General features: G+C 67.9%; 53 protein-coding genes and 3 pseudogenes (1 of these 56 cut by a window edge). 32 read left to right on the top strand and 24 right to left on the bottom strand.

Annotated features, from left to right (window positions below):
• From napA to AC3WL8_RS28535, 9 genes are all read right to left on the bottom strand, one after another.
• Positions 1 to 1196 carry the beginning of a periplasmic nitrate reductase subunit alpha gene (napA, locus tag AC3WL8_RS28575; protein ID WP_013952463.1) on the bottom strand. Its footprint begins 1300 nt before the window's first position, so 1196 of the gene's 2496 nt are visible here — the first part of the coding sequence; the start codon lies at positions 1194 to 1196; its stop codon lies off the left edge, out of view.
• The gene (locus AC3WL8_RS28570; RefSeq protein ID WP_013952464.1) at positions 1193 to 1531 is read right to left on the bottom strand and encodes a chaperone NapD; all 339 of its coding nucleotides are present in this window, start codon (positions 1529 to 1531) and stop codon (positions 1193 to 1195) included. Before AC3WL8_RS28570 ends, napA begins: the two co-directional genes overlap by 4 nt.
• A 107-nt stretch (positions 1532 to 1638) precedes the next feature.
• Positions 1639 to 1806, bottom strand: a complete 168-nt coding sequence (gene napE, locus AC3WL8_RS28565) for a periplasmic nitrate reductase, NapE protein (RefSeq protein WP_013952465.1) — start codon at positions 1804 to 1806, stop codon at positions 1639 to 1641.
• A 94-nt stretch (positions 1807 to 1900) separates the two neighbouring features.
• The gene (locus tag AC3WL8_RS28560) at positions 1901 to 2296 is read right to left on the bottom strand and encodes a winged helix-turn-helix domain-containing protein (protein WP_492379345.1); all 396 of its coding nucleotides are present in this window, start codon (positions 2294 to 2296) and stop codon (positions 1901 to 1903) included.
• A 722-nt stretch (positions 2297 to 3018) separates the two neighbouring features.
• Positions 3019 to 4236: a phosphoglycerate dehydrogenase gene (gene serA / locus AC3WL8_RS28555; RefSeq protein WP_013952468.1), complete on the bottom strand. Its 1218-nt coding sequence runs from the start codon at positions 4234 to 4236 to the stop codon at positions 3019 to 3021.
• A 110-nt stretch (positions 4237 to 4346) separates the two neighbouring features.
• Complete coding sequence (locus tag AC3WL8_RS28550) at positions 4347 to 4880, bottom strand: hypothetical protein (RefSeq protein ID WP_211981027.1); 534 nt, start codon at positions 4878 to 4880, stop codon at positions 4347 to 4349.
• Between the two features lie 128 nt (positions 4881 to 5008).
• Entirely contained in the window at positions 5009 to 5203 is a 195-nt protein-coding gene (locus AC3WL8_RS28545) for a hypothetical protein (protein ID WP_013952470.1), read from the bottom strand.
• 108 nt (positions 5204 to 5311) lie between these two features.
• A complete protein-coding gene (locus tag AC3WL8_RS28540; protein ID WP_013952471.1) occupies positions 5312 to 5980 on the bottom strand; it encodes a Vgb family protein in 669 nt (222 codons plus the stop codon).
• 34 nt (positions 5981 to 6014) lie between these two features.
• Positions 6015 to 7235, bottom strand: coding sequence for a hypothetical protein (locus AC3WL8_RS28535; protein WP_013952472.1), 1221 nt, complete (start codon positions 7233 to 7235; stop codon positions 6015 to 6017).
• Positions 7236 to 7333: 98 nt separating this feature from the next.
• On the opposite strand from AC3WL8_RS28535, the gene AC3WL8_RS28530 reads away from it, so the two are divergent.
• From AC3WL8_RS28530 to AC3WL8_RS28520, 3 genes and pseudogenes are all read left to right on the top strand, one after another.
• A complete protein-coding gene (locus tag AC3WL8_RS28530) occupies positions 7334 to 8110 on the top strand; it encodes a DUF899 domain-containing protein (protein WP_492379334.1) in 777 nt (258 codons plus the stop codon).
• An 8-nt stretch (positions 8111 to 8118) separates the two neighbouring features.
• Positions 8119 to 8298: pseudogene (locus AC3WL8_RS28525) on the top strand (DUF2182 domain-containing protein); the annotation flags it as partial.
• 36 nt (positions 8299 to 8334) lie between these two features.
• Positions 8335 to 9232, top strand: a pseudogene (locus tag AC3WL8_RS28520) (LysR substrate-binding domain-containing protein).
• A 73-nt stretch (positions 9233 to 9305) separates the two neighbouring features.
• On the opposite strand, the gene AC3WL8_RS28515 reads toward AC3WL8_RS28520, so the two are convergent.
• Positions 9306 to 9710: a hypothetical protein gene (locus AC3WL8_RS28515; RefSeq protein ID WP_492379333.1), complete on the bottom strand. Its 405-nt coding sequence runs from the start codon at positions 9708 to 9710 to the stop codon at positions 9306 to 9308.
• A 156-nt stretch (positions 9711 to 9866) separates the two neighbouring features.
• A complete protein-coding gene (locus AC3WL8_RS28510) occupies positions 9867 to 10574 on the bottom strand; it encodes a Crp/Fnr family transcriptional regulator (RefSeq protein WP_049800634.1) in 708 nt (235 codons plus the stop codon).
• 110 nt (positions 10575 to 10684) lie between these two features.
• Between AC3WL8_RS28510 and AC3WL8_RS28505 the strand changes: the two genes are divergently transcribed.
• Together AC3WL8_RS28505 and AC3WL8_RS28500 are read left to right on the top strand one after the other, a co-directional pair.
• A complete protein-coding gene (locus AC3WL8_RS28505) occupies positions 10685 to 11455 on the top strand; it encodes a class II aldolase/adducin family protein (protein ID WP_013952485.1) in 771 nt (256 codons plus the stop codon).
• Between the two features lie 2 nt (positions 11456 to 11457).
• The gene (locus AC3WL8_RS28500; RefSeq protein WP_492379332.1) at positions 11458 to 12387 is read left to right on the top strand and encodes a 2-hydroxyacid dehydrogenase; all 930 of its coding nucleotides are present in this window, start codon (positions 11458 to 11460) and stop codon (positions 12385 to 12387) included.
• Positions 12388 to 12416: 29 nt separating this feature from the next.
• Here AC3WL8_RS28500 and AC3WL8_RS28495 read toward each other — a convergent pair whose 3' ends face one another.
• Complete coding sequence (locus AC3WL8_RS28495; protein WP_492379331.1) at positions 12417 to 14423, bottom strand: alkaline phosphatase D family protein; 2007 nt, start codon at positions 14421 to 14423, stop codon at positions 12417 to 12419.
• Positions 14424 to 14714: 291 nt separating this feature from the next.
• On the opposite strand from AC3WL8_RS28495, the gene AC3WL8_RS28490 reads away from it, so the two are divergent.
• Complete coding sequence (locus tag AC3WL8_RS28490) at positions 14715 to 15548, top strand: universal stress protein (protein ID WP_211981034.1); 834 nt, start codon at positions 14715 to 14717, stop codon at positions 15546 to 15548.
• 43 nt (positions 15549 to 15591) lie between these two features.
• Here the strand turns inward: AC3WL8_RS28490 and AC3WL8_RS28485 are convergent, their stop codons facing one another.
• A complete protein-coding gene (locus AC3WL8_RS28485) occupies positions 15592 to 16845 on the bottom strand; it encodes an alkyl sulfatase dimerization domain-containing protein (RefSeq protein WP_492379330.1) in 1254 nt (417 codons plus the stop codon).
• A 222-nt stretch (positions 16846 to 17067) separates the two neighbouring features.
• Positions 17068 to 18000: a LysR family transcriptional regulator gene (locus tag AC3WL8_RS28480; RefSeq protein ID WP_013952490.1), complete on the bottom strand. Its 933-nt coding sequence runs from the start codon at positions 17998 to 18000 to the stop codon at positions 17068 to 17070.
• A gap of 200 nt (positions 18001 to 18200) precedes the next feature.
• Between AC3WL8_RS28480 and AC3WL8_RS28475 the strand changes: the two genes are divergently transcribed.
• From AC3WL8_RS28475 to AC3WL8_RS28450, 6 genes are all read left to right on the top strand, one after another.
• A complete protein-coding gene (locus tag AC3WL8_RS28475; RefSeq protein ID WP_153955072.1) occupies positions 18201 to 19424 on the top strand; it encodes a CaiB/BaiF CoA transferase family protein in 1224 nt (407 codons plus the stop codon).
• Positions 19421 to 20110, top strand: a complete 690-nt coding sequence (locus tag AC3WL8_RS28470; RefSeq protein ID WP_492379329.1) for an enoyl-CoA hydratase/isomerase family protein — start codon at positions 19421 to 19423, stop codon at positions 20108 to 20110. Before AC3WL8_RS28475 ends, AC3WL8_RS28470 begins: the two co-directional genes overlap by 4 nt.
• 14 nt (positions 20111 to 20124) lie before the next feature.
• On the top strand, positions 20125 to 21348 hold the full coding sequence (locus AC3WL8_RS28465) for an acyl-CoA dehydrogenase family protein (protein WP_492379328.1): 1224 nt from the start codon (positions 20125 to 20127) through the stop codon (positions 21346 to 21348).
• Positions 21349 to 21391: 43 nt separating this feature from the next.
• Positions 21392 to 22537, top strand: coding sequence for an acyl-CoA dehydrogenase family protein (locus AC3WL8_RS28460; protein ID WP_492379327.1), 1146 nt, complete (start codon positions 21392 to 21394; stop codon positions 22535 to 22537).
• 105 nt (positions 22538 to 22642) lie between these two features.
• Complete coding sequence (locus AC3WL8_RS28455) at positions 22643 to 23650, top strand: Bug family tripartite tricarboxylate transporter substrate binding protein (RefSeq protein ID WP_153955075.1); 1008 nt, start codon at positions 22643 to 22645, stop codon at positions 23648 to 23650.
• A 55-nt stretch (positions 23651 to 23705) separates the two neighbouring features.
• The gene (locus AC3WL8_RS28450; protein WP_492379344.1) at positions 23706 to 24731 is read left to right on the top strand and encodes a porin; all 1026 of its coding nucleotides are present in this window, start codon (positions 23706 to 23708) and stop codon (positions 24729 to 24731) included.
• 130 nt (positions 24732 to 24861) lie between these two features.
• Here the strand turns inward: AC3WL8_RS28450 and AC3WL8_RS28445 are convergent, their stop codons facing one another.
• The 4 genes from AC3WL8_RS28445 to sorA all read right to left on the bottom strand — a co-directional run bounded on the left by AC3WL8_RS28445 (position 24862) and on the right by sorA (position 27756).
• Entirely contained in the window at positions 24862 to 25347 is a 486-nt protein-coding gene (locus tag AC3WL8_RS28445) for an SRPBCC family protein (RefSeq protein WP_010813386.1), read from the bottom strand.
• Positions 25337 to 25723 carry an ArsR/SmtB family transcription factor gene (locus AC3WL8_RS28440; RefSeq protein WP_013952497.1) on the bottom strand — a complete coding sequence of 129 codons (387 nt, stop codon included), beginning with the start codon at positions 25721 to 25723 and terminating at the stop codon, positions 25337 to 25339. Before AC3WL8_RS28440 ends, AC3WL8_RS28445 begins: the two co-directional genes overlap by 11 nt.
• Positions 25724 to 25823: 100 nt before the next feature.
• Complete coding sequence (locus tag AC3WL8_RS28435) at positions 25824 to 26483, bottom strand: c-type cytochrome (protein WP_013952498.1); 660 nt, start codon at positions 26481 to 26483, stop codon at positions 25824 to 25826.
• Positions 26484 to 26493: 10 nt separating this feature from the next.
• A complete protein-coding gene (sorA, locus tag AC3WL8_RS28430) occupies positions 26494 to 27756 on the bottom strand; it encodes a SorA family sulfite dehydrogenase catalytic subunit (RefSeq protein ID WP_492379326.1) in 1263 nt (420 codons plus the stop codon).
• A 301-nt stretch (positions 27757 to 28057) separates the two neighbouring features.
• On the opposite strand from sorA, the gene AC3WL8_RS28425 reads away from it, so the two are divergent.
• Genes AC3WL8_RS28425 through AC3WL8_RS28415 form a run of 3 tightly spaced genes read left to right on the top strand, consistent with a single transcriptional unit; the run spans position 28058 to position 31585 of the window.
• Positions 28058 to 29407 carry a uracil-xanthine permease family protein gene (locus tag AC3WL8_RS28425; protein ID WP_492379325.1) on the top strand — a complete coding sequence of 450 codons (1350 nt, stop codon included), beginning with the start codon at positions 28058 to 28060 and terminating at the stop codon, positions 29405 to 29407.
• Between the two features lie 19 nt (positions 29408 to 29426).
• Positions 29427 to 30875: an amidohydrolase family protein gene (locus AC3WL8_RS28420; protein WP_013952501.1), complete on the top strand. Its 1449-nt coding sequence runs from the start codon at positions 29427 to 29429 to the stop codon at positions 30873 to 30875.
• 2 nt (positions 30876 to 30877) lie between these two features.
• The gene (locus AC3WL8_RS28415; protein WP_013952502.1) at positions 30878 to 31585 is read left to right on the top strand and encodes a sulfite exporter TauE/SafE family protein; all 708 of its coding nucleotides are present in this window, start codon (positions 30878 to 30880) and stop codon (positions 31583 to 31585) included.
• Here the strand turns inward: AC3WL8_RS28415 and AC3WL8_RS28410 are convergent.
• Positions 31582 to 32619, bottom strand: coding sequence for a LacI family DNA-binding transcriptional regulator (locus AC3WL8_RS28410; protein ID WP_211981041.1), 1038 nt, complete (start codon positions 32617 to 32619; stop codon positions 31582 to 31584). The two genes, AC3WL8_RS28415 and AC3WL8_RS28410, sit on opposite strands and share 4 nt — an antisense overlap.
• 59 nt (positions 32620 to 32678) lie before the next feature.
• Positions 32679 to 33614: a LysR family transcriptional regulator gene (locus AC3WL8_RS28405; protein ID WP_041228823.1), complete on the bottom strand. Its 936-nt coding sequence runs from the start codon at positions 33612 to 33614 to the stop codon at positions 32679 to 32681.
• A 155-nt stretch (positions 33615 to 33769) separates the two neighbouring features.
• On the opposite strand from AC3WL8_RS28405, the gene AC3WL8_RS28400 reads away from it, so the two are divergent.
• Genes AC3WL8_RS28400 through AC3WL8_RS28385 form a run of 4 tightly spaced genes read left to right on the top strand, consistent with a single transcriptional unit; the run spans position 33770 to position 37996 of the window.
• A complete protein-coding gene (locus tag AC3WL8_RS28400; protein ID WP_013952505.1) occupies positions 33770 to 33976 on the top strand; it encodes a DUF3311 domain-containing protein in 207 nt (68 codons plus the stop codon).
• Positions 33977 to 33989: 13 nt separating this feature from the next.
• Positions 33990 to 35372 carry a sodium:solute symporter family protein gene (locus tag AC3WL8_RS28395; RefSeq protein ID WP_013952506.1) on the top strand — a complete coding sequence of 461 codons (1383 nt, stop codon included), beginning with the start codon at positions 33990 to 33992 and terminating at the stop codon, positions 35370 to 35372.
• A gap of 12 nt (positions 35373 to 35384) precedes the next feature.
• Positions 35385 to 37049: an amidohydrolase gene (locus tag AC3WL8_RS28390; RefSeq protein WP_492379343.1), complete on the top strand. Its 1665-nt coding sequence runs from the start codon at positions 35385 to 35387 to the stop codon at positions 37047 to 37049.
• On the top strand, positions 37046 to 37996 hold the full coding sequence (locus AC3WL8_RS28385; RefSeq protein ID WP_492379324.1) for a CobW family GTP-binding protein: 951 nt from the start codon (positions 37046 to 37048) through the stop codon (positions 37994 to 37996). Before AC3WL8_RS28390 ends, AC3WL8_RS28385 begins: the two co-directional genes overlap by 4 nt.
• Before the next feature lie 22 nt (positions 37997 to 38018).
• On the opposite strand, the gene AC3WL8_RS28380 is transcribed toward AC3WL8_RS28385, so the two are convergent.
• Positions 38019 to 38930: a YihY/virulence factor BrkB family protein gene (locus tag AC3WL8_RS28380; protein ID WP_013952509.1), complete on the bottom strand. Its 912-nt coding sequence runs from the start codon at positions 38928 to 38930 to the stop codon at positions 38019 to 38021.
• Between the two features lie 200 nt (positions 38931 to 39130).
• Between AC3WL8_RS28380 and AC3WL8_RS28375 the strand changes: the two genes are divergently transcribed.
• The gene (locus AC3WL8_RS28375; protein ID WP_492379323.1) at positions 39131 to 40486 is read left to right on the top strand and encodes a serine hydrolase domain-containing protein; all 1356 of its coding nucleotides are present in this window, start codon (positions 39131 to 39133) and stop codon (positions 40484 to 40486) included.
• Between the two features lie 10 nt (positions 40487 to 40496).
• Positions 40497 to 40658, top strand: a pseudogene (locus AC3WL8_RS28370) (porin); the annotation flags it as partial.
• A gap of 7 nt (positions 40659 to 40665) precedes the next feature.
• Here the strand turns inward: AC3WL8_RS28370 and AC3WL8_RS28365 are convergent.
• The gene (locus AC3WL8_RS28365; protein WP_013952511.1) at positions 40666 to 41586 is read right to left on the bottom strand and encodes a LysR family transcriptional regulator; all 921 of its coding nucleotides are present in this window, start codon (positions 41584 to 41586) and stop codon (positions 40666 to 40668) included.
• A gap of 152 nt (positions 41587 to 41738) precedes the next feature.
• Between AC3WL8_RS28365 and gtdA the strand changes: the two genes are divergently transcribed.
• From gtdA to AC3WL8_RS28340, 5 genes are all read left to right on the top strand, one after another.
• Entirely contained in the window at positions 41739 to 42785 is a 1047-nt protein-coding gene (gtdA, locus tag AC3WL8_RS28360) for a gentisate 1,2-dioxygenase (RefSeq protein ID WP_013952512.1), read from the top strand.
• Between the two features lie 95 nt (positions 42786 to 42880).
• Positions 42881 to 43579 (top strand): fumarylacetoacetate hydrolase family protein, encoded by a 699-nt coding sequence (locus AC3WL8_RS28355; protein ID WP_211981043.1) that lies wholly within the window; start codon positions 42881 to 42883, stop codon positions 43577 to 43579.
• Positions 43580 to 43615: 36 nt separating this feature from the next.
• Positions 43616 to 44257, top strand: a complete 642-nt coding sequence (gene maiA, locus AC3WL8_RS28350; RefSeq protein ID WP_013952514.1) for a maleylacetoacetate isomerase — start codon at positions 43616 to 43618, stop codon at positions 44255 to 44257.
• Between the two features lie 27 nt (positions 44258 to 44284).
• On the top strand, positions 44285 to 45499 hold the full coding sequence (locus AC3WL8_RS28345; protein WP_013952515.1) for a 3-hydroxybenzoate 6-monooxygenase: 1215 nt from the start codon (positions 44285 to 44287) through the stop codon (positions 45497 to 45499).
• Positions 45500 to 45608: 109 nt separating this feature from the next.
• Entirely contained in the window at positions 45609 to 46949 is a 1341-nt protein-coding gene (locus AC3WL8_RS28340; RefSeq protein ID WP_492379322.1) for an MFS transporter, read from the top strand.
• An 84-nt stretch (positions 46950 to 47033) separates the two neighbouring features.
• Here the strand turns inward: AC3WL8_RS28340 and AC3WL8_RS28335 are convergent, their stop codons facing one another.
• Complete coding sequence (locus AC3WL8_RS28335; protein WP_492379321.1) at positions 47034 to 47642, bottom strand: cysteine hydrolase family protein; 609 nt, start codon at positions 47640 to 47642, stop codon at positions 47034 to 47036.
• A gap of 181 nt (positions 47643 to 47823) precedes the next feature.
• Here AC3WL8_RS28335 and AC3WL8_RS28330 point away from each other — a divergent pair, with 181 nt between their 5' ends.
• Positions 47824 to 48786 (top strand): GlxA family transcriptional regulator, encoded by a 963-nt coding sequence (locus tag AC3WL8_RS28330; RefSeq protein WP_492379320.1) that lies wholly within the window; start codon positions 47824 to 47826, stop codon positions 48784 to 48786.
• Between the two features lie 30 nt (positions 48787 to 48816).
• On the opposite strand, the gene AC3WL8_RS28325 is transcribed toward AC3WL8_RS28330, so the two are convergent.
• On the bottom strand, positions 48817 to 49287 hold the full coding sequence (locus tag AC3WL8_RS28325; protein WP_013952519.1) for a DUF1801 domain-containing protein: 471 nt from the start codon (positions 49285 to 49287) through the stop codon (positions 48817 to 48819).
• 221 nt (positions 49288 to 49508) lie between these two features.
• Here AC3WL8_RS28325 and AC3WL8_RS28320 point away from each other — a divergent pair, with 221 nt between their 5' ends.
• The 5 genes from AC3WL8_RS28320 (at position 49509) to AC3WL8_RS28300 (ending at position 54082) form a co-directional block, all read left to right on the top strand.
• Positions 49509 to 49928 (top strand): DUF1801 domain-containing protein, encoded by a 420-nt coding sequence (locus tag AC3WL8_RS28320; RefSeq protein ID WP_013952520.1) that lies wholly within the window; start codon positions 49509 to 49511, stop codon positions 49926 to 49928.
• Positions 49929 to 50084: 156 nt separating this feature from the next.
• Entirely contained in the window at positions 50085 to 51065 is a 981-nt protein-coding gene (locus tag AC3WL8_RS28315; RefSeq protein ID WP_041228578.1) for an ABC transporter substrate-binding protein, read from the top strand.
• A 269-nt stretch (positions 51066 to 51334) separates the two neighbouring features.
• Positions 51335 to 52333: a taurine ABC transporter substrate-binding protein gene (gene tauA / locus AC3WL8_RS28310; protein WP_013952522.1), complete on the top strand. Its 999-nt coding sequence runs from the start codon at positions 51335 to 51337 to the stop codon at positions 52331 to 52333.
• 86 nt (positions 52334 to 52419) lie between these two features.
• Positions 52420 to 53196, top strand: a complete 777-nt coding sequence (locus AC3WL8_RS28305) for a taurine ABC transporter ATP-binding protein (protein ID WP_013952523.1) — start codon at positions 52420 to 52422, stop codon at positions 53194 to 53196.
• Between the two features lie 10 nt (positions 53197 to 53206).
• On the top strand, positions 53207 to 54082 hold the full coding sequence (locus tag AC3WL8_RS28300) for an ABC transporter permease subunit (RefSeq protein ID WP_013952524.1): 876 nt from the start codon (positions 53207 to 53209) through the stop codon (positions 54080 to 54082).
• Positions 54083 to 54253: the final 171 nt, after the last annotated feature.

The following is a 54253-nucleotide window of genomic DNA, read 5'->3' as shown; positions in this document are numbered from 1 at the left end:
TTGCCGGTCAGCAGGTGCAGGTTGTAGACCATGTTGTTGGCCCAGCTGCCGCGCGTATGCTGGTTGAAGCCCATGGTCCACAGCGACATCACCTTGACGTTGGGGTCGGCATACAGTTCTGCCAGCTGGTCCAGCTTGGCCTTGGGCACGCCCGACAGCTTGCTGACGTAGTCGGCGTCGTACTTGGCCACGAAGCGTGCGAAGTCATCGAAGGTGATCGGGCGCGAGGCACCGGGATCGGCAGCGTTCTTGGCCGCCTTCTGCAGCGGATGTTCCGGGCGCAGGCCATAGCCGATGTCGGTCACGCCTTCCTTGAAGACCGTATGCTTGTTGACGAAGTCCTTGTTGACCTTGTTGTTCTTGATGATGTAGTGGGCGATGTAGTTCATCATCGCCAGGTCCGTCTGCGGCTTGAAGATGACCGGGATGTCGGCCAGGTCGAAGGAACGGTGCGTGAAGGTGGACAGCACCGCCACGCGCGTCTTGGGGTAGCTCAGGCGCCGGTCGGTGATGCGGGTCCACAGGATCGGGTGCATCTCGGCCATGTTCGAGCCCCACAGCACGAAGGCATCGGCGGCCTCGAAATCGTCGTAGCAGCCCATCGGCTCGTCCATGCCGAAGGTACGCATGAAGCCCTGCACTGCCGATGCCATGCAGTGGCGCGCGTTTGGGTCGATATTGTTGGAGCGGAAGCCCGCCTTGTAGAGCTTGGACGCGGCATAGCCTTCCCACACCGTCCACTGGCCGGAACCGAACATCCCCACCGCGGTCGGCCCTTTTTCCTTCAGCACGCGCTTGAACTGGCGTTCCATCTCGTCGAAGGCGCGCTCCCACGTGACCGGGGCGAATTCGCCGTTCTTGTCGTACTTGCCGTTCTTCATGCGCAAGAGCGGCTTGGTCAGCCGGTCCTGCCCGTACATGATCTTCGACAGGAAATAGCCCTTTACGCAGTTCAGACCCTTGTTGACCTCGGCCAGCGGATCGCCCTGCGTGGCCACTACCTTGTTGTCCTTGACCGCCACGGTCACGCCGCAGCCGGTGCCGCAGAAGCGGCAGGGCGCCTTGGACCACTTCAGCTTGGTCATGTCGCTGTCAGTGACAAAGTTGGCGGCCCCGGCCGGCAGCGTCACGCCGGCGACCGATGCGGTCGCGGCGACAGCGGTCTGCTTGATGAAATCACGACGAGAGATGGTCATGTGCCTGCCTCCTCGTTCATTGCCGGGTCCATCGCTTCGTGCATTGCCTCGGCGTCTTCGTTGTGCTGGTAGACGAGCGCGGCCGACAGCACGCCCTCGAGCTGGTGCAGGTACGTCAGGTGCGCGGCAATGGCGCGCGAGGTGGGCGCTTCGATGGTGACCACGAGCTTGCCGGCATCGCTGGCAGCGTGGACTTCGGCGCCGGTAATGGCTTCGATCGCGGCGCGCACCTGCGCCAGGCTGTCGGGAATGGCATGCACGACGATGCCGGCGATATGCCACTCTTCGCTCGCGGGCAGCGGCTGGATGGGGATGGCACGTCTTGCTGCGGGCATGCGCAAGCTCCGGTTCGATGCCGTTTCAGTCTGTGCTGCAGCTTGTTTTTATTTGTCAAATGCCGCCCCGGTCGCGGCAGTATTGCGCACCGGGCTTGCCGGGCCGCTCAATGCGACGGCGGACCGCTGATCAGTTGGGTCATCCAGACAATGAACCCATAGCCCGCCACGATGATGACGGAGAGTACCGGCACCATCACGGCGGTCAGGAAAAGGAAGCTGCGCAGTTCTTCTTGCTTGCGCTGCGGATCGTGGGCTTCACCGGTTTCCATCATGGCTTGAAGTAATCGGCAAAAGTGATCGGGCAAGACACCTGATGCGTTACACCATTAAAGGAAGCAGGAGCCAAGGTGTCAAGACTGCACTCGCTTATCCGTGCCCACGGCTCACGGGATCAGGCCGCGCGCGCGGCCCAGTGCCACCGCTTCTGTGCGGCTTTGCGTCGCACAGCGGTGCGCTCAGCTGGCCCAGCACGCTGGTTTCCAGCAGGAAGGCGCGGCACGCGTCGGACTGCCGCGCCAGGATGTCCCAGTTCCAGGTGGGTGCCGGAAAACGCGGTGACAAAGGCGGCGTGGTCGCTGCGCTGCTGCAGCGACAGCGCGGCGAGGTAGATCGCGGTGGCCCAGCCTTCGGTGCGGCGGTGCAGCGCGACAATGTCGCTGTCGCGCAGCGGCAGGCCGCAGCTTCCGCGCAGCAGTTGCGTAGCCTCGTCGACGGAAAAATGCAGGGCGGCGGGCGGGATCTCCAGCAACTGTCCGCGCGCACGCAGCCGGCCCGGGCCGATTTCCGGCGCGGTGCGGGAGCCGATCACCAGCGTGCCGCAGGGCGGCATCACCTCGATCAGCTGCTGCACCAGGTCCAGCGCCGGCGGGCTCTGCAAGGTCTCGAAATCATCCAGCACGATCGCGAACGGCTGCGCCGCGGCGCCCACTTGCCCCAGGATGCGGTGCGCCAGGCGCGGTCCGCTGGCCGGCTCCTGCACTGCCGCCCCGCGCCGCTTGCCGCCGCGCAGCGCGGCCAGGCCGGCGTCCAGGTGGACCAGCAGCCGTTCCAGGTCATTGTCGCCCGCATCCAGGCGCAGCCATACCGTGGCGTGCTGCTGCGCTGCGCAGGACTCCGCGTATTGCTGCATCAGCGTGGTCTTGCCAAAGCCGGCCGCGGCCCGCACCAGGATCACGCGGGCCGCGCGGTCCTGCGCCATGCGCGCGACCAGGTGCGGCCGGCCGATCGTGGCGGGGTGCGCCACGGGGGGCGCGAGCTTGGAAGCGAGCACCGTCGGCAGCGGGCCGCCGCTCACGGCGTGGTTGGCAAAGGGATGCAATGCACTCTCCTTGGGGGCGATGCCCGTCACCGCCACCCTTGCCCGCCTGCGGCGGACAGGATCATAAGTGCTCGGCAATATTTCTGCGGAAGGGCGTCAGGTCGGGGCGATCTTCTTAAGGGTTATGACACTTTTGTGACAATTGACCTTGGGGGCGGCCGCTGTCCTATCGCAGGATCAGCCGCGAGCGGGCAAAGCCTGCGTGAGTGCGCAGCGCCTGCATCAACTGGTCTGACGGCACGCGGTCGAGGTCGGTGACCACATAGCCGGTGTGGCCGCGCGTCTGCAGGTGCTGGCCGGTGATATTCACGCTCTCCTGCGCCAGCAGCGTGTTCAGTGCCGCCAGGGCGCCCGGCGCATTGCCGTGCACGTTGAGCAGCCGCGCCGGCGCGTGCAGCGGGCCGGGATCGACCTCGGGGAAATTGACGGCGCCGATGGTGCCGCCGGTGGCCAGGAAGTGCGCCAGCTTGGCCGCCACTTCGGTGCCGATATTCTCCTGCGCCTCTTCGGTGCTGCCGCCCACGTGCGGGGTCAGCAGTACGTTGGGCAGGTTCTGCAGTTCGCTGACGAAGGGGTCGTTGTTGGTCTTCGGCTCCTCCGGGAACACGTCGATGGCCGCACCGCCCAGGCGCTTCTCGCGCAGCGCCGCGGCCAGCGCGGCGATGTCCACCACGCTGCCGCGCGAGGCATTGATCAGGATCGCGCCCGGCTTGCAGGCGGCCAGGATGCGCGCATCGATCATATTGCGCGTGCGCGGCGTGGCTGGCACATGCAGGGTCACCACTTCGGCCTGCGACACCGCTTCTTCCAGCGATCCCGCAGCGCGCGCAGAGCCGTGCGAGAGCCGCGCCAGCACGTCGTAGTACACCACGCGCATGCCCATCGATTCGGCCAGCACGCCCACCTGCGAGCCGATATTGCCGTAGCCGACGATGGCAATGGTCTTGCCGCGCGCCTCGAACGCGCCGGCGGCGCCCTTGGCCCACTTGCCGGCGTGTGCCAGGGTGTTCTTCTCCGGGATCCGGCGCAGCAGCATCACCGCTTCGGACACCACCAGTTCGGCCACCGAGCGGGTGTTGGAGAAGGGCGCGTTGAACACCGGGATGCCGGCGGCGGTGGCGGCTTCCAGGTCCACCTGCGAGGTGCCGATGCAAAAGCAGCCAACCGAGAGCAGCCCGGGCGCGCTGCGGATGTCGTCGGCGCGCAGGTGGGTGGCAGAGCGGATGCCGACCACGTCGTGGCTGGCCAGCACCTGGCGCAGTTCGGCACCGGCCAGGGCGCCGGTGCGGCGCTCGACCTGTAGGCCGGCTTCAGTCAGCCGGGCGTTGGCGCTCTGGTGGATGTTCTCGAGCAGGATCGCAGTGGTCACGTTCGTTTTCCGCATGGAGGGTTGGCGGCGGTTGCCGCATCGCCACCATTCTGCGCGCAAAAAGGCCCGTGGGCCGGGGAGCCCCTGCTGCCGGCAATGGCACCGGCTGCCTCGCCGGCCTCGCTTCAGCGCGAGTGGCGCGAGTCGCCGCCGAGCGGGTCGACGATGATCATGGTCTGGCGCAGCACGCCGGCGTCATCGAAGTAGCAACTGAAATGCGCGGTCTGCAAGCCAGTCTTGTACATGCGCCAGGACCAGGCTTCACGCTTCATCAGGGGGTAGTACTGGATGGGCTCGCGCGGCAGGCCAAAGCGCTCCTGCACATCCTTCTTGGTCCAGGTCCCGACCTGGGCGCGGTAGATCTCCGTCTCGGTCAGCATCTGGCGATAGTCGGTGAGCTTGCCGCCGGCGTCGAAATCAGCGGCATAGACCTCATGGCCGAGGGGCTGGCGCGACCAGATCCAGCGGGTGGTGCCGTCGGCGAGGCGGTAGGTCTCGGTGGGGGATCCGAATGTACTGCGTACGGCACTTTCAGGGCTGCCGATCATTTGCTTGCCGGTCTGTTCCGGCTGCAAGGTCGCACAGGCCCCAAGCGAGCCGAGCACGACAGCGGCAACGCACAGTTTGCCGATATACCAGAATGGCGTGCGGGATTGCATGGCGCTCTCCTGCGGGCGAGATGCCCGCATCTCGCCATTCTCCGTCCGTCAGGCCGGCCCGTGCAACACCGGCTGGCGCCAGGCGGCGCCAGCCTGGACCGGCCGCTCGGTGCGGGGCCGGCGCTGGCTCAGCAGCGGCCTTTCTTGGCCTGGCCCGGCGGGCAGAAGGACTCGTTGCCGTACGTGTCGACACGGCAGTTGCCCTTCTTTGCCTGCCCCGGCGGGCAGCCCTGGTGGCCGCTGCCGTAGTCGTCGTAGGGGGCTACCACGCAGCCGCCTAGCAGTGCGCTGCAGGCGACCAGAAGGGCCAGAGCGGATTTCATCGCATTCTCCTTGTTGTGGGGGATTCCGTTTGCGACAGGAGAATAGATGGTGGCAGCGCCTTTGTCTGTAAGGAATAGTGAACGTTGTCCGCTCAGCGTGAATGCCGGCTACTTGCCCGCGGCGTCGGCGGGGCGCTTCCCGGCTGGCCTGGGCCGGCGCACCGCGCGGATCTTGCCGCTGTTGCCGCCGCCGCAGAAGAACTGGTCGCCGCCGTCGGACTCCAGCCCCGACACGCCCGCGCCGGCCGGCATGGTGACCGATTCCAGCACCGCGCCCGATTGCGGGTCGATGTGCCGCAGCTCGCTCTGGTCGCCTTCCCAGGTGCCGTGCCAGAGCTCGGCATCGACCCAGGTGACGCCGGTGACAAAGCGGTCGGACGTGATGGTGCGCAGGATCGCTCCCGTCTGCGGATCGACCTGGTGGATCTTCCGCTCCCGGTACTGGCCCACCCACAACGTGCCTTCGGCCCAGGCAAGCCCCGAGTCGCCGCCGCCGCCCGGAGCAGGGATCGTGGCCAGCACGCGGCCGCTTTGCGGATCGATCTTCTGGATGCGGTCTTCGGCAATCTGGTACAGGTGCTGGCCGTCGAAAGCCGTTCCGGCATGGGCGGCGACATCGAGCGAGCGCAAGGTCCTGCCGGTGAGCGGGTCCAGGGCATTGAGCTTGTCTCCGCTGGCAAACCAGACCCGCTGGCCGTCATAGCTGACACCATGGACGTTCTCGACCCCGGGGAAGGGACCATACTCGCGAAGCACTTCGGCTTGTGATCGTTTCATGCTGTCATCCTGGTGGCTTGGGGATGGCTACATGCTAGTCAATCGGCAGCGGCGAGGGGAGTAACAAGGCCGTCGTGAATCCCGGCACCGGCGGCGTCATCCAGCGGCGCGCGCGCCCGTGGCCAAGGGACTGGATCTTGCCCGCGGCCGCCAGCGTTTCCAGTGCCCGTTGCACCGAGCGCTGGCTGGCACCCAGCGCCAGCGCGAGGGCAGAGCTGGACCATGACTCGCCATCGGCCAGCAAGGCGAGCACCGCCGCGTGCTTCTCTTCCACCGGCCGCGCCAGCACCACCACCTCGCGCGCGCGGTCCGGCACCAGCGCGAAGCCGCGCCCGGTTGCGGTGACGCCGGCAAATGCGCCAAGCACCGCGCGCAGCCGCCCGATCTCGACACGCAGCCGCGCGCGGTGCGAAGCATCGGCATGCCTGGTGCGGAAGGCGTGCGCAATCAGCGTGTCCCGGGGCACGTCGGCGGGCCAGGCTTCGGCCAGCGCGCGCGCCAGCGTGAACAACACCGGCCGCCTGGCGAGCGAGACCGTGGTGCCAGCGCAGCGCACGGCATAGCGACACGCATCCACGACCAGCGCTTTCGACGCCAGCAGCGCTTCGACTTCCTCGAGCAGCAGCGGCCGTTCCTCGCCGCGCGCGATGCGGCGTGCCGCGGGGCTGTGCAGCGCCTGGGCCGCGCTTTCGACCTCGGCGCGCAAGGATGGGATGCCGGCGCGCTGCGCCGCGCGCGCGGCCTGTGCCAGTGCGGTGCGCGCCGGCCGGGTCTGCACGCGCCGTATCGCAATGCCCGCCACGATCAGGGCATGGGTTGTGCGCAACGCGGGCGGGAAGGGGGCGGGGTCAAGCCCGGCAAGCGCCTGCTCGGCTTCGTCGATGCGGCCGATCAGCAGCAGCCGGCGGATCGCCAGATAGCGCGCATGGGCGGCGTTGACCCAGTCGCCGTGCGCTTCAAGGGTGGCGCGCGCGCTGTCCAGCGTCTTTGCGGGCCAGCCCAGGTCACGCGAGACAAAGGCGATCTCCGTTTCGGCCACCACGCACCTGGCGCGCGCTACGGCTTCGCGCGGACCGAAGGCGCGCGCCGCGCTGCGCAACAGTGCCCGGGCGCGGATGAAGTCGCCAAGCTGCGCCATGGCGATGCCGCGCAGCGCCAGCGCCGGCGGATCATCGCGCAGCGCAACCCGGTTCAGCGCGCCAAGCGGATCACCCGCGGCGAGCGCGAGCGCCGCGGCGGCAATGCGTGAGTCCATCCGAATCCCGCCAGAAATCCCGCCACACTTGTCACTCCCACCGTTGGAAGCCGGCGCCTAATCTAGCACACGAACACCAACCAACGGAGGGATGCGCGATGACCACACACAGCACCGGAACCCGTGAAGCATGGCTGGCCGCGCGGCGTAAACTGCTCGAGGCCGAGAAGGATCTCACCCGACGCAGCGATGAACTGGCACGGCAGCGCCAGGCGTTGCCGTGGGTTCGAATCGACAAGCCCTACCGGTTCGAGACCGCGGCTGGCAGCGCCTCGCTGGCAGACTTGTTCCAGGGACGTTCGCAACTGCTGGTCTACCACTTCATGTTCGGCCCGGACTACCAGGCCGGGTGCCCGTCCTGCTCCGCGATTGCGGACGGGTTTGACGGCTTTGCCGTCCATCTGGCGCATCACGATATCACGCTGGCCGCGGTGTCGCGGGCACCGTTGGCGAAATTGCTGGCGTACCAGCGGCGCATGGGCTGGACCTTCCCGTGGGCGTCTTCGCAGGGCAGCGACTTCAACACGGACTTCAACGTCTGGTTCAGCGAAGCGCAACAACGCCAGGGCGATATCGACTACAACTACCGGCGCGAGGCGGCATTCGCCTGGCGCCCCGAGCTGGAGGCCGGCGGCGCTGCGGCCGAGGCCCGCTTTGCTGCCATGTGCGGCACCGATGCCGCGACGTACCAGCGCGACCGGCCGGGTATGAGCGCCTTCGCACTGGAAGATGGCGTTGTGTACCACACCTATTCCACCTATGCGCGCGGGCTGGATGGCCTGTGGGGCATGTACCAGTGGCTGGATCGCGCGCCGCGCGGACGCAACGAGGCCGGGGTCTGGTGGCGCCGCCACGATGAGTACGAGCCGGGCTGAGGCAGGTCGTGTCCAGCGTACTCACCGCGCACAGGCCGGCGCGCTCACGCAGCGCCGGCCCGCGCCTTGCCTTCTTTGGCATCCTTGCCGTGCTATTCATCGCCGGCGTGGCGGCGACACTCGCCTGGCATGCGTCCATGCCCGCAATGGGCGCGATGCCGATGCCAGGCGGCTGGACCATGTCAATCGAGTTTACTTTCCAGATTCTGTCAGGAAATCTCACAATGCCGCACAAGCTGCCCCCGCTCAACGCCTTGCGCATCTTCGAGGTTGCCGCCCGCGCCGGCAGCTATTCCGCGGCCGCGCGTGAGCTGCACCTGAACCCATGGCGCGGTCAGCCGGCAGATCGAGATCCTGGAGCAATGGCTGGGGCAGCCGCTGTTTATCCGCCAGGGCCAGCGCATGGTGCCGACTGTCCACGCGCAGGCGTTCGCGCGCGAGATCAGCACGGCGTTCGACCAGATCAGCGCCGCTTCCGAGCGCTATGGCCGCATTGCCACGCGCAAGGTGGTGCGCGTCAATGCCCCGGCAACCTTTGCCATGCGCTGGCTGATTCCGCGGCTGGGTGACTTCCGGCGCCAGCAGCCCGAGGTCGACGTGCGTGTGTCCACCGCCTTCAGCAACGAGGCCGGATTCAACGGCACCTTTGACGTGGCGATACGGCGCACCCTCGAACGTGGCGAACAGTTCGAGTCAGTGCCGATCTTTTCGGAGTACCAGACGGTGATCGCCAGCCCGGCGATGCTGGAGCAGGTGCCGTTGCAAGGTGTAGAGGACCTGGTAGAGGGCGTCTTCCTCTATACGGAGACACGGCCGGGAAGCTGGGAATCGTGGCTGCAGCAGGCGGGACATGCCTCGCTGCTGCCTGTTCGCACGCTGCGCTTCGACCATTTCTTTGTCACGCTGCAGGCGGTGGTGGACAGCCTTGGCTTTGCCATCGGCACCTTTCCGACCCTGGAAACGGACCGCGCGGGCGGTCGCATTGCGACGCCGTTTGCCGCCATCCGCGCACCGGGCAATACCTATCATGCGCTGGTGCCGCGCGATGCCGACAAGCCGCTGCATCTGCGCGCGTTCCTGGAGTGGTTGCAGCAGCAGGGGGAGGCGGCCGCGGAGACCTGAAGCGGCGCGCGCCCGGGAAGCGGGGTGAGGGTGGCGCGCGGCCCGCGCGATGCGGGCCTGCGCTGACGGGCGCTCAGGCCCCGTCGAGGAACGCGCTGCGCTGGCCCAGGCGCGTGCCGAGCGCATCGGGGGCCAGGCTCATGCTGGCGGGGTCCACGGCCGAGGCGGGGCTGCTTGCCATGGTCGGGTCGGCGGCTGCCGGCGCCATGCCCGGCTGGGCCGCCTGTACGGGCGCCTGGGCATAGCTGCCGCCCGCTGCGGGTGCCATCTGGGCCGACGGCGCTGCCGACGGCATGGCTTGCACGGGCTGGGCGGATTGCACCGGCTGAGTGGATTGCATCGGCTGCATCGGCTGCATCGGCTGCGTCATCGGCATGGGCTGGCTCGGCTGCAGGGGCTGGGCCTGCTGGGCAAACAGCGGGTAGGACGCGATCATCGCGCCAGCCACGACCAGGGATTTCGCCAGATGTTGCTTCATTCGTGTACCTCCTAGAACGCCTACAGGCAAGGGAACAGTCACTGTAGCGCCGAGGCACCTGACATTCTGTTTGATTTTGCAACGGTCGTTAACCAGCCTTGCCATCGGGGCCAGGGCAGGTTAGTTACGCGCGCGGCCTGCAAACCTTGCGGGCCGTCAACGCCTGGCCAATCGCTTGAGCGCCGCCGGGTCCAGCAGTTCGATCTGCCGGTACTCGCGGCGGATCAGGCCCGCTTCCTCCCACGCCTGCAGGTACTTGGCCACGGTCTGGCGAGAGCGGTTGACCATGTCGCCAAGGTCCTCCGCGCTGATGCGCACGACATGGTCGGTGCGGTCGGCCAGTTCCAGCAGGCGTGCTGCCATGCGCGCGTCGATGGGCGCCTGCGCCGCGCTTTGCGCGTGGTCGAACGCTACGCGCAGGCGCGCGCAGATCTGCTGCACGATCAGCTGCATGCCTTCCGGATGCGCGCCCAGGATGCGGTGGAAGTCGCGCTGGCTCAGCACCATCAGTTCCGTGTTGCCGACGGCGAAGGCGTCGTGCGTGCGCGGCTTGCCGTCCAGCAGCGAGATCTCGCCGAACCAGCGGCCACGCCCGATCACCGAATACACCGACTCGCGCCCGCCCGTGCTGACGCGGCTCATGCGCACCCGGCCCGACAGCACCATGCAGAAGTAGGTGGGCGGATCGCCGCGCGCGAAGATCATCTCGCCGTCGCCAAAGCGCAGGCGGCGTGCGGCGTTCGCCACGGCATCGAGCACGCCCGGCGGCGCATTGCGCAGCCAGCCGCTGGCCAGCACGCTGCGCGGCAGCGTGCGCACCGGTTCCACCGCTGCCCTCGATCCACGCTTCACATCACCCTTCACATCGCTCTCCTGCTGGAGCCGAGATTGTCTAATACTTAACAGACTTTGGCGCGGTGCGCCCGGACAATGCATCGATTCAATGACTCACATGCCCCCGGGGAGGTACGCATATGGCGCAAATCCAGCTTGTCGATTCAATCAGGGACCGCGTCTCCGACGCCGAATGGCAGATGCGCGTGGACCTGGCGGCCGCGTACCGCCTGGTCGCCCACTTCGGCTGGGACGACCTGATCTTCACCCATATCTCGGCACGCGTGCCCGATGCGCCGGACCAGTTCCTGATCAACCCGTACGGGATGATGTTCGACGAGATCACGGCATCGAGCCTGGTCAAGGTCGACCACGAAGGGCAGCCGGTGCTGGAAACGCCGTATGACGTCAACCCGGCCGGCTTCATCATCCACAGCGCCGTGCATGAGGCGCGCCCCGAAGTCGGTTGCGTGATGCACACGCATACCTCGCACGGCGTCGCCGTTTCGGCGCAGCAGGCGGGCCTGCTGCCGATCTCGCAGCAATCGATGTTCGCGCTGACCGGGCTGGCGTACCACGACTATGAAGGCGTGGCGCTGCGCGAGGACGAGAAGGCGCGGCTGGTGGCGGACCTGGGCCGCTGCAAGCAGATGATCCTGCGCAACCATGGCCTGCTGACGTGCGGGCGCACGGTATCCGATGCATTCCTGACCATGTACACGCTTGAGTCCGCCTGCCGCATCCAGATCCTCGCGCAAAGCGGCGGCACGCCGCTGACCATGGTGCCCGAAGCCGCCAGCGCCAACATGGGCCAGCAGGCGCGCCAGGCCACCAAGGGCAAGGGCTCCGGCCTGGCCTGGCCGGGCCTGCTGCGTCGCCTTGACCGCATCAACCCTGACTACCGCAACTGACCATGGCCATCCTCGTTCACCTGCCGTCGTTCATGGCGGTTCCCATCACTGCCGCGCTGCGCGAAGCCGCGCCGGATATCACCGTGTGGAACGGCCGCGAGGCCGCCGTCGCGGAAGAGGTCGAAGCCATCATCGCCTGGGGCCTGAAGCCCGGCGTGCTGCCGGCCTACCCGAAGCTGCGGCTGGTCTGCGCCGCCACCGCGGGCGTCGACAAGCTGCTGGCCGCGCCGGACCTGCCGCCTGGCATGCCGGTCACGCGCATAGTCGATCCCGGCCAGCAGACCGGCATTGCCCACTACGTGCTGGCGATGGCGCTGCGCCATACCCGCGCCCTCGGCCTGTACGCCGAACAGCAGCGCCGCGGTGAATGGAAGCGCCACCCGGGGCGCGATGTGTCGCGCTGCCGCGTGGGCGTGCTGGGGCTGGGCGAGATCGGCAGCGAGGTCGCGCGCATGTTTGCCGCCATCGGCTACCCGGTCAGCGGCTGGAGCCGCAGCGCCAAGCATCTGCCCGGCGTGACCGACTTCACCGGCGACGACGGGCTGGAGGCCATGCTGGCGCAGAGCGACATCCTGGTCTGCACGCTGCCGCTGACGCCGCGCACCGAGAGCATGCTGAACCGCCAGACGCTGTCGCGGCTGCCCAAGGGGGCGTTCCTGATCAACGTCGGGCGTGGCGAGCATGTGGTCGAGCCCGATCTGGTCGCACTGATCGACGATGGCCACCTTGCCGGCGCGGCGCTCGACGTGTTCGCCAAGGAGCCGCCCGCGGCGGACGATCCGGTCTGGAACCATCCCCGCATCGAGGCCACGCCGCATATCGCGGCCGACCCCTCGTACGAACTGGTGGCGCGGCAATGCATCGACAACCTGCGGCGCGCGCGCGACGGGCGTGAGCTGCTGAACCAGGTGGACCGGCAAGCGGGCTACTGAGGGCCCGGCGGGCCGGTCCGTCCGCGTGACTATGTCACGCTCACATCGGCGGTGCCCGCCGCCACCTCCAGCAGCCGCGTGCTGGCCGTGGCCGGCTGGACCGGGGCCGTGCTGCCCTCGAGCAGCTTGAGCGTATGGAAGGTGCAGCTCAGCTTCTGGGGCGTCAGGGTGACCAGCGCGTAGCCCTCGACGTTGGAGTCGGCGTGGCGCAGCCACGCGTTGAAGGCGCGCAAGGTGGCGTCGAAGGTGTTCACCACCGTGCCGCCCACGTTGCTGTAGACCAGTTCACGCAGTGCGGCGAAGGCCTGGTCGTTGTCGACGATCGAGCGGAATGAACTGAGCAGGGTGTTGCTCGACAGGCCGGCCGTGACCAGGTCCACCATCACCGGCGCTGGCGTTGCGGCATCGTAGTCGTCCATCACCTGGCCGGCAAAGAATGCGTGGATATCGCCGCTCAGTGCCACCACATTGCGCACGCTGTTGTTCTTCAGGAACGCCATCAGGTTCTTGCGCTCGGCGTTGTAGCCATCCCACTGGTCGGCATTGAGGATAAAACGGTCGAGCAGCGCGATGGCCGGCAGCCGGCTTTCGATCAGCGGCTTGATATTGGCATCGAACGCGGCGCTGCCGATGCCGACCTGCGCCAGCACATTGCGCAGCGCCGTGTAGGCCAGGTTGGCATAAGTGCCGGCGGCCTTGGCCGCTCGCAGGTCGTCGGCCAGCGCGTTGGCAATGGCGTTCTCCAGCGAGGACAGGGCATTGTTGGCCAGCACCAGCGCCCTGGCGATCAGCCGCGCCACCGCCTGGATCACATCCACCTGCATGCGCAACAGCGACACCTGGTTGGCCCACAGCTTCCACGTGGTGGCGTCGGCGCCGACGCGGTCCTGCCACCACGCGCGCTGCGCGTCGCCCAGCATCGACACGGGCGTCAGCGTGTTGCCCGCGGCGGCAATCTTCTGCGCTTCGGCCGCGGCCAGTGTCGCGGCCGGGACGAAGTACAGGGCGCCGACTGCGCGGCCGGTGGATTGCTCGGAGATGATGTGGTCGGCGCGGTACAGGCGCTCGTCGGTCATCAGCAGGGTGGCGAGATTGCCGAAGGTGAACGAGCGATAGATCTGGATGTTCTGGAACGACGGGTTGTTGACGTCCAGGCTGACATCGGCCGGCATGAACTCGAACCACGCCTGGTTGGCAGCGCGCCGGCGCGCGGTGCGCGGCGTCAGGTCGTCGTCGGAGTCGTAGGTCTGGCGGTCCTGCCAGCAATTGTCCGAGAACTCATGGTCGTCCCAGATCGCAATCATCGGGAACGCGGCATGCAGGGCCTGCAGGCGCGCGTCGTTGCGATAGCTGCGGTACAGGTAGCGATAGTCGTCCAGCGTGGTGGCGTAGACGCTGCCGTCCGGCAGCGCGGTGCCATTGGGCAGCTGCAGCACGCCGTGGCGATCCTCCACATTGCCGGCGCGCGAGCCGCCCGGGACGGCCTCGTAGATGTAGTCGCCGACGTGGACGATGAAGTCCAGGTCCTGCTGCGCCAGTTCTTCCATGCCGGCCCAGTGGTTGGCATTCCAGTCCTGGCAGCTGACAAAGGCGAAACGCAGCTGTGACAAGGGCGTGCCGGCCGCTGCCGCGGTGCGGGTGCGGCCGACGGTGCTGGGGCGGTTGCCCAGCAGGAAGCGGTAGTAGTAGCGGGTGCCGGGGCTCAGGCCCGTGACCTTGTTGCGAATGGTGTAGTCCCAGTCCGGCAGGGCCATCAGCGGTTGATTGACCAGCAGGCTCGGCGGCGGGAAGTCAGGCTGCGTCGACACCTGCAGCCGCACCACCACCGGCCGTTTGCCGTTGCCGCCTTCCACCCGCGTCCATACCACCACGCTGTCGGGCCTCGGGTCGCCCGAGGCGACGCCATGGACGAAATTGAAGTTTTCCGGATTGCCGGTGTCGGGTTCCGAATCGCCGCCGCCGCAGGCGCTCAGCCCGCCGGTGGCAACGGTGACGGTCAGGAAACTACCCCACTTGAGAAACTCGCGGCGGTCCATGGCGCTCCTCCTGTTCTTGCGGTCTCGGTCCATGCAGCGCGCAGCCGCGGCCAGGATGCCGCGTGCGGCACCAGGATTCGTGGGGGCGTGCTGGTTGCTGAATGCATACTAGTGGCTGGTCCGCACGCTCGCTGTCGGTGAGGTTCCGACATCGATATAGGAGGAGGTCGACTGGTTCGTGCTGGGACCGGAGCACCGCGCATCACCATTGCTGGCGCGATCGGCAAGTCGGCAAGCATTGCCTGCCACGCGGCCTAGACTGAAAGCAAACGGTCCGGACGCGAGGGCATCATGGCGTACGAGAGCATCCTGGTCCAACTCGATGGCAACCGGCAGGCAATGCAGCGCTTGCAGATTGCGGCACGCCTTGCCACCGCCAGCCAGTGCCCGCTGATCGGCCTGCTGGCCGGGCGCGTGCCGGACCCCAGCTGGTTCTACCGCATGAACAATGCCCAGCGCTGCCTGGCCGAAGACCAGGAGCGGCGCCGGCTGCAGCGCGAGAACATGCGCTGTGCCTTTCAGGCCGCCACGCGCGAGCTGGCGGTTGCCTGCGACTGGCGCACCGTCGAGCGCGATCCGGTGACACTGGCGCTGCGCGAGGCGCGCGAGGCCGGCCTGATCGTCTCCGGCCAGTACGACGCCGACAACGCTGAAGGCCCGGTGGCGCGGCAGCTATTGGAGGCGCTGCTGCTGGAGAGCGGCCGGCCGGCGCTGGTGGTGCCCTGTGCCGGCGCTTTCGCCACCGTGGGCACACGCGTGCTGGTGGCCTGGAACGGCAGCCGCGAGGCCGCGCGTGCTTTGCACGACGCGCTGCCGCTGATGGCCGGCGCGCGGGCGCGGGTGCTGAGCGCCCATGCCGCCAGGGAGCCGCGTGCCGATGCCACCCCGGTCAGCCACGCCGTGCACGTGCTGGAGCGACAGGGTGTGGCAGTTGAGGTGGAGCACGACCCGGCCGGTGGCGACCTGGCCATCGGCGAGCTGATCCTGTCGCGAGCGTCGGACTTCGATGCCGACCTGATCGTGATGGGTGCCTACGGCCACGGCCTGTTGCGCGAGCTGGTGCTGGGCGGCGTGACCAGGGTGGTGCTGGAGTCGATGACGGTGCCGGTGCTGTTCTCGCACTGAAGCGCAGCGCCGGGCGGCATCAGGATCGTGGCATGGGGTCTGCTTAGTGCATGCCGAAGTTGTCCGCCGCGTCGCCTTCCAGCGCGTCGGCGGCAGCGCCATACAGGCTGCGCGACACATAGCTGCGGATCTGCGTGGCGCGCTGGCGCAGCCAGGCGGCCTTGAGCTGGCGGGCCTCGCGCACGGTGGGCGTTTCATCCGGCGCCAGCGCCAGCAGGTCGATCACGTGCAGCGCCAGCTGCGTGTCGCCGCGCGCGGCCAGGGACTGGGCGTGGCGGATCAGCGCGCCGTGGTCGGCCACGGCCGCGGCGATCTCGGCGGCCGCCTGTTGCGGCGCGGCCGGATGCAGCGTGGTGGCATTGCGGTCCCACCAGCCGTTCTCCGAGCGGTAGATGTCGCGCGCGATGTAGCTGGGGTCGCCATAGGTGGGGCGCATCCAGGGCTGGTCGAACAGCTCAGCCGGCGGCTTGAGCGCGGCCAGCACCTGGCGTTCATTGCAGCCAGCGTTCATCAGCCGCACCACCTCCGCGCGCAGCCATCGCAGGGCCCTGGCGGTCTGGCACAGCACGCGCTGGCACTCGTCCCCGCCTTGCAGCGTCGCGCCGAACTCTCGCACCACGGTGCGCGGCTGCAGCCCGGCCAAGCGTTCCAGCGTCTCGGCCCAGCGCACGGTGTCGCGCATGGTGCGGAAGGGGGTGCCGATGTTCGGGATCGAATCAATGACCGCGGGGCCGCCGTACAGCAGGCGCCGGCCCGGCAGCCAGACCGCCACGGCGTCGTCGGTCTCGGACGGCGCCCACAGGATTTCCGCGCGGCGCTCGCCCCGGCCCAGCGTCAGGCCATCGGCGAAGGTCTCGGTGGGTTCGATGTGGACCAGCTTTCCTGCCAGCGCGCCGGCCGGCTGGCGGAACTGGATCTCCGCCATGCGCTCCTGCATGCGCTGGGTCTCGCGGTAGCGCGCCTGCCGCGCCAGCACGTTGACGTGGGCCAGCACCCGCGGCGCGGGCTCGCCGCGCGCGGCGGCGTGGTCCAGCCATTGCTGCAGGCCGGCGTTGTAGCCCATATGGCCGTGGCTGTAGCAGATGGCCAGCACCGGCAGTCCGGTCTGCGTGCGCAGCGCCTCGATCATGCCGCGCGTGACGCGCCCGCCGGGGCCGCTGTCGACCACCAGCAGGCCGCCGCCCACGTCGGCGACAAAGCTCTGCCCTTGCCCGTGCAGCAACCACACGCCGTTGCCGGCGCCGTCGATTCCTGTGCCGGTGACCAGTGCCGCCGGCCGGTCCTCAATGTCCTGCATGCTTGCCTCCTCTGCGAACCAGGTCGCGTCCAGCGCAACTGTCAGGCAAGAAGGTGCACCCCGGGGATTGGGGAAAATCCCGCCGGGAGGCGGCATACCGGCCGCAAACCAAGCGCCGGTGCGGCCCGGCGGGGGTTCTGGAATTTCAGGTGTAAACCGCTGGTTAGCACCGCGCGGGTGCAGGGAGTTCCCGGCCGGCGCGCGCTGCGGTAGCGGCTGCCTTCAGTCGAGTCGGCGCAGCGGACTGTCAGGCAGGTTGGACAGATAGTGGACTTCACGACGCAGCAGAGTGGCGAACTGCGCCGCCACCGGCGTCATCGGCGAATCGGCGCGGTAGATCAGGCTGACGGTGTGGCTGGGCAGCTTGTCCTCGATGGGCAACGGCACCAGGCCATTGGCGGCCAGCCGGCCGGCCACCATCTGGCGCGGCAGCATGCACAGCAGGTGGCGGTCCTGCATCAGGTGCTCGATCATGCCGATGGTGTCGCAGCGCACCGCCACGCGCGGCAACGGCAGATCGCGTTCACGGAAGGCATCGAGGATGGCGGCGCCCGGACCATGCATGCGCTGGCCGGTCAGGATCCAGTCCGAGCCGATCAGCTCGCGCAGGCTGCGGGCGTTGCGCAGCGGATGCTCGCGGTGCGCCATCACCACCGAGTCATTGTTGTAGAGCGGCTCGCAGGTGAATTCGCGCTCGATGCCCTCGTTCGGGACCGGACTCACCGCCATGTCCATCACGCCCGAGCGCAGCTCGTCCAGGTGGGTGGGGTAGCCCCAGCTGTCAATGCACACCAGCACGTCTGGATGCTGCACGCGAAAGCGCTTGACCACGGGAGGCAGCACCACATGCGCCGGGCCGCGGGTGGTGCCGACGCGCACCACGCCGTTGCGCGCGCCCAGCATCTGCGCCATTTCCTCGCTGGCCTTGCGGGCCTCGGTGGCGATCAGCCGCGCGCGCCGCAGGAAGGCTTCGCCGAAGCGCGACAGCACCACGCCGCGGGTGGTGCGGGTCAGCAGTGGCACATGCAGTTCCTCTTCCAGCTGGCGGATGCTCTTGGTCAGTGCCGGTGCCGACACATCGCGCGCACGGGCCCCGGCGCGGATGCTGCCGTGCTCGGCCACGGCGATGAAGTCCTGGACTTGGCTCAGACGCATGGATTTGGCTCCACTCAAACGACGCACTGGGCGCACAGCATAGCGGCATTCCGGCGGGTTCGGGATAACCCCAGGGTGCTAACCATTAGTTTGCACCGAAGCAGTTTTGGCATCTGCCATGATGCGCGGTGCTAACGCATGATCGCTCCACATCGTCGCAAACCGCCGGCCGCGCCGGCATCTTCGAGGAGTGGCATCGCATGACGAACCGGCAAGACCTGCCGCTGGCAGGCATACGCGTGGCGGAGTTCGGGCAGTTCATCGCGGCGCCGGGCGCGGCCATGATGCTGGCCGACCTGGGCGCCGACGTGGTCAAGGTGGAGGCCTTGCGCGGCGACAGCGCGCGGCGCTTTGACGGCACCAGCCCGCAGAGCCCGATGTACCTGGCCTACAACCGCGGCAAGCGCGGCATCGCGCTGGACCTGCGCACGCCCGGCGGGCTGGACGCCGCACGGCGGCTGGCGCTGGCCAGCGACGTGGTGCTGCACAACACCCGCGCCGGCGTGATGGAAGCGCTGGGGCTGGACGCCGCCACGCTGCGCGCGGCGCGTCCTGACCTGATCCACGCCTCCATCAGCGGCTTCGGCACGCGCGGGCCGTCGCGCACGCGGCCCGGGCTGGATATTGCCGCGCAGGCCGAGAGCGGCATGATGTCCGTCACCGGCGAGGCCGGCGGGCAGCCGCTGAAGGCCGGCTTCGCGCTGATCGACGCGGCCACCGCGCTGGCGACCGGCAACGCCATCCTGGCGGCGCTGTTCCGGCGCGAGCGCACCGGCGCCGGGGAGACTATCGAGACCTCGCTGTTGTCGGTCGGTGTACAGATGCAGGCCCAGCTGTGGGCCGAATACCAGTGCTCCGGCGCGCTGCCGGTGCGCAGCGGCAACAGCCAGCCCAAGGCCGCGCCGGCCGCGGATGTGATCGCGGTCGCGGACGGGCATATCGTGCTGTCGGCCTATCTCGACGAACACTGGACGCGCCTGTGCGAGGCCATCGGCCAGCCGGCGCTGGCGCAGGACGCGCGCTTTGCCTGCAACGCTCTGCGCGTGCAGAACCGCCTGGCGCTGCTGGCCATCCTGCACGACGCCATGCGCCACCTGAGCGGCGACGCCGCCCGTGCGCTGCTGGAGCGCCACCAGGTGGTGGTGGGCGTGGTGCGTGACTATCACCAGGTCAAAGCGAGTGCCGACGTGCGCGCCAGCGGCATCCTGCGGCAAGTCGATGATGGCGAGGGCGGCCAGCTGGACCTGCCCGGGCTGCCGTTCACCATGGCTAGCCTGCCGGCAGGGGCCACGCCCGCGGTGCCGCGGCTCGGCCAGCATACGGCCGAGGTGCTGGCCGAGCTCGGCTACAACGCGGCGGAGATCGACGCCATGGCCCGCGCCGGTGCGATTGGCGTGGAACAAGCCCAGCAGGAGCCCGCATGAACACCCCCCAATCCCCCGTACTGCTGCAGCGCCATGCCGGCTGGGCCGAGGTGGTGCTGAACCGCCCGGCCCGTCGCAATGCCGTCGACATGTCGCTGGCACGCGCGCTGGGCGATGCCATCGAGATCCTGGCCGCCGACGACAGCGTGCGCGCCGTGCTGCTGCGCGGCGCCGACGGCGCCTTCTGTTCCGGCCTGGACCTGCAGGCACTGCAGGCGGAGCCCGGCGGGCTGGCCGCGTTTGCGCCGGTCTGGGAGCGCGTCCATCTGGGCCTGCTGCAAAGCCGCAAGGCATGGATCGTGGCGCTGGAGCGCCATGCCATCAACGGCGGCGCGGCGCTGGCGCTGGCCGGCGACCTGTTGGTGTGCGGCGCTGGGGCCTTCCTGCAAATCGGCGAGATCCGCCTGGGCATGGCCGCGCCGCGCAATGCCGACTGGCTGGCGCTACGCCATTCCGAGGCCGTGGCCGCGCGCCTGTGCTTGCTTGGCGACCGCGTGCCAGCGCCGGAGCTGCTGCGCCTGGGTATTGCCACCGAACTGGTCCAAGACGCCGAGGTACTGGACCGCGCGCGCGGCCTGGCCGCCACCATCGGCGGCTTTCCGGCCGAAGGCGTGGCCGCGATTAAGGGCGGCATGCGCGCCGCGACGATGCGCATGGCATCTGCCGCGCGCGACAAGAATTCCTGAGGACCGATATTTCCATGACAGATTCCATCAACACTGACGACGACGCGTCGCTGCAGGATTTCCGCCGCGAGGTGCGCGAGTTCGTCGCCCGGTCGCTGCCCCATGCCGTGCGCGAGAAAGTCCGCCTCGGACTGGAAGTCAGCAAGCAAGAGCTGGTCGACTGGCAGCACCGGCTCGCCGAACGCGGCTGGCTGGCGCCGCACTGGCCGCCTGAATGGCAGGGCTGCAACTGGAGCGCCGAGCGCCGCGCCGCATTCCAGGAAGAACTGGTGCTGGCGCACGCGCCCGAGAGCGGCGGCATCACCTTCGAGATGATCGGCCCGATCCTGATCCGCTACGGCACGCCGGCGCAGCAGCAGTACTTCCTGCCGCGCATCCTGAACCAGGAGCACTGGTGGTGCCAGGGCTATTCCGAACCGAACTCCGGTTCCGACCTGGCTTCGCTGAAGACGCGTGCGTTGCGCAGGACGCGGCCCGACGGCACCGATGTCTACGTGGTCAGCGGCAGCAAGATCTGGACGTCCTACGCGCAGTACGCGGACTGGATCTTCTGCCTGGTGCGCACCGATACCGAGGCGCACGCGCAGCAGGGCATCAGCTTCCTGCTGATCGATATGCGCAGCCCCGGCGTCAGCGTGCGGCCGCTGGTGGGCATCCATGGCTGGCACCTGTTCAACCAGGTGTTCCTCGACGAGGTGGAAGTGCCGGTGGAGAACCTGGTCGGCGAAGAGAACGCTGGCTGGACCATCGCCAAGTCCCTGCTCGAGCATGAGCGGCTGAACCTGGCACGCGTGGCGGAGAACCGCCGCCGCCTGGCCAAGGTGCGCGCCATCGGCGAGGAGCTGGAGGAGGGCGGCCAGCCGCTGTCGCAGCGCCCGTGGTTTGCACGCCGGATGCGCGCGCTGGAGGTGCGGCTCGAAGCGCTGGCGGCAACCGTGCTGCGTTTTCGCAAGCGGGCGCGCGCCGGGGAAACGCTGGGGCCGGAGACCGGCATGCTCAAGCTGCTGGGCAGCCGGCTGATCCAGGATATCGAGAACCTGGCGGTCGATGCGCTGGGTCCGGACACGCTGGCCTATGACCGCGCCGCGCACTTCGAGCCCGCCGTGCCGCAAGCGGGCCAGTCGGCATACGCCGCGGCGGCATCGGCGCGCCGCTTCGTCACCCGCGGCTACACCATCGCCGGCGGCTCCAGCGAGATCCAGCACGAACTGCTGGCCAAGCAGGTGCTGGGCCTGTAGTGGCCCCAATCGTGCCCGCAACCCAGGACAAGGAACTGAACACATGAGCGATTCAACGGACGATCGCCGCCTGCTGCAGGAAAGCGTGCGGCGCTATGTCGAGCGCGGCTACGGCTTCGAGCAGCGCCGCGCGGCGCTGGCCGAGCCCGAAGGCTTCTCGCGCAAGCACTGGCAGGCGTTTGCCGAAATGGGCTGGCTGGCCGTGGGCCTGCCCGAAGCCTGCGGCGGCCTGGGCGATGCCGCGGACCAGGCCCTGCTGGCCGAGGAACTGGGCCGCGCCCAGCCTGCCGAGCCCTGGCTGGCCAATGCCGCGCTGTGCGCGCCGCTGCTGGCCGCCTGCGGCGATCCCGCCCACGCCGCCATCGCGGCGGCGATGGCCGAGGGTGGCGCCATGCTGGCGCTGGCCGCATGGGAAACGCAGGGACGCTATGACGCCTTCGATGTCAGCACCACCGCGCAACAGCATGAGCCGGGTCAATGGACGCTGGACGGCCGCAAGACCCTGGTGCTGGGCGGCGGCGCCGCCGCCGTGCTGCTGGTGCTGGCGCGCACCGGCGGCCAGCGCCGCGACCGCAGCGGCCTGACGCTGTTCGCGGTGCCGGCCGACACGCGCGGCATCAGCATCGATGCGCTGCCGACCTACGACGGCCGCCAGACCGCCAGCGTAACGCTGCGCCGCGCGACCGTGCCGGACAGCGCGCGCATCGGCCCGATGGACGGCGCCTGGCCGCTGGTGGAAGGCGCCATCGACCAGGCCACCGTGATGGCCTGCGCCGAAGCCGTGGGCACCATGTCGCGCGCGTTCGACCTGACCCGCGACTACCTGGTGACGCGCGAGCAGTTCGGTCGCCCCCTGACGGCCAACCAGGTGATCCGGCATCGGCTGGTAGACCTCTATGTCAGCGTCGAACAGGCGCGCGCCATCACCGAGCTGGCGGCCAACGCCCTGCATGGCGATGCAGTGGCGCGCATGCGCGCGGTATCGCATGCCAAGGCCTTTGTTTCGGACGCCGGGCGCGCGCTCGGCGAAGACGTGGTGCAGCTGCACGGTGCGGTGGGCATGACCGACGAGATGGAAATCGGCCACTGCTACAAGCGCCTGGCCGCCCACGCCAACCTGTTCGGCGATGCCGACTGGCACTACGAACGGCTGGCGGCACTTGATCACGCGGCGCAGGCGCAAGCCTGAGCCGGTTCAGCCAGGGCGCCCGGGCCGCTGCCCGGTGCGCCCACCCATGACACGCCGGCAACGTACCGGCATGCGCGGCCAATGCGCCGCAACGGAGACAGCAATATGAGCAGCCAGCACACTGGCGCCCGCAGGGCTTGTGCCACGCGCACAGCGACCCTGGCCGCGGCGCTGGCCCTGGCGGGTGCGGTCAGCGCGCACGCCGAGGCCCCATACCCCAGCAAGCCCATCCGCATGGTGCTGCCCTCGGGCGCAGGCACCGTCACCGACCAGACTGCACGGCTGGTGGCCGAGCGCCTGACCGCCGCGCTCAAGCAGCCAGTGGTGGTCGACAACCGCCCCGGCGCCAACGGCATCATCGCCAACGAGACCGTGGCGCGCGCCGCGCCCGACGGCTACACGCTGCTGTTCACCTACGCCGCGACCATGACGGTGAACCCGTGGACCACGCCGTCGCTGCCCTATGACCCGATCAAGGACTTCACCCCCATCGCGCGCCCCAGCCAGCCCGGCGGCAACCTGCTGGCGGTCAGCGCCACTGTACCGGTGCACAATCTGCAGGAGCTGGTTGCCTACGCCAGGGCCAGCAAGACGGAACTGGCGTACTGCTCATGGGGCGTGGGCTCGGGCGGCCACCTGGCCATGGAATACCTGAATGCCAAGACCGGCATCCACCTGCGCCATATCCCCTACAAGACCGCCACCCAGTGCAGCAACGACCTGGCCGCGGGCCACGTCACCATTGGCATCACCGACGCCATCTCGTCTGTCCCGCACCTGAAGTCCGGCCGCATCCGGGGCATTGCGGTCTCCGGTCCGGAGCGTCTGCTGACGGCGCCGGACGTGCCGACTATGTCGCAGCAGGGCGTGCCCTTCCAGCAAGCCAGCTGGGTCGCGATCTTCGGCCCCAGGGGCCTGCCCGCGCCGATCGTCAACCGGCTGAACGCCGAGGTGAACCGCATCCTGCAGACACCGGGCGACCGCGAGAAGTTCACCGCCATGAACCTGCAGCCGGCCGCGCCGTCGAGCCCGGCCGACCTGGGCAAGCTGGTCAGCGCCGACCTGGCCGCGTGGGGCGAGGTAGTGAAGGTGGCGGGGCTGCAGGCGAAGTAAGGCTGGACCACAACAACAAGAACGGGAGACAGGCAGCGTGAAGGTAAGACAGTGGATGGTGATGGGCGCGGCGCTGGCCGCGGGCAATGCCGTGGCCGGCACGATGCAGCTGTTCGGCGTGGTCGATGCATCGATCGAATACGCCGGGGGTTCGGAAAGCGTGGTGCGCATGCGCGAAGGCCAGCAGGCCGCGTCGCGCTGGGGCATCCGCGGCATCGAGGACCTGGGCGGCGGGCTCAAGGCCAACTTCCTGGTCGAGTCGGGCTTCAATATCGACAACGGCACGGAGTTCTTCGGCAACAACCGGCTGTTCGGGCGACAGGCCTATCTGGGCCTGTCGGGCAACTGGGGTGAGTTCCGGCTGGGGCGGCAGTACACGCCGTCGTTCTATGCGCTGCTGCGGCTGGATCCGTTCCTGCTCAATGGCGCGGTGTCGCCATTCAACCTGCTGAGCGCGACCGCATCGCAGGGCACCGGGCACGTGGCCTACGGCGCCCGTTTCGACAACGCGGTGCAGTATTTCTCGCCTAATTGGGGCGGCTTTTCCTTTGGCGCCGCGGTGGCGCCCGGCGAGGTGCCGGGGTCGGCGCGCTCAGGGCTGAACTTCGGCATGAATGCGACCTACGAGGCCGGCAACGTCTACGCGTTCTACTCCTACCAGGGGATGTATTCAGGCGCCAACGTGCCGGTGGAGCCGACGCTGACTTCCAACCATTTCGTCGGCGGCTCCTATCGCTTCAAGCCGGTCGAGATCGGCCTGCTGTACAGCGCCGCCAGCAGCGAGCGGCCCGAGACCCGCTCAGCACGCCACTACGGCGTGACCTTCAGTTGGAACGTGACGCAACGCGACACCTTCAAGGCCGCCGCACTCAAGCGCCAGATCCTGGGCGGCGGCCAGCGGCCGCTGGCGGTGACGCTGGGGTGGGACCATGACCTGAGCAAGCGCACCACGGCCTATGTGCGGGTGGTGCTGGTGCATAACAGCCCCGGCGGCAGCGTGAGCAACAACAGCATCGTGATTGATCCGGGTAGCGGGGATGATGCGAAGTCGGTGAGCGTGGGGTTGCGGCATCGGTTTTGAAAACGCCAAGCCGCCCACGCTACTGAGAGATCGGGATCAGGCTGGCACCTCTCGCAGGCGCTCCCCTTTCCCGCGAGCGGGCAAGGGGAGCAAACCGGCAAGCGTGCCGAAGGCATCTGCGAAGCCAGCCTTACTTCAACTGCTGCGCAAATTCATCCAGCTGCGTAATGCAGATGCCCCAGCCCTCATAAAACCCCAGCTCCTCATGCTGCTTGCGCGTGGCCTCATCCGGATGCATCACGCGTGCAATGTAGCGGGTGCCGTCACCCTCGTCAGCCATGGTGATGACCGCGGTCATCGACAGCCACGGCTTGTTGGGCCGATAGCCTGCCACCAGGGCCGAGGTGGAGACGATCTTCTCCATCGGCACGATTTCGAGGAAGCATCCCGGGTTGTCGCTGACGCCGCCGTCCGGGCCTTTCATGAGCGTATGGAAGGCACCGCCGGGGCGCATGTCGAAGGCCAGGACCTCGGTGGTCCAGGGTTTGGGGCACCACCACTCCTTGAGCAGCTTGGGATCGCTCCATGCACGCCAGACCTTGGCACGCGGGGCCTTGAGCAGGCGCGAGATGACTAGGTCCTGGCTTTCAGGGCTGGCGGCGTTTTCATTCGGCATCTGACTGTTCCTCCTGATGAAGGGCTTCGACAAAGGCGGCCAGGCGGTCGGTACGGGCCTCCCACATGGCGCGCTGGTCGGCCAGCCATTGCTGCGCGTCTGACAGCGGTTGCGGTACCAGTTCGCATGTGCGCACGCGCCCCGTCTTGCGCGAGCGGATCAGGCCGCTGCGCTCCAGCACCTGCAGGTGCTTCATGAACGAGGGCAGTGCCATCGTGAACGGTGCCGCCAGTGCCGAGACCGTTTCCGGCCCGCGGCCGAGCACGCTGACGATGGCACGGCGGGTCGGGTCCGCCAGCGCGTAGAACACGTCGGAAAGCGGGGAAATATCGACAGCCTGGGACACGTCAGCAAACTCGGCACAATGGTTAGCCATGTGGCTAAGTATAAGGAAGCAACGGGAAACTGCAAGCGAAAAATGCAAGGCGCCCCGGCGATTAGCCGTGGCGCCTTGCGATCGGGGAAGCGGGGGGAGACTATTGCTGCCGCACGTACGCCGCCAACGCCTTGACTTCGTCCGCCTTCAACCCGGCAAACGGGGGCATCGGCACCGAACCCCATTTGCCGGTGCTGCCGCCGCGGATGCTGGCTTCCAGCCTGGCCTGTGCCTGCGCATCGTCCTTATAGCGGGTGGCGACTTCGTGATAAGCCGGGCCGACAACCTTCTGCGTCACGCTGTGGCAGCTCAGGCAGGCGTTCTTCGCCAGCAGGCCCTGCACGTCCACCGCGGCGGCAGGCGCTGAGGCGGCCGCGGGTGCGGCCGGCGCGGGCTTGCCCGCCTTCTGCGCGATCGCCACGATCTCCGGATCCTTGATCTTGGCGGAGCCGTAGGCCACCGCGAGATAGGCGCCGAGCTGCTCGACCTCGCCATCGTCGATCGGCGCACCGTAGGCCTGCTGCATTTTCTTCATCTCGCCGGTCCACTGCGTCAGGCTCAGGCCGGGCGGCTGGTAGGCGACGTAGTCGGCCGAATGGCAGATCGCGCATTTCTGCATGGCGATGCCGTAGCCGGGCAGCTTCGCGGGTTTGAGCTTAACGTTCTCCGCCGGCAGCTTGATGTCCTGGGGTGCCGCGGACGCGCTACCCGCGCCCAGCAGGGCGAGCGCGAGCAGCATGGGGGTGATGGATCGATGCATGGCGCGCTCCTCAGGCAATGGTGACCGGCGTGGATTCAATGACGTTGCGGCGATAGCCGGCCGGGTTCCAGTTGGCCTTGGCAGGCTGCACCTCGCCCTGGACGCTGGTGGCGCGCACCATCAAGACCGCTGGGCCCTTGCGCGCGAACTTCACCGGCAGTTGCCAGGGGCGGAACGAGAAGCGGCCCAGGTCCTGGCCCAGCGTGGCGGCCTGCCAGCTTTGCCCGCCGTCGACCGAGACTTCGACGCCGCGGATGCCGGAGCCGCTATCGAAGGCAATGCCTTTCAGCTCCACCATGCGACCGGCGGGCAGCACGCCGCCGGCGCCCACGCTGGTGATGAAGCTGCGCACCGCGAGCGTCGAGATCGGCCGCGTCTTGCTGGCGGGGGTGCCCGGCGCCACGCATTGGCAGTCGTTATCCGGTACGCGATAGCCCTTGGTCATGAAGAACGCATCATGGCCTTCGAACGGGCGGTCCAGCACCTCGATCTCGGACAGGTGCTTGATCCAGTAGGTGCCGAAGTAGCCCGGCACCACCAGCTTGATGGGATAGCCGTTGAGCAGCGGCAGGTCTTCGCCGTTCATGCCCCAGGCCAGCATCGGCTCGCCGTTCATCGCATGGGCGATATCGAGCGACTTGCGGAAGTCGGGCGTGCTCGGCAGCACCGGCGTATCCAGCCCGTTGAAGGTGACCACCTTGGCGCCGGCCTTGACGCCCGCGTGCTCCAGCACTTTGCGCAGCGGCACACCGGTCCAGCGCGCATTGCCCATTGCACCGTTGGCAAGTTGGGCACCGAACACGCGCGGCTCGGAGAAGCCGCGGCTGTTGCCTGAACACTGGTTCACGGCGACGATGTCCACCGGATCGGCCAGCCTCTTCAGTTCATCGAGCGACAGCTTCAGCGGCTTGTTGACGTGCCCGCCAACCGTCAGGCGGAAGGTGGCAAGGTCTACCGACAGCGGAATGTTGGCCAGGTGGTAGCGCACGAAGAAGGCGTCGTTGGCGGTGATCGGCCCCTCGTTGAACGCGGAGAAGGGCGTCTCAAGGTGCGGCGGCCGGGTGCTGACGCGCACCAGCGGGCGCTTGCCCGGATAGCGCACCAGCGGGCGGGGGCCGTCGGCCAGGGTGACGCCGTCGCTGATGCGCGCGGCCAGTGCGCCGAGCGGGGAGGCGCTGAGAGCGAGCAGGCCCGCCCCCTGGACGATGCGGCGCCGGGCCGGCACCGGCTGGGCGGGGTCGGCAGATTCCGCCGGACTGTTCTTGTCTCGCATGGGGGCGTCTCCTTCAGGGGCGTGTTGTGTCGCGCAAGGCGCTATGGCGGGTACTTTGGGGCCCAGGCATCAACTTGTGAAACGCGTTTTGCTGCTAGCACTTATCGATCTGATCGATATAGGGGAAGACCACAGGCGCTCCGCCGAGAAACCGCTTGCATCGCGAATTCCGTTTCCCTACACTTACCAAAACGTTTTTGTTAGCGGAAATCGATAATATCCGAGGCGAATTGCGCACAGACGCAGCAGGTGGCTTGCGGGCCACCGGGACAACGCCCACACACCAAACGAGGAGCAAAGCATGTCCCACCCCGCCCCCGCGCCGGTGGATGAACGGCTGCCATGGCGGCGCCTGTTTGTCTTCGGGCTTCAACACGTACTGGTCATGGCCGCGTCGCCGATCGCGTCCGTCTTCCTGATGAGCAAGGCGCTGAACTTCCCGCCCGCGCTGGCGGTGCAGCTGCTGAGCGCCACCTTTGTGATCTGCGGCATCGGCACGCTGTTGCAGTCGCTGGGCAAGCGGGGCATCGGTGCTCGGCTGCCGTTCGTGATGCTGCCCGGCGGCGCCCCGATCGTGCTGTTTATCCTGATCGCACAGCAGACCGACGTGCAGACCGCTGCCGGCGCGGTGATCCTGACCGGCGTCTTCTACTTCTGCGTGCTGCCGGTATTCCGGCGCTGCCTGCGCTATTTCCCGCCGGTGGTGGTGGGGACGATGCTGCTGCTGGTGGCGATCAACCTGGCGCAGGTATCCGGCAAGCTGGTTGCCGGCCACCCGGCCGCGGGCAGCACGGTGGATCCGCTCAACCTGCTGCTGGCGTTCGCCACCATTGCCTGCACCGTGGCGGCATCGCGCCTGCTGTCGGGCATGCTGGCACAGCTGGCGATCCTGCTGGGGCTGCTGGGCGGTGCGCTGGTGGCCGGGCTGGCCGGTGCGTTCCAGCCTGGCCATGTGTCGATGTCGCCGGTGTTCGCGTTGCCCACGCCGTTCCCGTTCGGGTGGCCGCATTTCGATGTGGTGGCCGCGATCCCGCTGATGGTGTTCGCCGTGATCTCGATGGTAGAGGCCACCGGCCAGACGCTGGCGATCAGCGATGCCGTGGGCAGGCCGGTTGACCAGCAGCGCGACGTGCCGCGCACCATCCGCGCCGATGCGTTGACTTCGTTGCTGGGCGGGATGTTCGGCACCTCGCTGATCATCACCAGCGGCGAGAACATCGGCATCGTGCGTGCCACCGGCGTGCGCTCGCGCTTTGTCACGGCGATGTCGGGCGCGATCCTGGTGGCGTTCGGGCTGCTGGTGCCGGTGTCGTCGCTGATCAGCGCGATCCCCGAGGCCGTGGTCGGCGGCACCGGGCTGGTGGTGTTCTGCATCGTCGGCACCATGGGCATCGACATCCTGCGCAAGGTGGACCTGCGCGACCACGCCAATATGTACGTGGTGGCCGTGGCGCTGGCCGTGGGCCTGCTGCCGATCCTGGTGCCCGGCATCTATGGCGGCCTGCCGGCCAACGTGCGCATCCTGGTGGGCAATGGCGTGGCCATGGGGGCCATGACCGCGGCGCTGCTCAACTTCCTGTTCTTCCATACGGGCCTGCGGGCCGCGGCAGCGGGCCCGGTGGCCCGCGACGATGCCGCTGCCACGCATTGACCCCGCTTCCTGAATTGCAATGACTGATCGTTCTGACTCGACCCCGGCCTGGCCCGGCGATACCAACCCGGCCCTGGTGCCGGACAGTTTCAGGCAACCGCGCATCCTGCTGCCGGAATGGACCCTGCTGCGCCAGGGCGCGGTACGCGGCCACGCGGTGGTGGTGGAGGGTGGCCGCTTCACGGCAGTGGGCACGGCCGGGGAAGTCGCTGCGCGCTTCCCCGAGTTGGAGACCCTGCCGCTGCCGCGCATGCTGCTGATGCCCGGCATGATCGACACGCATCACCACCTGACGCAGTCGTTCGGCAAGTCGCTGGTGTTCGGCGAGCCGTCGGAGATCTTCCGCCGCGTGTGGGTGCCGCTGGAGGGCAGCCTGAAGGCGGAGCACCTGTACCTGTCGTCCAAGCTGGCGGCGCTGGAAGCGCTGCGCGGCGGCTTCACCACCGTGGTCGATGCCGGCACGCGCAGCGACGCCGGGCTGGACGCGGTTGCGCGCGCGATCACCGATGCCGGCGTGCGCTGCGTGCTGGGCCTGATCTGCAACGACAAGCCTGGCGCCGAAACGCTCGACGCCGCGCCGATCCTGCGCCGCGCCGCCGCTCATCTGGACAAGTACGCCAGCGATCCGCTGGTGGCCCCGTCGCTGGCGATCTCGATTCCCGAGGTGGCCTCTGACGCGATGCTGCACCACGTCTACCAGTTGTGCGCCGAATCCGGCCGCATCTTCCAGACGCACGCCAACGAGCACCTGGTGGCGGTGGAGCGCTCGCTCAATGCCTGCGGGCGCCGTCCGATCGAACATCTCGCGGCAGTCGGCGCACTGGGCCAGGCGGCGCTGCTGGCGCATGCCACGCTGGTGACGCCGCATGAGATCCGCTTGCTGGCCGACACCGGCACCGCGGTGGCCTACAACCCCGTGGCCAGCGCCTGGAAGGGCAACGCCGTGGCGCCGGCTGAAACCATGGCCACCTTCGGCGTGCGCCTGGGTCTGGGCACCGATGGCACCCGCAGCGACGGCTTCCGCCTGCTGGACTATGCCGAGGCCGCCCAGCGCTTCGCCTTCGGCATCGGCGTGGGCGATTCCTCCTGCGGCGCGGGCTGGCGCTGGGTCGACATGGCCACGCATGACGCGGCCGATGTGGCGGGCCTGGGTGCGCTCACCGGCGAGATCGCCGCGGGCAAGCGCGCCGACTTCCTGCTGGTCGACCTGGACGTGCCGGAGCTGACGCCGTCCTGGGACCTGACCTGGGAACTGGTGCGCCTGGCCAACCGCGACCAGATCCGCGCGGTCTTTGTCGATGGCAGCCTGCGCCTGTGGCAGGGCTGGCCCACGGACTGGGACGCTCGCGCGCTGATGCGGGCGATCCACGCCATGGCCGAGGACACCATCGCCAATGCCCCGATCCGCAAGCTGCACGACGCCGCGGACGTGCACCGCGCGCGCCAGGCCGGCATGGAGGCATCCTGACCATGGACATGACGTTGTTCAGCGTCGGCGTGGCGGTCTTTACCGGCGCGCTGGTCCAGGGTGCGACCGGCATGGGCTTCGCGCTGATCGTGGTGCCGGTACTGGCGCTGGCCGCGCCGGCAATGCTGCCAGGCGCGCTGCTGCTGGCGATGCTGCCGCTCAACGCCTACGTGGCATGGCGCGAACGCCATGCCATCGACCTGCGCGGCGCAGGGTGGATCAGCGCCGGGCGGCTGGCCGGCACCTTCGGCGGGCTGTGGGTGCTGGTGGCGATGCCGATGGCATGGCTCAACGCGCTGGTCGGCGGCAGCACCATTGCCGCAGCGGTGGTGTCATTGCTGGCGCCGGCCTTTACGCCGGGGCGGCTGACCTTTGCCTCGACCGGCCTGATCACCGGCGTGACCGAGACCGCAACCGGTGTCGGCGGCCCGCCGCTGGCGCTGGCCTACCAGCATGCGCCGGTCGCGACGCTGCGTGCCACCGTGGCGCTGTGCTTCCTGGTCGGTGAATCGATCTCGCTGGTGGTGCTGGCGCTGAGCGACCGGCTCGGTATGGAGCAGGTGCTCTATGCCATCGGGCTGCTGCCGGTGCTGATCGTCGGCATGGTGGCCAGCCACCTGGTGCACAAGCGCATCAACCAGCGCATGCTGCGCATCGGCGTGCTGGTGTTTGCGCTGGTCTCCGGTGCGGTGGTGCTGCTGCGCGGTTAGACGCCTGGCGTGGACGATGCCCGCACCACCAGTTCGGGCGCGGGCCCGGTGATCACGTCGCGGCTACGGTCGCCGGACAGGTGCGCGAACAGCAGTTCCACCGCCAGCGATGCCACGCGCTCCAGATGCAGGTTGACCGCGGTGATCGGCGGCTGTGCGCTGCGGGCGCGGATGCCGTCATAGCGCGTCACCACCAGCACATCGTCGGGCACGCGCTTGCCCAGCCCTTGCAGGTGGGCCATGGCGCCCACCGCAAACGCATCCACCGGCGCGCACAGCGCATCGAGCGCCGGCATCTGCGCCAGCAACTGCGCGCAGGCCTCGGCGCCCGCGGCTTCGCCGTGTTCCTCGGCTGCCTTGACGATATGGCAGGGCAAGCCCATTGCCTGCGTGAACTCGCGGTAAGCGCGTTCGGTTTCCACATACGACTGCCGCGGCGCCGCGCCGATCATCAGGCCGATATGCCGGCGCCCGTGTCCGTGCAAATGCGCCAGCAGCAGCCGGGCGGTGTCGGCCGATTGCAGGTCGACGCAAGGCACCGGCGTGTCGGTCAGCGGCTCGCGCCCGATCGACACGATGCTGACGCCGCGCTCACGCAGGCGCGCGATATGCGGGTCGCCCGCGATCGGCTCGATCACGATCGCGCCGTCGATATCCAATGTATCGAGCAGGCCCCCGGCGCCTTCCAGCGGCGGCACCAGCACCACGCCCAGGCCGCGCCCCATTGCCGCTTCGGCGGCGATCGCCGCCACTTCCATCATGAAGCCGAGCCGCGACGTGCCGCCCGCCACCGCGAACGGCATCGACGACAACAGCGCGATGCAGTTGGCGCGGCCCGACTGCAGCCGCTGCGCGCGCACGCTGGGCCGGTAGCCCAGTTCGGCGGCAACGCGCTTGACGCGCGCACGCGTGGCCGGGTCCAGCACGCCGCGGTCGTTCAGCGCGTGCGACACCGTGGTCAGCGACACGCCGGCGGCGCGGGCGACGTCGTGGATGGTGATGCGGCGAGGGCGGTCTGGCGTGGATTCGGTCATGCGGGACACGGGCGATGGTTCAGGGCGGAGCATACAACAGCGCGCGGCAAGGGGCAGGTTCAGCGGCGCGCGTTGGCACCGCCAGCTTCGGACGACAGCGCTTTCCAGTGTTCCCGCGTGAACCGATAGAGCACCTCCAGCGCCGGCGACAGCGAGCGCGCCGCCATGCGTGCAATGCCATAGCGGCCGCAGCGGCGCGGATCGGGCGGCATCGGCACTTCGGCCATCAGCCCGGCGGCGCGCTCCTGCCGCGTGATCGAGAGCACGCCGAACAGCAGCGTATCGCTGGCCAGCGTCACGCTGCGCAGCATGTCGAGGTTGTCGCAATGCAGGGTGAAGAGCTTGTCCGGCGCGGCGCCCGGCCCCCATAGCTCCGCCAGTTGCCGGCTGATGACGGTGCTGAGCGTGGTGGTTGCCACCGGGTAGGCGCGAATGGTCTCGATATCGATGCGGCGTTTGCGCAGGATCGGATGCCCGGCGCGGCATACCAGACCTGCGGGTAGCTCACCCAATGGCTCCACGTCGATGTCGTCGGCCGCGCGCAGCACATAGGCATCGCCGACGATGGCGTCGATGGTTTCGTTGCGCAGTGCCTCCAGCAGGGCGCTGGTGGCGCCGGTCTCGGTGCGCACTTTGATGCGCGGGTGGGCCTGCGCCATGTGGATCAGGAACGGCGTCAGCAGCAGCGCCGCCGGCGCGGGCGCGACCCCGATCGTCAGCGAGCCTTCCTCGCCACCTCGCAGCAGGTCCAGGTCGCGCCGCAACTGGCGTTCTTCCAGCCGCATGCGGCGCGCGCGGTCGGCCACCAGTTCGCCGAACACCGTCAGGCGCGCGCGCCGCGCGCCGCGGTCAAAGAGTGGCGCCTTGAGCTCGTCTTCCAGCGCGCGGATGCTGCGGCTCAGCGCCGGCTGGGTCAGGTGTATGGCACGGGCCGCTTCGGAGAACGTGCCGTGCTCGACCACGGCGAGCAGGTGCAGAAGTTTCTGTGTGTCCATGCGGAAAACCATGCGCGTTGGTTATGGGATCGGTTCAACATTTGCATTTGAATCATACCTCCGCGCTCCCTATGATGACCGGAACAAAAGAGCGGGCCGGTGACAGCACACACGGCGCCCGCCATCCACCGCCCATCGGAAACCGGAGAGACATCATGCTCAAGCTGTTGATTGGCCTTGGCCTGCCGTATATCGGCGTCATCGGGATGCTGCCCTGGGTGGCGACTGTCGAGCGCTTCGTGCTCGGCGTGCCCTTTATCTACGCCTGGATCTTTGCCTGGTTCGTGCTGACCTCCGGCTGCATGCTGGCGTGCTGGCTGCTGTTCGACCGCCACGCCGCCGACGCGGCGCATGAAGCCTGAAGGGGAGACCATCATGACCACAGCGGTATTCCTCGGCTTTATCGTCTTCTCGCTCTATCTCGCCATCCGCTCGAAGAAGGGCCACGGCGCGCAGAGCGTGCATGATTTCTTCGTGGCGTCGCGGCAGTTCGGCGCCTACTTGGTGTTCTTTCTGGCCGCGGGCGAGATCTACAGCATCGGCACGATGGTGGGCTTTCCCGGTGGCATCTACGCCAAGGGGCCGACCTACGGGGTCTGGTTCCTCGGCTACATCCTGCTGGCGTATCCGCTCGGCTATTTCCTCGGGCCCAAGATCTGGCAGGCCGGCGCGCGCTATAACGCGATCACGCTGCCGGACCTGTTCAAGGGCCACTACGGCAGCCGTGCGCTGGAGCTGATCGTGGCGGGCTCGGCGATCCTGTTCCTGCTGCCCTGGGGCCAGCTGCAGTTCACCGGGCTGGTGGCGGCGCTCAAGGGGCTGGGCTGGGAGTTCGAGCCGGTGTACCTGGTGATGATCTCGGCGGCGCTGGCCTTTACCTACATTGCCATCTCCGGCGTGCGCGCATCGGCCTATATCGCCATCCTCAAGGACATCCTGATGGTGGTGGCGATCGTCGCCACCGGCGTTGCAGTGGGCTGGAAGGCGGGCGTGGGCGACGTGTTCCATGCCGCCAGCATGCAGGTCAGCAATCAGATGAATGACACCCAGCTGCGCTTCTCGATGAGCACCATGCTGTTCCAGGCACTGGGCTTCTACGTGATGCCGTTCGCGGTGCAGAACTTCTTCACGGCCAAGAGCGCCAACACCATCCGGCGCACGCAGGTGGCGATGCCGCTGTACATGCTGATGTATCCGTTCCTGGTGCTGGCGTCGTACTACGCGATCAGCCAGAACCTGCAGCTCGCCTCCCCCAACGAGGCCTTCTTCGCGGCGGCGGTGCGGCTGTTGCCGGACTGGCTGCTCGGACTGGTGACCGCCGGCGCTGCGCTGTCGGGGCTGCTGGTGCTGGCCGGCATCTGCCTGGCGATCGGCCCCATTGTCACGCGCAACCTGCTGCCCGGCATGCCCGAGGCGCGCCAGAAGCAGGGCGCCAAGGTGGTGATCGTGATCTACCTGGTGTTGTCCATCGCCATGACGCTGGCCACGCCCAACCTGATGCTGACGCTGATCAACACCACCTACTACGGCGTGACGCAGTTCTTCCCTGGCGTGCTGGTGATCCTGTTCTCGCTGAAGGTGCGGCCGCTGGCGATTGCGCTCGGCATCGTCACCGGCCAGGCACTGGCGATCGCGCTGTATGTGCAGCAGGTCGATTTCGGCGGCATCAACCTCGGGCTGGTCAGCCTGTGCGTCAACCTGCTGGTGATCGCGCTGGTGAACTACGCACCCCGCCTGGCCCGCGTGCAGGCGTCGTGAATGAACGGACTCATGCAATTCATGACACAAGACGACACGGCGCGCACGCAGGTATTCGTGGCGCGCAAGATCCTCACGATGGAAGCCGGCCAGCCCGAGGCGACCCAAGTCGCGGTGCGCGACGGCAAGATCCTTGCCGTGGGCGGCGCGGCCGAGATGGCCGGCTGGCCGGATGCGGTGCAGGTCGACACCTTCCGCGACAAGGTGCTGATGCCCGGGCTGGTGGAAGGCCATTGCCACCTGATGGAAGGCGCGATGTGGGATGCGGTCTACGTCGGCTACTTCGACCGCCGCGATCCGGACGGCAAGCTGTGGCGCGGTCTGCGCACGCTGGAGCAGGTGATCGATCGCCTGGCGGGCGCGGCAAGCCAGATGCATGACCCGGACACGCCGCTGCTAGCCTGGGGCTTCGACCCGATCTATTTCGGCGCCAGCCGGCTGTCGGTGCGCGAGCTGGATCGCGTCTCGGCCACGCGGCCCATCGTGGTGATGCATGCCAGCGTGCATCTGATGAACGTCAATTCCGCGATGCTGGCGCGGGCCGGCATCGACGAGGACACAGATATCGACGGCGTGCACAAGGACGCGCGGGGCTTGCCCACCGGCGAGCTGCAGGAATTCGCCGCGATGTTCCCGGTGCAGCGCGTGCTTGGCAGCGGCCTGTCGCTGGCGGCGGCCGAGAATGCCGACGCGGTGCGCCGCTTCGGCCGCGTGGCGCAACTGGCGGGCGTGACCACGGCGACTGACCTGGTCAACGACCTGTCGCCCAAGGGGCTGGAGACGCTGCAGGCGGTCACTGCCGACCCCGGCTTCCCGCTGCGCATCGTCCCGGCGTTCTCGCCGCAGCGCAATGCACAGGGCGGCCCCGCCCGCGTGCAGGCCGCGGCGGCGGCCGGTACCGACAAGCTGCGCTTCGGTCCGGTCAAGTTCATCGTCGACGGCTCGATCCAGGGCTTTACCGCGCGCCTGCGTGCGCCCGGCTATGCCGGCGGACAGGCCAATGGCTTGTGGCTGATCCCGCCCGAGCAACTGCTCGACGCCTTCACGCCGTTCCACCTGGCCGGCCTGCCATTGCATATCCACAACAATGGCGATGAGGCGACGCAAGTGGTGCTGGACGTGCTCGAAGCCATGCTGTCGCGCCATCCGCGCGCGGACCATCGCCATACGCTGCAGCACTGCCAGCTGGCCGACGAGGCACAGCTCGCGCGCGCGGCGCGGCTGGGCCTGTGCATCAACTTCTTCTCCAACCACCTGTACTACTGGGGCGATGCGCATGCCGGCCAGACCGTGGGACCGGCGCGCGCCGCGCGCATGAACCCGGCGGGCACTGCGCGCAAGCTGGCCATTCCGTTTGCGATCCACTCCGATGCGCCGATCACGCCGCTGAACCCGCTCTTCACGGCGTGGTGCGCGGTGCAGCGCCAGACGGCCTCCGGCAGCGTGCTGGGCGAAGCGGAGCGCTTGACCGTCGCCGACGCGCTGTATGCCATCACCATGGGTGCGGCCTATACGCTGAAGCTCGATCACCGCATCGGCAGCATCGCGCCTGGCAAGCTGGCCGACTTTGCCGTGCTGGAAGATGACCCGACCACAGTGGCTCCCGCATGCCTGAAGGACGTGCGCGTCTGGGGCACGGTGCTGGGCGGGCGCGTGTTCCCGGCGCCGGCCCGATGAACGCGCGGGCTCCGGTCCCGCTGGTGGTGGTCGGCGGCTACCTTGGCGCCGGCAAGACCACCTTGCTCAACCGCCTGCTGGCCAACGCGCACGGGCGCCGCATCGCATTGCTGGTCAACGACTTCGGCGAGATCAATATCGATGCCGCGCTGATCCGCACGCGCAGCGACGACGTGATCCAGCTGGAGAACGGCTGTATCTGCTGCTCGATCGGCGGCCGGCTGGCCGAGGCGCTCGTGGCCATCGCAGCAAGGGAGCAGCGGCCCGACCTGCTGGTGATCGAGGCCAGCGGTGTCTCGGACCCGCAGCGTATTGCGCAGGTCGGCTTGCTGGATCGGGCCTTTGTGCTCAATGCCGTGGTGGTGGCCGTGGACGTGACCGAGGTCGCCCACAGCCTGCACGATCCGCTGGTGGGCGACATAGTGCGGCTGCAGATCGCGGGGGCCTCGGTGGTGGTGCTGACCAAGGCAGACCTTGCCGATGCGGATGCACTGGCAATGGCTGCCGCCACGGTCGGCGCCATCGCGCCGCGTTCTGCGGTGCTGAGCGCATGCGAGGGCGAGGTGCCCTTGTCGGTCTTTGTCGACGCCGCCTTGCCGGAACCACATGGCGATGCCGTGCTGCAGGCAGGCGGGCACTGGCGGCGACCCGTCGGCACCGTGCACGCCGGCATCCGCAGCATTTCATACCAGACCGGCCGCGATTTCGACAAGATGCGGCTGCGGCAGGCGCTGAAGACGCTGCCGGTGCGCCTGCTGCGCGCGAAGGGTATGGTCAGGCTGGCAGCCGATCCGCGCCTGCATGAACTGCATGTGGTCGCGGGCCGCATGCGGCTGAATCCGATGGCGCAAGGCGATGCGGCAGGGTCTGCACTGGTATTTATCGGCGCCTTCGGTGCGGAGGAGGAGAGGCGTATCCGCGCCTGCCTCGATCTGGCGCTCGCCTGAGCGGGCGCGTGAATGGTGCCGCTCAGGTGTGGAATTCTTCCGGTTCCGCGTGCGCTGGCTTTCCTTCCCAGCCGCCACGCTCGAACTCCGCGATCACCTGCGCCCCCAGCAGCAGCAAGGTCGCCGCAATCTCCAAGCTCAGCAGCACCACGATCGCCGTGGTCAGCGAACCATAGACCCGGCTCACTTGCGACAACGTGGTGAAGTACCATGCCAGCACATGACGGGAGACTTCCCACAGCACGGCCGCAATCAACGCGCCGCTCAGCGCATGCCGCAGCGACAGCCTGCCAACCGGCATCACCATGTAGATCGAGGTCAGCATCAGCACCTCGCCAATGAAGCCGAGCAGGTAGAGCAGGCCGGTCGAGAGCCGGTCCAGCGACCAGTCGCGGCCCAGCACTTCCACATGCCGTTCGCCGATGGCCAGCAGGCCGCCTGACACCACCGTGACCAGCAGCAGGCCCACGCTCAGTACCGCGATGTAGCAATAGGGCAGTAGCGCCGAGACCAGGAAATGCCGGCGCCGGATCGACACGCGGTGCTCGAAGATCACCGACATGGCATTCTCCAGCACGGTGAAGGCGAGCGAACTGAAGAACAGCATGGTGCCCAGCAGTACCCAGCCGATCGTGCCGCGGTTGCGCAGGAAGGCGGCAAGCTCGGAGATAAGGGCCCTGGACTGCCCCGGCACCACCCACTCCAGGTAGCGCGCGAGCGTGGACAACAGCAGGTCTGGTCCGATCACGTGCGACAGGGCAATGATCATCAGGATTAGCAGCGGCACGATCGACAGCAGCGCGTAGTAGGCCACCGCGCCGGCCAGCAGCAGGCCCTGGTTGGCGCGGAACTGCCTGAGCGTGTGCCAGGCAAAGCGCCCCGGATGGCGGAGCAGGTCGCGGACGCGGGCGTCGGGAAGCTGCATGGCAGACATCGGAGAGGAAGGGTTTCGCCATTATGCGGCTTCGGGGCCTGACATTCCACCGGGTTATGGCTCTATTCCGAACGCATCATTGAGGTCAGGATCCGCGTCCGCCAAGATGGCGCCCGCGGCCTGCACCATGCAGGCTTGCACCTAATGCATACAAGGCGGCGCACCGTCCGTGCAAGCGCCTGGACAGGAATGGAGACAGCATGCAAGCGCAAACAGTGACGCGCAGGACGGGATTCGGACGCAGTCGGGCGTGGTTGGCCGTGGCGCTGCTGGTAGCGCCGATGAGCGTTGCGCTGGCGCAGGGCACCGGCCAGCCTTTGGTCGTTGCCGAGGACGAGGTCATGCAGGGCTTTCCGCCGCCGCCCGACAAGCAAGTCAGCCGCGGCAGCGGGCTGCGTCCGCCGAATATGCGCTGGGCGTTCCGGCATGCGCGCGAGATGTCGCCAACGGCGGGCATCCGGCATGCCAGCCAGCCGCTGGCCCTGGCCGGCCAGCCCGGTACGGAACTGGATGGCACCACGTTTGCCGTGGCGGGCAAGACTGCCCGACTGGCCGATTACCTGCGCGACACCCATACCGACGGCTTTATCGTGCTGCACCAGGGCAAGGTCGTCTATGAGCGCTACCTCGCTGGCTTTGGTCCTTACCAGCCGCATATCTGGGCCTCGATGACCAAGTCCGTCACCGGTCTGCTGGCCGCCATGCTGGTCGAAGAGGGCAAGCTCGATCCGCAGGCCCGGCTGGCGCAGTATGTGCCGGAACTGGCCGGCAATCCGTTCGGCGAGGCCACGGTACAGCAGAACCTGGATATGGAGGTGCCGGTGGGCTACCCGGAGGGGCTGCCGCCGGACCTGGGGCTGTTCGGGGCGGTGGGGATCGTGCCGCGCAAGGCGGATGCGCCGGACACCATCTATGACTTCCTCAAGGTCGTCCACGCCACCGGCGGGCGCGACGAAGTCGGCGTCTGGTACTACCAGAACGGCTCGCCGGAAGCGGTGGCATGGGCGCTGCGGCGTATCACCGGCAAGAGCTGGGCGCAGCTGGTGACCGAGCGGCTGTGGTCCCGCTTTGCCGACGATGATGCCTACACCCAGGTGGACCGCCAGGGCACGGAAATGGCCAGCGGCGGCATGAATTCCACGCTGCGCGACGCCGCCCGCTTTGCCGAGGCGGTGCGCCGGGCGGCCGCGGGCGACGCCTCGGGCGGGATCTCGCCGGCGGCGGTGCGCATTGCGCTGCAGCCGGCCGGCAACCAGGCCCGCTTTGCGCGCGGCAACACCATGCCGGGCCGCGATGGCTATGGCTACCGCAACTACTGGTTCCAGCGCAACGACGGCGACGGCAGCATCGAGGCCAGCGGGCGCTTCGGACAGAAGATCTATATCAACCCGGCCAGGGGGCTGACGGTGGTGAAGTTCTCCGCCAACCCGGACGGCGCCGCGCGTGGGACCAGCGCGGCTGGGGTGCGCAAGCGCGACGATCCGGGCCGGGCGCTGGAATCCGCCGAGGCCATGGTGGCCGCGGCGCTCGCGATCCATCGCGCGGTCAGCCGCTGACCCACGCGACAGCCTGTCAAAGCGTACCGACGTCTATCTGACGACGGCCTATGTCCAGCATGCCGGCATCAACTTCGATACCTCGGCGGTGAGCTTTGCCAACGGGTATTTCCTCGGCAGCGGGCATCGCAGCATGACGGCCGTGGCGGTGGGGATGCGGCATCGATTCTGAGCCGCACCTAGTCCTGCGGTGCCCCCGCCGCCCGCCGCAGGCAATCCAGCATGGCCATGACCGCCGCGCGCGACTGCGCGTCGTCACGCCAGTACATCGACACCGAGCCGAACCCCGCCAGCCGCAGCGGCACGATGCGCAGCGCGCCCAGCTCTTCCAGCCGGCGCGCGGTGCGGTGCGAGGCCAGGCCGATCATGTCGCTGTTGTTGAGTAGCGTGAGATTCAGCACGGTGGAATTGCTCTCCACGCAATCGGCCGGCAGGGCACGCTCGGCGCTGGCCAGCGCGCCTTCCAGCGCGTTGCGGATGGGCGTGCCGCGCGGCCACACCACCCAGCGGTGGCGATACAGGTCGTCCCAGCCGATGCCAGCGCCCTGCAGCAGCGGATGGCGGGGCCGGGCGACGAAGTGGATCGGCTCCATGTAGAGCGATTCGGTGCGCATGTGCGCGTCCTGCAGTTCGGGGGCGGAGCGTCCCACTACGATATCCAGCTCGCTGTGTGCCAGCTGGCTCATCAGCCGGTCCATGGTCGTTTCCACCAGCCGCACGCTGGCGCGGGGCATCTGCTGCAGCAAATGCAGCGCTGCCAGCGGCACGGTATCCGCCGACGACGCGCCCGACGTACCCACCACCACAATCCCGCTGCCGCCGTCGCGCATGGCCTGCAGGTCGTCGCGCGCAGTATCCAGCTGGGCCTCGATCCGGCGTGCGTGCTCGATCAGCGACTCGCCATAGGGCGTGGGCCGCAGCCCGCGCGCCTGGCGCTCGAACAGTGGCAGCCCGATATCGTCCTCCAGGTCCTTCAGCCATTTGGAAAGGCCCGGCTGGGTCGTGTTCAGCATGGCCGCCGACTGGCTCATATTGCCGGTCTCGGCCAGGCTCAGCAGCATCTGCAGGTTGCGCAGCCGCAATCTCTGGGTCCAGTCCATGGGGCTACCTATATAAAAAATCGTATCGATAAGATGAAAAGTTCATTTCAAATCTTATAGGGCGCCGCGTATAACGACAACAAGACGGTGCGAGCGATGACACGCACCCACAAAAGCGCTCCCAAAGCCCTGCATAAAGTTACGGAGACAGCATGTCCGAACACACCCCAGACCCGGCCCGCGTGGCCTATTACGAAGAAATCGGCCGCAGCCACATGACCCCGCTGTGGGAGTCGCTCCACGCGCTGGTGCCGCCGCAACCGCGGCCGCAGATCGTTCCCGCCATCTGGAAGTACGCCCAGATCCGCCCGCTGGTCATGCAGGCCGGCGGCGTCATCAGCGCCGAGGAAGCGGTGCGCCGCGTGCTGGTGCTGGAGAACCCGGGGATCCCGGGCAAGTCGAGCATCACCTCCACGCTGTACGCCGGCCTGCAGCTGATCCTGCCGGGCGAAATCGCGCCCAGCCACCGCCATACCCAGTCCGCGCTGCGCTTTATCGTCGAAGGCAAGGGCGCCTGGACCGCGGTCAACGGCGAGCGCACCACCATGCACCCCGGCGACTTCATCATCACGCCGTCGTGGACCTGGCATGACCATGGCAACCCTGCCGTCGAGGACGGCGGCGAGCCGGTGGTGTGGCTGGACGGGCTGGATATCCCGCTGGTGCAGCAGTTCGATGCCGGCTTTGCCGAGAACTACCCGGAAGCCCAGCAGCCCGTGACCCGCGTCGAGGGCGACAGCTTTGCCCGCTTCGGCCACAACATGGTGCCGGTGCGGCACCGCGTGACCGATCCCACTTCACCGATTTTCAGCTACCCGTACGAGCGTTCGCGCGAGGCGCTGGACCAGCTCTACCGCAACGGCGAGCTCGATGCCTGGGACGGCGTCAAGCTGCGCTATATCAACCCGGCCACCGGCGGCTGGCCGATGCCGACCATCGCCACCTTCATGCAGTACCTGCCGGCGGGCTTCCAGGGCAAGACCTACCGCAGCACCGACGCCACCATCTACAGCGTGGTGGAAGGGCGCGGCACGGTGCGCATCGGCGACGACCAGTTCCAGTTCGAGCCGCGCGATATTTTCGTGGCCCCGTCGTGGGCGCCGGTGCAACTGGGCGCGCTGGAAGACGCGGTGCTGTTCAGCTATTCCGACCGGCCCGTGCTGTCCGCGATGAACCTGCTACGCGAAGCGCGCACCTGAGCCTCCCGCAACCCTGATCCGACCTGCCCCGGGCGGTGCCTGCGCGCACCGCCGGAGGCTCCCGCTTACCTGACGACCTCCGGAAATTCCGAACCATGTCCTACGTCTTCACGCCCCCCGCCACCGTTTCCATCCCCGTTGCCGGCAGCGACGACCAGTTCGCCGTGCGCCGCGTCTACTGCGTGGGCCGCAACTACGCCGCCCATGCGCGCGAGATGGGCTTCGATCCCGACCGCGAGCCGCCGTTCTTCTTCTGCAAGCCGGCCGACGCGATCGTCCCGGTGCAGGCCGGCACCACGCTGGACCTGCCTTATCCGGCGCAGACGCAGAACTACCACTACGAGGCCGAACTGGTGGCCGTGATCGGCAAGGCCGGTTCGGATATCCCGGTCGAACAGGCACTCGAACACGTGTGGGGCTATGCCGTCGGCCTCGACATGACCCGCCGCGACCTGCAGATGAAGATGCGCGAGATGGGCCGCCCCTGGGAAATCGGCAAGGCCTTCGATGCCTCGGCGCCGGTGGCGCCGATCCACCGTGCCAGCGAGATCGGGCACCCGCAGCAGGCCGGCATCTGGCTGACCGTCAACGGTGAAACGAAGCAGCGCAGCGACGTGTCGCACCTGATCTGGTCGGTGGCCGAGACGGTGGCCTACCTGTCGCAGTTCTTCCGCCTGGAGCCGGGCGATGTGATCTTCACCGGCACGCCGGAAGGCGTTGGCGCGGTCAAGGCCGGCGAGACCATGGTCACGGGCGTGGACGGCCTCGGCGAGCTGACCGTGCGCGTGGTCTGACCCCCCGTGAATCGCAGCACACAGGCATTACCGATCATGCAGCTCTATAGTTTCTTCAACAGCTCGACGTCCTACCGGGTGCGCATCGCGCTGGCCCTCAAAGGCCTGCCGTACGACTACCTGCCGGTCAATATCCGCACCGGCCAGCACCGCGCGCCGGAGTATGTCGAAAGCATCAACCCGTCCGCGACCGTGCCCGCGCTGGTGGATGGCAGTCTTGCGCTCGGGCAGTCGTTCGCGATCATCGACTACCTGGATGCGCTCCATCCCGAACCGCGCCTGCTCCCGCAAGACCCGGTGCAGCGAGCGCGGGTGCTGGAACTGGCCACGCTGATCGGCTGCGACATTCACCCAGTCAACAACCTGCGCATGCTGCGCTACCTGCAGGATGTGCTGAAGGTCACGCCCGAGCAGAAGGATGCCTGGTACCGCCACTGGGTCGATGAAGGCATGGCCGGCGTGGAGCGCCTGCTGGCGCTGCACGGACATGGCAGGTGGTGCTTCGGCGATGCGCCGACGCTCGCTGACGTCGCGCTGGTGCCGCAGGTTGCCAACGCCCTGCGCATGGGCTGCGACCTGGGCCGGTACGAGCGCGCGATGGCGGTCTACGCCCACGCCAGCGCCCATCCCGCCTTTGCCCAGGCGGCGCCCGGGCGCCAGCCCGACCATACCGCCTGACGCATCGCGCAGGCCAGGAGACAAGACATGAGCAGTACCAACAACGCGACCGGCAAGGTCCTCATCATCGGCGGCGGCATCGGCGGCCTGGCCGCGGCGCTGGCGCTGGCACGCCAGGGCATCCGCATCGAACTGCTGGAGCAGGCCGAGCAGATCGGCGAGATCGGCGCGGGCATCCAGCTGGCCGCCAACGCCTTTGCTGCGCTCGACGCGCTCGGCGTCGGCGAGGCCGCACGCAGCCGCGCGGTCTTTACCGACTACCTCAGCCTGCGCGATGCGATCGACACCAGCGAGATCGCCCGGGTCGATGTGGGCCAGGCCTACCGCGAGCGCTTCGGCAACCCGTATGCGGTGATCCATCGCGCCGATATCCACCTGTCGATCCTGGAGGCGGTGCAGGACCATCCGCTGATCACGTTCCGCACCAGCACGCGCGTAGAGCAGTTGCTGCAGGACGACAAGGGCGTGACCGTGATCGACCAGCACGGCGAGCATCACCATGGCGACGCGGTGATCGGCTGCGACGGCGTCAAGTCCGCCATCCGCCAGGCATTGATCGGCGATGAGCCCCGCGTCACCGGCCATGTGGTCTACCGCGCCGTGGTCGATGTCGCCGACATGCCGCAGGACCTGCAGGTCAACGCACCAGTGGTGTGGGCCGGCCCGCATTGCCACCTGGTCCACTACCCGCTGCGCGGCGGCCAGCAGTACAACCTGGTGGTGACCTTCCACAGCCGCGAGGAGGAGACCTGGGGCGTGCGCGACGGCAGCAAGGCAGAGGTGCTGTCGTACTTCGACGGCATCCACCCGCTGCCGCACCAGATGCTGGACCGCCCGACCTCGTGGAAGCGCTGGGCCACCGCCGACCGCGATCCGGTCGAGCGCTGGAGCTTCGGCCGCGCCACCATCCTCGGCGACGCCGCGCACCCGATGACGCAGTACGTGGCGCAGGGCGCCTGCCAGGCACTGGAAGATGCGGTCACGCTGGGTGAAGCGGTGAAGGTGGCCGGCGGTGATTTCGAAGCGGCATTCAAGCTTTACGAGCAGGCCCGCATCCCGCGCACCGCCCGCGTGCTCTACGCCGCGCGCGACATGGGCCGCGTCTATCACGCCAAGGGCGTGGACCGGCTGGTGCGCAACAGCCTGTGGACCGGCCGCACGCAGGCGCAGTTCTACGACGCGCTGCAGTGGCTGCATGGCTGGCGTGCCGACAAGTGCCTGAGCCCCACGCCGTGGCTGTAAGCCGCTGACGCAACCTTTCTTCGCAGTCAATCCGAAACGACCTGGCGGCCGCCTATAAGGCCGCCGGGCGTGACTCGCCCCTAATCCTGGCATCAAGGAGGAGACCACCATGCCTGCCAGCCAACCCCTGAACGTCACCGCGTTCATCGACCGCCAGCCGCTGTCGGCGTTCCAGGTGAGCATCGTCGTGCTTTGCTTCCTGATCGTTGCGGTCGATGGTTTCGATACCGCGGCGATCGGCTTCATCGCACCAGCCATCCGCGCGGAATGGCAGCTGACGCCGGCCCAGCTGGCGCCGCTGTTCGGCGCCGGGCTCGGCGGCCTGATGGTCGGCGCCTTCCTCTTCGGCCCACTGGCCGACCGCTTCGGCCGCAAGGGCGTGCTGGTGCTGTCGGTGCTGTTCTTCGGTGCCGCCAGCCTGGCCTCGGCCTGGTCGCATGACCTGTGGACGCTGGTGCTGCTGCGCTTCCTGACTGGCCTGGGCCTGGGTGGGGCCATGCCCAACGCCATCACGCTGACCTCGGAGTTCTGTCCGGAAAAGCGGCGCTCGTTCCTGGTCACGACCATGTTTTGCGGCTTCACGCTGGGCTCGGCTTTCGGCGGACTGGCTTCGGCCGGGCTGATCGACGCCTTTGGCTGGCGCTCGGTGTTGGTGGCCGGCGGGGTCATGCCGCTGATGCTGGCGGCGCTGCTGCAGTGGCTGCTGCCGGAATCGGTGCGCTACCTCGTGCTGGCCGGCAAGCAGCGCGAACGCATCGTCGCCACGCTGCAGAAGATCGCGCCGCAAGCCGACCTGCGCGACGCCACCTTCGTGGTCGGCGAACAGCGCAGCACCAGCTCGCCCGTGCGGCACCTGTTCCGGCCCGAACTGCTGCGGGGCACGCTGCTGTTCTGGCTGACGTTCTTCATGAGCCTGCTGGTGATCTACCTGCTGTCCAGCTGGCTGCCGACGCTGCTGCGCACTGCCGGCCATTCGTTGCGCACGGCCGCGCTGGTGACAACAATGTTCCAGATCGGCGGGACGATAGGGGCGATTGCGCTGGGCTGGCTGATGGACCGGATCAATCCGCACTATGTGCTGGCATCCAGCTATGCGCTGGCGGCGCTTGGCATTGCGGCGGTGGGCAGCGTTGCTTCCGAGCCGGTGGCCGCGGGCATGGCGGTGTTCCTGGCGGGCTTCTGCATCTCAGGGTCGCAGGTGGGTGCGAATGCGCTGTCCGCCAGCTTCTATCCGACGGACTGCCGTGCCACAGGCGTGAGCTGGGCCAACGGCGTGGGCCGGATGGGCTCGGTGGTGGGGTCGGTCGGCGGGGCGACCATGTTGTCGATGGGCCTGGGCATGCCGGCGTTGTTTGCGTTGATTGGCGTGCCGGCGCTGGTCGCGGGGTTGTCGATGTTCTCGTTGGGGATGGTCAGGCGTCAGGGCGCGGTGGAGCGCCTGGCAGTCTGAAAGCGGGCGGCGGGAGCCATTGACTGAGGGGGAGGTGCATGGCCTGACGTTCTCCCCCTCGGCACCACGGCTGTCGGCGATCGATCAGGCGATCGGCAGTTTCAACACCTCCTCGGTCGTCAGGATATCGCCGAAGGTGTCGTCGATGGTGGCAAGCGCGGCCCGGTGCAGGTCCCGGTGCGGCACCACGCCGCCGGCGGTATCCAGGTCGCGCGTTGCGCAGGCATCCTCCGCCACGATCACGCCGTATCCGAGCGGCACCGCATCGCGCGCCGCGCCCGACACGCAGGCATGGGTCATCAGGCCCGTGATGATCAGGGTCTTGATGCCGGCGGCCTTGAGGCGCTGGTCCAGGTCGGTCGTCGGGAACACGCTGACCGAGGTCTTCTGCAATACCTTGTGATGCGCGGCCGGCTGCAGGTCGCTGTGGAATTTCACGCTGGCGCTCTGTTCCGCAAAGATGGGGCTGCCCGCGGGCGTCACATGCTGGATGTGGACAACAGGAATCCCTGCCGCATCCGCGTGAGCGATCAGGCGTTGCGCATTGCCCAGGGCGCGCGCGCCGTCCGGAATCGGCATCTTGCCGCTGAAGTACTCATTCTGGAAATCGATCGCCAGCAAGGCGCTGCTGGCGGCTTCGATAGCGGTGGGGGCCGGTGCGCCGGCCATGGTGCGAATCGTCGGGTGGTTCATTGTGGTCCTCGTCATGGGGAAGAAGAGGGCGGCGCCGTTGCCGAGGAGGCCGCCCCAATCACCGCAACCGCGGCATGGGATGTAGTTTCCAACGCCCGCTGGAACCCCGAAAGTGGCCCGATGGACAGCATCCGATAGAATTGGGCCAACTTCAATCCCTGTCCCTGACTGCGAGAATGCAATGCATACCGTCGCGGTGATCGCCTTCGAAGGCATCAGCCCCTTCCACCTGTCCGTGCCCTGTATCGTGTTTGGCGACGATCTTGCCCGGCTGGGCGTGCCGCGCTACCGGCTGATCATCTGCGGCGAGAAGACCGGGCTGATTCCAACCATGTCCGGTTTCAGGATCGAGGTCGGGCACGACCTTTCGGTGCTGGCCGAGGCGGATACGGTCATCATGCCGGCCTGGCGCGACCCTGCGGAGCGCCCGCCCCAGGCCCTGGTGGAAGCGCTGCAAACCGCCAGCGTGCGGGGCGCGCGGATTGCCGGCCTTTGCCTGGGTACGTTCGTGGTCGCCGAGGCGGGTTTGCTGGACGGGCGCACGGCGGCCACGCATTGGGCCTGGGCCGATGACTTTGCGAACCGGTATCCGAAGGTCAGGCTCGATCGCAACTCCCTGTATATCGACGATGGCGACATCCTGACCTCGGCCGGGACGGCGGCCGCCCTGGATTGCTGCCTGCACCTGCTGCGCCGCGACCATGGCGCGGAGGTCGCCAACCGGGTGGCCCGCCGCATGGTCGTTGCCCCGCACCGGCATGGCGGCCAGGCCCAGTACATCGAACAGCCGCTGCCCCGGATGGATGGCGCGGACAAGCTCAGCACGACCCTGGACTGGGCCATCGAGAACCTGGACCAGGCGCTGGCACTGGACACGCTGGCGGAGAGCGCCGGGATGAGCCGGCGCAACTTCACCAGGCGCTTCAAGGCGAAGACTGGCACAACGGTGACGCAGTGGGTGCTGAACCACAGGCTGGCGGCGGCGCAGCGCCTGCTGGAGACGACGGACAAGGGGGTCGACCTCATCGCCGAGCTGGTAGGGTTTGGATCCGCCGTTTCGTTCCGGCAGCACTTCACCCAGGCCTTCGCCGTTTCTCCGTCTGCCTACCGCAAGCAGTTTGGCGGTGCGGTGCTGCCGGATTGACCAACGGGGCCTGGTTCTGAGGACAGGGGCTTACGGAGCCCAGCCAGGCAGTTCCGATGCCTGCCGGATCCAGCTTGCCACCAGCGCCTCGTCAAGCTCGTCGTCTTCGTGGATGTGGAAGTAACGCGTGTTCTCGTCCTTGGACTCGACAGGGGGAACAGGGCGCAGCGACATGCCACGGAAGAATGCCACCTTGATGTACCTCGTCATGCAATGGAAGCTGAGGAACCAGCCCTGACCCTCGATGCCATAGAAGGGCGAGTTCCACCTCACTGCCTTGCGGACGTCAGGCACGGTGCGCTGGATGAGCGCGTCGAGGCGGCGCCCGGCGTCGTGTTTCCAGCCCGGCATGGCGGCGATGTAGGCCTGCACGGGGGCATCTCCGTCGGCCTTCGCGATCTGGGGGTTGCCGCCAGCGAGCAGGGGCGGGCTGGCAGCGGCCCGCCTGGCCGGGGTCTTCGTTGCGGCGTGCGCCGGCTTCCTGGATGGTTGGTTCGCCATTGCCTTCACTCCATCGAATACACGCTGACTGCCTGACAGACAGGCCAAGTCGCCCAGGGCAGGCATGGCTGCTGACGACAGTGCATGAAGCACAACAATCGGGCTATGCTAACCTGCTGAAACGGATGGAGCGATGAACGAGGGATCGACCGAAACGCTCTCTGCCATTGCCGAACGTGAGCTGCCTCATCCACGGGACCAATTCGAGGAATAGGGATCCAATGAATCCATCGGAACGTATCGACGAGCTGATCGCAGGACTCACCGACTGGCGTGGCAAGACGCTGGCCAGCCTGCGCAAGACCATCCTTGAGGCCGATGGCGAGATCATCGAGGAATGGAAATGGATGGGAAGCCCGGTGTGGTCGCGCGACGGCATGATCGCAGTCGCCAACGCGCACAAGGAGAAGGTGAAGATCACCTTCACCAATGGGGCCAGCCTGCCGGATCCTGACAAGCTCTTCAACGCCGGCCTCGGCGGCAACAAGTGGCGCGCGATCGATCTCTTCGAGGGCGACAAGATTGACGCGAGTGCCATGAAGAATCTCATCCTTGCCGCGATTGCGTTCAATCAGGGCAAGTCGAAGAAGAAGGCAGCGCCCGCGGCTACCCGGGCGAAAGCACAAGAGCGTAAAGAGTAAAGGGACGCGAAGCGTCCTGGCGTGCGGGCGCGCGCCTGAGCTTCGCAACGAAGGTCCCGGCCGGCATGCTCCACGCATATGGAATGCCGGATTTCTTCGTTGGTTTTCGCGCGCTGCGCGCGTACGTTCGTGGGTTTCCATCTCCCCGCGAATGCTATGACCGCTTCCCGACGACAGTTCCTGCGCCAGGGCGCCGCCGCCACGGCCGCGCTCGCCTCCGGCCCCATCCTTTCCTTTACCACCTTCGCCACCAGCAGTGCGCAAGCGCAGGGGCGCCCGGTCCTGAAAGCCGGCGACCAGAAGGGCGGCCTGCGCGCGCTGCTCGAGTCCGCCAACGCGCTCGAGGGCCTGGGCTACGACATTCAATGGACCGAGTTCCCTGCCGCGGCACCGCTTGCCGAGGCGCTGAACGCGGGCGCGGTCGACAGCGGCCCGATCGGCGATGCCCCGGCGATCTTCGCGCTGGCGGCCGGCACGCGGATCAAGCTGATCGGCGCCAACCGCTCTGACCCCTACGGCACGGCAATCCTGGTGCGGCCCGACTCGCCGCTGCGGCAGGCCGCCGACCTGAAAGGCAAGAGCATCGGCACGAACCGTGGCTCGATCGGGCACTTGGTGACGCTCAAGGCGCTGGAATCCGCGGGGCTGAAGCCGGAGGACGCCAACCTCCGCTTCCTGCCGCCGGCGGATGCCAAGCTCGCGTTGAGCAGCGGCTCGGTGGATGCGTGGGCGACGTGGGAACCCTATACCGCGATGGTGGAAACGAGCGGCCACGCGCGCGTGCTGGTCAGCGGACGCGGGCTGTGGTCCGGCCTCAGCTACCTGGCGGCCACCGATGCCGCGCTGGCGGCCAAGCGCGTGGTGCTGCAGGACTTCCTGCGCCGGGTGGTGCGTGCGCAGCAATGGTCCTACCAGCACGTACCGGAGTTCTCGGCGGCCCTCGCCCGCATCATCGGGATCCCGCCGCAGGCGGCACGGCTGCAGTTCGAGCGGCGGCACACGCAATGGCGGAGCATCGATGCCGAACTGCTCGCCGAGCAGCAGCGCACGGCGGATTTCTACCAGAAAGTTGGGCTGCTCAAGCAACGGCTCGATGTGCGGCAGACCTTCGACTCCGGGTTCTCCCTTACCGCCTGACCGCCGCGGGCGGCATCAGGCCGTGCACCGGGATCTTCGACGGCCTCGGGAAGCGCCTCCGGCACGACCAAAGCCTCGTCGGTAGCCGCTAAGGATTTCCATGATTGACGCCGCCTCGCGCCAGCGCATTTCACGGCCTGGCGCGGCCTGCGCCGGCGCGGCCCGTTCTGGTTCCAGCGAATGCGGGCAACTGGTCCTATAGGCCCGGAATGGCCCTCACCTATAAAGCCGTGACCCCCAAACATATTTCCCTTCCGAGGAGCACAACCATGCGGTGGATCAAGCAGATAGCGACGTATTTCGCCCTGGTGGCCGCGCTGGCGCCAGCCGCACACGCCCAGAGCAAGAATGTAGTGATTGCTTACCAGGACATGGTGGTGCCCTGGCGCTACGCGCAGGACATGAAGGAACTGGAAAAGCAGACCGGCTACACGGTTTCGTTCCGGCAGTTCGGCGGTGGCGGGGATGTGATCCGCGCCATGGCTTCGGGCCAGATCGCCATTGGCGAGGCCGGCACTTCGCCGATTGCGTCGGCGCTGTCGCAAGGGCTGGATGTCGAACTTTTTTGGATCCTGGACGATATCAACGCAGCCGAGGCGATGGTGGCGCGCAATGGCAGCAAGATCGCCAGCGTCGCCGACCTGAAGGGCAAGCGCGTCGGCGTGCCCTTCGTGTCAACCACGCACTACCACACGCTGGTCGCACTGGAGCGCGCCAAGATCAATCCGAAGGACGTCCGCATTGTCAACATGCGGCCGCCCGAGGTAGCCGCCGCCTGGGAGCGCGGCGATATCGACGCCACCTTTATCTGGGACCCGGTGCTGGCCAAGCTCAAGCAGTCAGGCACCGTGCTGATGACTTCCGGCCAGATTGCCGCCGACACCGGCAAGGCCACCTTCGACGGTATGATCGCCAACAAGAAGTTTGCCCGTGAAAACCCGGAGTTCATGGTCAAGCTGGTGCGCGTGCTGGCCGCCGCGGATGACAACTACCGCAAGAACAAGGCGTCGTGGACCCCCGATTCGCCCATGGTGAAGGCGGTGGCCAAGGTGTCTGGCGCCAAGGCCGAGACCGTACCCGCGAGCATGGCGCTGTACGCCTTCCCCACGCTGCAGGAGCAGGTGTCGGAGCGCTGGCTGGGCGGCGGCGCGGCGCGCGCGCTGCAGTCCGCGGCGCAGTTCCTCAAGGAGCAGGGCACCATCCAGACCGTCTTGCCGGACTATGGCCCGGGCGTCAACGCGGAATGGGCGAAGCGGGCGTTGCGCTGACGCCGCGCCCATCGCGCTGAAGATGGCCGCCGCGCGCAAGCCAGTCCGGCGCGGCCGCCCCGAAAGTCCTGTTGCGGAAGCCCATCATGTACAAGCTTGAAATCGATAATCTCAGTGTCAACTATGGCGTCGCAGGCGGCGCCAAAACGCTGGCCCTGTCGCAAGTCAACCTCACCATGGAGCGCGGCGATTTCGTCGTGGCGCTCGGTGCCTCGGGCTGCGGCAAGACCACCTTGCTGTCGTGCATCGCAGGCTTCATGGAACCCTCGGAAGGCGAGATCCGGCTGTCCGGCAAGGTGGTGCGCGGGCCGGGTGCCGAACGCGGCGTGGTGTTCCAGAAGCACGCCCTGATGCCGTGGCTCAGCGTGGCGGACAACGTCGCGCTCGGATTGCGCCTGCGCGGCGTATCGCGTGCCGAGCGGCTGCGGGTCGCGCATGAGAAGCTGGCCGCGGTCGGGCTGGAAGATGTCGCCAGCAAGCCGGTCTATCAGCTTTCGGGCGGCATGCAGCAGCGCGTCGGGATTGCCCGCGCGCTCGCCTGTGATCCGGCCGTGATGCTGATGGACGAGCCGCTGGGCGCGCTCGACGCGCTGACGCGCGAATCGATCCAGGCGCTGATTCTCAAGCTCTGGGCCAAGGAACAGAAGATTGTTTTCTTTATCACGCACAGCGTGGAAGAGGCGCTGTTCCTGGCCACGCGGCTGATTGTCATGACGCCGTCGCCTGGCCGCATCGCGCACACCTATGAACTGCCGTTCGCGCGGCGCTTCATCGAATGCGGGGACGCCCGTGCAGTCAAGGCCGACCCGGAATTCATCCGCTATCGCGAAGAGATCATTGATCTGATCCATGCCACCGCCTGAGGAACACGAGATGCCCGCTTCCGTCCAACGCATCGAACCCACGCCGCGCGTCACCAAAGCCGCAGCGGCCGGGGCCAGCCAGCAAATGAAGACCGTTTCGGGCTACCGCCTGCCCGGCGAGGGGTCAAGTTCACGCATCTCCACCATCACCGTGGTCCTGCTGCTCGCGTTGTGGTGGCTTGCCAGCCATCTGCGCTGGCTGCCGCCGCTGTTCCTGCCCACGCCTGAGTCGATCGTCACCGCCTTTATCGATGCCTGGCAGGGCAACCTGCAGGGCGGCCAGCCGCTGACCGAGCATTTCGCGGCCAGCATGCTGCGCGTGTTCGGCGCCTTCGGGCTGGCGGTGGTCACGGCGGTGCCGATCGGCGTGATGATGGGGGTGTCGCGCATCGCACGCGGCGTCTTCGATCCGCCGATCGAGTTCTACCGTCCCCTGCCGCCGCTGGCGTACCTGCCGCTGATCGTGATCTGGTTCGGCATCGACGAGACCTCGAAGGTGCTGCTGATCTTCCTGGCCTGCTTCGCGCCGCTGGCAATGTCGGCCCAGGCCGGCGTGCGCTCGGTCACCATCGAGCAGATCAACGCGGCTTACTCGATGGGTGCCACGCCGTGGCAGGTGGTGCGCCACGTGGTGATACCCGCCGCACTGCCCGATATCCTGACCGGGATGCGCATTGCCATCGGCTTCGGGTGGACCACCCTGGTCGCCGCTGAAATGGTGGCCGCGACCGCCGGCCTTGGCCAGATGGTGCTCAATGCCTCCAACTTCCTGCGTACAGACGTGGTGATCATGGGCATCGTGCTGATCGGGCTGATCGCCTACGTGTTCGACCTGCTGATGCGCAAGCTGGCGAAGGTCCTGGTGCCCTGGAAGGGACGGATGTGAGGTGAGGGTGTAGCTCCGGGATCATCATCCCCCCAGGGGGCACGATGAGCCGTTCAGACTTGGCCGGAGAATGCAGTGGAAGATAGCGCAGGCGGTATCTTCCGCTGCGGACTCCAAGTTGCGTCGCCACCCGTTGAAGCGGGGGCGACGCACCTCGGTCCCGTTACAGCG

The organism is Cupriavidus sp. FW305-F7 (genome assembly GCF_058782875.1).
This window is presented reverse-complemented; position numbering and strand designations above follow the sequence as displayed.

Excerpts from the sequence above, each read along its gene's own strand:
- AC3WL8_RS28570 (WP_013952464.1), bottom strand. The coding sequence starts at position 1,531 with ATGCCCGCAGCAAGACGTGCCATCCCCATCCAGCCGCTGCCCGCGAGC.
- napE (WP_013952465.1), bottom strand. The coding sequence starts at position 1,806 with ATGATGGAAACCGGTGAAGCCCACGATCCGCAGCGCAAGCAAGAAGAA.
- serA (WP_013952468.1), bottom strand. The coding sequence starts at position 4,236 with ATGCGGAAAACGAACGTGACCACTGCGATCCTGCTCGAGAACATCCAC.
- AC3WL8_RS28550 (WP_211981027.1), bottom strand. The coding sequence starts at position 4,880 with ATGCAATCCCGCACGCCATTCTGGTATATCGGCAAACTGTGCGTTGCC.
- AC3WL8_RS28545 (WP_013952470.1), bottom strand. The coding sequence starts at position 5,203 with ATGAAATCCGCTCTGGCCCTTCTGGTCGCCTGCAGCGCACTGCTAGGC.
- AC3WL8_RS28540 (WP_013952471.1), bottom strand. The coding sequence starts at position 5,980 with ATGAAACGATCACAAGCCGAAGTGCTTCGCGAGTATGGTCCCTTCCCC.
- AC3WL8_RS28535 (WP_013952472.1), bottom strand. The coding sequence starts at position 7,235 with ATGGACTCACGCATTGCCGCCGCGGCGCTCGCGCTCGCCGCGGGTGAT.
- AC3WL8_RS28530 (WP_492379334.1), top strand. The coding sequence starts at position 7,334 with ATGACCACACACAGCACCGGAACCCGTGAAGCATGGCTGGCCGCGCGG.
- AC3WL8_RS28515 (WP_492379333.1), bottom strand. The coding sequence starts at position 9,710 with ATGAAGCAACATCTGGCGAAATCCCTGGTCGTGGCTGGCGCGATGATC.
- AC3WL8_RS28505 (WP_013952485.1), top strand. The coding sequence starts at position 10,685 with ATGGCGCAAATCCAGCTTGTCGATTCAATCAGGGACCGCGTCTCCGAC.
- AC3WL8_RS28500 (WP_492379332.1), top strand. The coding sequence starts at position 11,458 with ATGGCCATCCTCGTTCACCTGCCGTCGTTCATGGCGGTTCCCATCACT.
- AC3WL8_RS28495 (WP_492379331.1), bottom strand. The coding sequence starts at position 14,423 with ATGGACCGCCGCGAGTTTCTCAAGTGGGGTAGTTTCCTGACCGTCACC.
- AC3WL8_RS28490 (WP_211981034.1), top strand. The coding sequence starts at position 14,715 with ATGGCGTACGAGAGCATCCTGGTCCAACTCGATGGCAACCGGCAGGCA.
- AC3WL8_RS28485 (WP_492379330.1), bottom strand. The coding sequence starts at position 16,845 with ATGCAGGACATTGAGGACCGGCCGGCGGCACTGGTCACCGGCACAGGA.
- AC3WL8_RS28480 (WP_013952490.1), bottom strand. The coding sequence starts at position 18,000 with ATGCGTCTGAGCCAAGTCCAGGACTTCATCGCCGTGGCCGAGCACGGC.
- AC3WL8_RS28475 (WP_153955072.1), top strand. The coding sequence starts at position 18,201 with ATGACGAACCGGCAAGACCTGCCGCTGGCAGGCATACGCGTGGCGGAG.
- AC3WL8_RS28470 (WP_492379329.1), top strand. The coding sequence starts at position 19,421 with ATGAACACCCCCCAATCCCCCGTACTGCTGCAGCGCCATGCCGGCTGG.
- AC3WL8_RS28465 (WP_492379328.1), top strand. The coding sequence starts at position 20,125 with ATGACAGATTCCATCAACACTGACGACGACGCGTCGCTGCAGGATTTC.
- AC3WL8_RS28460 (WP_492379327.1), top strand. The coding sequence starts at position 21,392 with ATGAGCGATTCAACGGACGATCGCCGCCTGCTGCAGGAAAGCGTGCGG.
- AC3WL8_RS28455 (WP_153955075.1), top strand. The coding sequence starts at position 22,643 with ATGAGCAGCCAGCACACTGGCGCCCGCAGGGCTTGTGCCACGCGCACA.
- AC3WL8_RS28450 (WP_492379344.1), top strand. The coding sequence starts at position 23,706 with ATGGTGATGGGCGCGGCGCTGGCCGCGGGCAATGCCGTGGCCGGCACG.
- AC3WL8_RS28445 (WP_010813386.1), bottom strand. The coding sequence starts at position 25,347 with ATGCCGAATGAAAACGCCGCCAGCCCTGAAAGCCAGGACCTAGTCATC.
- AC3WL8_RS28440 (WP_013952497.1), bottom strand. The coding sequence starts at position 25,723 with ATGGCTAACCATTGTGCCGAGTTTGCTGACGTGTCCCAGGCTGTCGAT.
- AC3WL8_RS28435 (WP_013952498.1), bottom strand. The coding sequence starts at position 26,483 with ATGCATCGATCCATCACCCCCATGCTGCTCGCGCTCGCCCTGCTGGGC.
- sorA (WP_492379326.1), bottom strand. The coding sequence starts at position 27,756 with ATGCGAGACAAGAACAGTCCGGCGGAATCTGCCGACCCCGCCCAGCCG.
- AC3WL8_RS28425 (WP_492379325.1), top strand. The coding sequence starts at position 28,058 with ATGTCCCACCCCGCCCCCGCGCCGGTGGATGAACGGCTGCCATGGCGG.
- AC3WL8_RS28420 (WP_013952501.1), top strand. The coding sequence starts at position 29,427 with ATGACTGATCGTTCTGACTCGACCCCGGCCTGGCCCGGCGATACCAAC.
- AC3WL8_RS28415 (WP_013952502.1), top strand. The coding sequence starts at position 30,878 with ATGGACATGACGTTGTTCAGCGTCGGCGTGGCGGTCTTTACCGGCGCG.
- AC3WL8_RS28410 (WP_211981041.1), bottom strand. The coding sequence starts at position 32,619 with ATGACCGAATCCACGCCAGACCGCCCTCGCCGCATCACCATCCACGAC.
- AC3WL8_RS28405 (WP_041228823.1), bottom strand. The coding sequence starts at position 33,614 with ATGGACACACAGAAACTTCTGCACCTGCTCGCCGTGGTCGAGCACGGC.
- AC3WL8_RS28400 (WP_013952505.1), top strand. The coding sequence starts at position 33,770 with ATGCTCAAGCTGTTGATTGGCCTTGGCCTGCCGTATATCGGCGTCATC.
- AC3WL8_RS28395 (WP_013952506.1), top strand. The coding sequence starts at position 33,990 with ATGACCACAGCGGTATTCCTCGGCTTTATCGTCTTCTCGCTCTATCTC.
- AC3WL8_RS28390 (WP_492379343.1), top strand. The coding sequence starts at position 35,385 with ATGCAATTCATGACACAAGACGACACGGCGCGCACGCAGGTATTCGTG.
- AC3WL8_RS28385 (WP_492379324.1), top strand. The coding sequence starts at position 37,046 with ATGAACGCGCGGGCTCCGGTCCCGCTGGTGGTGGTCGGCGGCTACCTT.
- AC3WL8_RS28380 (WP_013952509.1), bottom strand. The coding sequence starts at position 38,930 with ATGTCTGCCATGCAGCTTCCCGACGCCCGCGTCCGCGACCTGCTCCGC.
- AC3WL8_RS28375 (WP_492379323.1), top strand. The coding sequence starts at position 39,131 with ATGCAAGCGCAAACAGTGACGCGCAGGACGGGATTCGGACGCAGTCGG.
- AC3WL8_RS28365 (WP_013952511.1), bottom strand. The coding sequence starts at position 41,586 with ATGGACTGGACCCAGAGATTGCGGCTGCGCAACCTGCAGATGCTGCTG.
- gtdA (WP_013952512.1), top strand. The coding sequence starts at position 41,739 with ATGTCCGAACACACCCCAGACCCGGCCCGCGTGGCCTATTACGAAGAA.
- AC3WL8_RS28355 (WP_211981043.1), top strand. The coding sequence starts at position 42,881 with ATGTCCTACGTCTTCACGCCCCCCGCCACCGTTTCCATCCCCGTTGCC.
- maiA (WP_013952514.1), top strand. The coding sequence starts at position 43,616 with ATGCAGCTCTATAGTTTCTTCAACAGCTCGACGTCCTACCGGGTGCGC.
- AC3WL8_RS28345 (WP_013952515.1), top strand. The coding sequence starts at position 44,285 with ATGAGCAGTACCAACAACGCGACCGGCAAGGTCCTCATCATCGGCGGC.
- AC3WL8_RS28340 (WP_492379322.1), top strand. The coding sequence starts at position 45,609 with ATGCCTGCCAGCCAACCCCTGAACGTCACCGCGTTCATCGACCGCCAG.
- AC3WL8_RS28335 (WP_492379321.1), bottom strand. The coding sequence starts at position 47,642 with ATGAACCACCCGACGATTCGCACCATGGCCGGCGCACCGGCCCCCACC.
- AC3WL8_RS28330 (WP_492379320.1), top strand. The coding sequence starts at position 47,824 with ATGCATACCGTCGCGGTGATCGCCTTCGAAGGCATCAGCCCCTTCCAC.
- AC3WL8_RS28325 (WP_013952519.1), bottom strand. The coding sequence starts at position 49,287 with ATGGCGAACCAACCATCCAGGAAGCCGGCGCACGCCGCAACGAAGACC.
- AC3WL8_RS28320 (WP_013952520.1), top strand. The coding sequence starts at position 49,509 with ATGAATCCATCGGAACGTATCGACGAGCTGATCGCAGGACTCACCGAC.
- AC3WL8_RS28315 (WP_041228578.1), top strand. The coding sequence starts at position 50,085 with ATGACCGCTTCCCGACGACAGTTCCTGCGCCAGGGCGCCGCCGCCACG.
- tauA (WP_013952522.1), top strand. The coding sequence starts at position 51,335 with ATGCGGTGGATCAAGCAGATAGCGACGTATTTCGCCCTGGTGGCCGCG.
- AC3WL8_RS28305 (WP_013952523.1), top strand. The coding sequence starts at position 52,420 with ATGTACAAGCTTGAAATCGATAATCTCAGTGTCAACTATGGCGTCGCA.
- AC3WL8_RS28300 (WP_013952524.1), top strand. The coding sequence starts at position 53,207 with ATGCCCGCTTCCGTCCAACGCATCGAACCCACGCCGCGCGTCACCAAA.